We start from the raw sequence: 57,671 nt of genomic DNA, 5'->3' as shown, positions 1-57,671 counted from the left end.
TCAGCGCGTCGTCCTGCCGGTGCGCGAGGTTGTACAGGTTCTGCACGCACGCGATCTCGGTCATCGCGCGCCCCTCTTCCACCTGCTTCGCGGTCACGTTGCTGAGACCGATGTGGCGGACCTTGCCCTCGCGCTGCAGCTTCATGAGCGCGGAGAGCGGCGCCTCGATCGAGCCTTCCGCGGGTCCCTGCGCGTCGAACAGGATGCGCAGGTTCACGACGTCGAGCGCGTCGAGGCCGAGATTCCGGAGGTTGTCGTGGACCGCGCTCGTGATGTCCTCGGCGGCGAACGCCGGCTCCCAGGATCCCTGTGGGCCGCGTCTTGCGCCGACCTTCGTGGCGATCACCAGATCCCTCGGATACGGGTGCAGCGCCTCGCGGATGATCTGATTCGTGACGTGCGGCCCGTACACGTCGCTCGTGTCGATGTGATCGACGCCGCTCTTCACCGCCTCGCGCAGCACGGCGAGCGCGGCATCGCGGTCTTTCGGCGGTCCGAACACGCCCGGCCCGGCGAGCTGCATGGCTCCGTATCCGAAGCGCTTCACCGTGCGACTGCCCATCTTGAACGTCCCGACCTTGGCTAGATCCGTCATGGCTGTCGACGGTAGGCGACGACGGGGTGTATGATAAGAGCCTCGAATCAGCACGGCCCGTGCGGAAAGGCGAACAATGGCAGTGGATCTCGACGACGTCCGAGTCTTCGCCGCGGTGGCGCGCGCCGGCGGCTTCCGCGAGGCGAGCCGCACGAGCCGCACGAGCGCGTCGAGCGCGTCGAGCGCGAGCGAGGCGGTGCGCCGGCTGGAGGGCGAGCTCGGCGTTCGGCTGCTTCATCGGACGACCCGCAGCGTCGCGCCGACCGAGGCCGGCGCGCGGCTCCTCGAGCGGCTCGGTCCTGCGCTCGCCGAGATCGCAGCGGCGCTCGACGTCGTGAAGAGCTCGCGCGATCAGCCAGCCGGCACGCTCCGGTTGAACGTCCCCGTCGTCGCCGCGCGGCTCGTGCTCCCACGGATCTTGCCGCCGTTCCTCGCCGCATATCCCGATATCCGTGTCGAGGTGACGGCGGACGACACGCTCGTCGACATCCTCGCCGCGGGCTGCGACGCAGGCATTCGTTACGAAGAGACGCTCGAGAAAGACATGATCGCGGTCCCGATCGGCCAGCGCGAGCAGCGCCTGGCGCTCGCGGCGTCGGGCGCCTACCTCGAGCGGCACGGGCGCCCGACCCATCCGCGCAAGCTCCTCGATCACGCATGTCTGCGCGGCCGCTTCCCGAACGGCGCGCTGTGCCCGTGGGAATTCGAGCGCGACGGCGAGGTCGTGAAGGTCGACCCGACCGGCCCGCTCGTCGGCAGCCTCGGGAGCGCGACGGACCTCCTCGTGGACGCCGCGATCGCGGGCACCGGTCTCATCTACTGGTTCGAGGACTGGCTGCGCCCGCACCTCGAGAGCGGCGCCTTGAAGCCGGTTATGGAGCGCTGGTGGTCGCGTCTCTCCGGCCCCTTTCTTTATTATCCGAGCCGCCGCCACATGCCCGCGGCGCTTCGCGCGTTCGTGGACTTCATCCGCGCGGACAGCAAATAGTCATGGTGGGAGCATGGGAGATCGATTCACCGGCTATCGGGCAGGCGATGCGCTGCGGAGCTGCCTCGCGGCACCGCTCCCGACCCTCGCGGCCGAGCTCCACGTGCTCCGGGCGCCGCCTTCCGCCGCTCAGCGCGGCGTGCTGCTCGCCGCCGGCACCGCCGTGCGCTGCCCCGAGCCCGAGCGCGCGCCGCCCTTGATGCGCGCCTCCGTCACGACCTCGTCCCACTGCGCGTCGTACCCGTCGAAGTGGACCCGGTAGGAGCCGGGGGCGACGACGCCGGTGATGATCGCGGGCTTGTACGAGCCCTTCCACTCGACCTCGACGCGGTCGCCGACCTTCCGCGCGCCGCCGTCGCCCGCGGCGCGCTGCTCCTCGTCGCGCAGGCGCCGGGCGCTCCCCTCGTGCAGGCACTGCTCGCGGTGGCAGGCGAGGCCCGACGCGCAGTCGTCGTCCGCGCGGCACGGAGACCCGAGCGGCGCCTTCTTTCCGCAGGCGGCGAGCGCCCCAGGCACGGCGGCCACGATCAACAGCGCTCTCAGGAAGGTAATGGCTCGAACGCGCACGACACGGCATCCCAGCAGAGCGGCCGCGGCCCGACAACAGGGATCGCGACGCTCTTGACCGGCAACGCCTCTCGAGACGCCCGCGTTCCCCGCGTCCACGCCGACCACGCCGTTCGGGCAGCGGCCCGCGCGCGCCCGCCACGGCCCCTCCCGGGCGCGCCGCCGCCCTCCACGCCCGAGCGCGCGCCCCCGCTTCGGATGCGCCGCGCCCCTGCGCGCCGCGCCCGCCACCACCCCCGCCGCGCCCCGCCCCCGCCACCGGGGCCGCCCTACCCGGGCCGCCCTCTGCTATGGTCGCCCCCGCTGTGCGTCTGCTCGCCGCCCTCGCGCCCGTGGCCCTTCTCGTCGCGGCGCCGCCGCTCCTGGGCTGCGGCGGCGGCCCCGCGAAGGACGCGGGCGTCTGCGCAGGCGCGGGCGTCTGCGGCGCCGGGTACTGCGTCGCCGGGCGCTGCCGGCCCGCGAGCGCCCTCCCCGCGCCCCTCGACGCGCGCCGCGTGCTGCTCCCGCCCGAGGACCTCGCCGTCCTCGTCGAGGACGACGCCGCGGCAGCGCCGGGCGTCCCCGACGCCGTCGCGCTCGGGCGCGCCGGCGCCGGTGAAGTCGTCCTGCTGCTCCGGTTCTCGCCGACCTTCGGCGTCGGCGCCGACATCGCGAGCGCCTTCGTCGTGCTGGAGCCGGCCCCGATGGCGCCTCCCGCCGAGCGCGCGCTCACCCTGGAGGTGGCGCGCATCCTCGAGCCGTGGCGCTCCGAGACGGCGACGTGGGGGCGGCAGCCGCGGCTGTCGATCCCGGAGGCCGCCGCCATCGCGCGGCCCCGACCGGCGACACCGCTCCGGATCGACGTCACCTCGCTCGTGCGCGACAGGGCCAGGCGGCGCAAGGACGACCACGGCATCGCCATCCTCGCGGCGGGGAGCGACGCCGTCGGGGCCGCCTACTCGATGGGCATCTCCCAGGGCGTCGGCCCCCGCCTCGAGGTGTACGTACGGTGAGCAACGGCCAGGACGACGAGGACGACGACCTCGGCGCGCGGAACTCGCTCCCGCTTCCCCTGATCCGCCACGACCTCGGCGAGAGAAGGCCGCCCGCACCCAGCGCGCCTTCCCTGCCCAGCGCCCCGGCCACACCCGACCCCTCGGGCGCGGGCGCTCTTCCCGCGCCCGCCACGCCGACCGCAGGCGCTCGTCCCGCGCCCAGCGCCTCCGCCGTCCCCCACGGCGCCCTCGCGCGCGGCCTGCTCGACGACGACGAGCCCGCCGTCACCCAGCGCTCGACGGCGAGCGGGCGCCCCCTCCCGCTGCCCCGCACCGCGCCGCCCCTCTCGCCCGAGGAGGCCCCGCCGCCCACGCTGCTCCGGGTGAGCGACCTCCGCGTCTCGTTCGCCGCCGACGGCCGCGTCACGCGCGCCCTCGACCGCGTCTCGTTCACGGTGCCGCGCGGGCGCACCGTGGCGCTCGTCGGCGAGTCGGGCTGCGGCAAGACGGTGACCGCGCTGAGCATCCTGCGGCTCCTGCCCGCGCCCTACGCGTCCATCGACGGCGGCTCGATCGAGCTCGACGGCCAGGACCTCCTCGCGCTGAGCGAGCGCGAGATGCGCGCCGTGCGCGGCGGGAAGATCGGCATGATCTTCCAGGAGCCGATGACCTCGCTGAACCCCGTGTACACGGTCAGCGCCCAGATCGCCGAGGCCATCCGGCTGCACCGGCCCATGTCCCGCGGCGACGCCCGGCTCTACGCCGTGAACCTCCTGCGCAAGGTCGGCTTCCCCGAGCCCGAGGTCCGCGCGAACAGCTACCCGCACGAGCTGTCCGGCGGGATGCGCCAGCGCGTCATGATCGCCATGGCCCTCGCGCCGGAGCCCTCGCTGCTCATCGCCGACGAGCCCACCACCGCGCTCGACACGACGACGCAGGCGCAGATCCTCGATCTCCTCGAGCGGCTCAAGGCAGAGACGTCGATGAGCCTCCTGCTCATCGCGCACGACCTCGCCGTCGTCGGCGAGCTCGCGGACGAGATCGTCGTCCTCTACGCCGGCGTCGTCGTCGAGCAAGGGCCGGCGCGCGACGTGCTCGCGGCGCCGTCGCACCCGTACACGCGCGCGCTCCTCAGGAGCATCCCGGCGCGCGGGATCCGCCCGCACCGCGTGCGCGGCGAGCGCTCGCTCCGCCTGCCGACCATCCCGGGCGCGCTGCCCGATCTGCGCGATCCGCCGCGCGGCTGCCGCTTCCAGGACCGCTGCGACGCCGTGTTCGACCGCTGCCGCGCCGAGGCGCCGGACCTGTACGCCGCCCCGCCCGGCGCGGGGCACCACGCGGCGCGCTGCTTCCTCCTCACGGGCCCGGGGCGCGCGGGCAACGAGGGCGCCTCGTGACGCGCGACAGCGGATCCCCGCCGCCCACGCAGCGCGACGAGCCCGCCGCGCCGCACCCGCACCCTGCAGCCGCGGCGCACCCGGAGGGCGCGGAGAGCGCGCCGGGCGAGCGGCCGCTCGTCCAGGCGGAGGGGCTCTCGAAGTTCTACCCGGTGCAGCGCGGCGCCTTCGCGAAGCCGTCGTTCGTGCAGGCCGTCGTCGAGGCGACCTTCCACGTCCACCGGGGCGAGACGCTCGGCCTGGTCGGCGAGTCGGGCTCCGGCAAGAGCACCCTCGGGCGCCTCGTGCTCCGGCTCATCGAGCCCACGGTCGGCCGGGTCCTCTTCGACGGCCACGACCTGAGCGCCCTGTCGAGCCGCGCGCTGAGGGCCATGCGCCGGCGGATGCAGATCGTCTTCCAGGACCCCTACGGCTCGCTCAACCCGCGCATGACGCTGCGCGAGATCGTCGGCGAGGGCATCGTCATCCACCGCCTCGCGAGGAGCCGCGACGAGGAGACCGCGATGGTCGAGGGCGCGCTCCAGAAGGTCGGCCTGCGGCCGGACATGATGGAGCGCTTCCCCCACGAGCTCTCCGGCGGCCAGCGGCAGCGGGTCGCGATCGCCCGCGCCCTCGCCGTGCGCCCGGACTTCATCGTCTGCGACGAGCCCGTGAGCGCGCTCGACCTCTCGGTGCAGGCCCAGATCGTCAACCTGCTGGAGGAGCTCCAGGACGAGCTGTCGCTCGGCCTGCTGTTCATCTCGCACGACCTCCGCGTCGTCGAGCACGTGAGCCACCGCGTCGCGGTGATGTACCTCGGCCGCATCGTGGAGATCGGCCCCACGCAGGGCGTGGCCGGGCGGCGGCACCACCCGTACACGCGCGCGCTCTTCGAGGCGACGCCGTCGATCGAGCGGGGGAGCAAGGCGCGCCGCCTGCTGCCCGGCGCGCCTGGGAGCGCGATCAACCCGCCCGACGGCTGCGTGTTCCACCCTCGCTGCCGGAAGGCCGAAGAGGGCAAATGCGACGTCGAGATCCCGCCGCTCGAAGAGCTCGTCCCCGGCAGCGGCCACCGCGTGGCGTGCTGGTACCCCGAGATCGAGTGACGGCGGCGCGCCGGCGCGTCGCGGGATGAGCCGGGCCGGCCGCCGGTTCGTGCGTTGAGATGTCGCTCGGATGCCCCGGAAAAGCTGGCTCGCCGGGAATGGCGCCCTGCGAGCGGAGCAGCTCACCTGGCCGGTACGGCTCAAATTGGCACAATCGAAGATCCGGTGTGTCACGCGCCAGAAGCGCTCCTGCGGGATCTGCGCTTGCTGTGCGAGGCATCCCTTTTGCTGCACGCCCCGCGCCGCCGCGCGCGAGGTTCGGTGGCGGAGCCACGAGGTGATGCGATGACGAGCGACGTGCTTCGCGTGCTGGCGGCAGCCCTGCTGTCCAGTGCGTGCCTGATGGGATGCAAGAACAGCGTGAATGACGGCATTGGCGCCAGCGGCGGCAACGGCGGCAGCGGCGGCGACAACCGCGGCAACGGCGGCAACGGCGGCAACGGCGGCAACGGCGGCAGCGGCGGCAGCGGCGGCGACAACAGCGGCGGTGGCGGCAACGACGGCAGCGGCGAGGACGGCAGCGGCGGCTGCGGCGAGGGGAGCGGCGGCGGCTGCATCGACCCGTCGGACGGGCCGTGCGCGGTGCGTGACGTCGAGGGCACGATCCCCGGCGTGAAGATATCGATCGAGTCGAGCCGCTGCAACTACCGCCAGGGAGAGCCGGCCGAGTTCATCTACACGGTCACGACCGACTCGAGCGTCCCCCCGATCGACATCGCGGCCTCCACGGGCTGCGGGCGCTGCGTCGAACCGACGAGCGATCCGCTCTCGTTCGTCTCCTACAAGATCAGCGGCCTCTCGTGGGGTGCCGATCCGCAGCCGCAGCTCTACTGCCTGTGCGACGTGGGCTGCTGCGCTCCCGACGAGGCGGTGACCGTGCAGGTCGACGCGACCACGGCGACGCAGACGATCCGCTGGTCGGGGCGGCAGTGGACCGGGCCGTCCGACACGAGCAATCCGGAGGGCGACCCCTTCGCGCCGGGGAGCTACGAAGTCGAGGTGACGTTCGATGGCAAGGAGCAGGGCGTCGTCACGGCGAAGCTGGGGATCGAGATCTACCCCTGAAGCACGGCCGAGGCGACGCCCGCAAGCAGGCCGCGGCCCAGGGTGGCACAGTCGACACCCCGGGGTGGCGCGCGCCACGGCCTGTCCCTCCGGAGCCCGCGCGCGCCTCGCGGAGCATCTCCCTTGCTGCCGATCGCGCGCCGCCGCAGACAGGCGGCGTGGCGCGAAGGAGGGAGAGGTGAGGGAATGGCAAACGACATGCTTCGAGCTCTGGCGATAGCCTTGCTGTCGGCCGCGTGCGCGACCGGATGCGGCGGCAGCAAGGAGGGCGCCGGGAGCGGCGGCGACGGCGAGAGCAGCAGCAGCGGCGGCGACCGCGGGCTGCCGTCTGGGGCCGAGCCGTGCGCGGTGCGCGACGTCCAGGGCACGATCCCGGGCGTGACGATATCGATCGAGTCCAGCCGCTGCGTCTACTGGAGGGGCGAGCCAGCGGAGTTCGTCTACACGGTCACGACAGACGCGAGCGTCCCTCCGATCGAGATCGCGGCCTCCGACGGGTGCGGGCACTGCGTCGTGCCGAGCGCGGATCCGCGCTCGTTCGTCACGTACCAGATCACAGGGCTGTCGACGGCGGGAGATCCACAGCAGTACTGCCTCTGTGACACCGGGTGTTGCGCTCCCGACGACGCGGCAACCGTGCAGGTCGACGCGACGGCGGCGACGCACACGATCTCCTGGTCGGGGCGGCAGTGGAGCGGGCCATCGGACACGGACAACCCGGAAGACGAGTTCTTCGCGCCGGGGACCTACGATGTCGAGGTGACGTTCGACGGGCAGGAGCAGGGCTCCGTGACGGCGAAGCTGCCGATCGAGATCGTCCGCTGATCTCGCGCGCCGGCGATCCCGCAGGGGATCCCCGGCGCGCGAGGCGGCGCCGCGGCGGCTTCCGCCGGGTCGCCTGGGCTTTCTGCTAAGGTCCGCGCGCATGCACGCCTGGCGCGGACACGCCTTCGGTCCCCCCGAGATCCTCGTCTGGGAAGAGGTGGACGACCCCCCGCTCGCCGAGGGGGAGGTCCGGATCGAGGTGGCCGCCGCCGCGATCAACTTCCCCGACGTGCTCTTCACGGCGGGCGCGCACCAGGTCAAGCCGACTCCGCCGTTCATCCCCGGCTTCGAGGTCGCCGGCCTCGTCGTCGAGAGCCGCGAGCCGTCCCTCCCGCCGGGCGCCCGCGTGGCCGCGACGCTCCCCGGCTCCGGGGGGTACGCGACGCACGCCATCGCGGGGCCGCGCACCACCTATGCGCTCCCGGACGCGATGCCGTTCGAGGACGCCGCGGCGATGACCATCACCTACCAGACAGGCTATTTCGCGCTCCACCGGCGCGCCGGCGTCCAGCCGGGCGACACTGTCCTCGTGCACGCCGGCGCGGGCGGCGTCGGCAGCGCGGCGATCCAGCTCGCCAAGGCGGCCGGCGCGACCGTCATCGCGACCGCCGGCGGCGAGGAGAAGACGGCGGTCTGCCGCGCGCTCGGGGCAGACGTCGCGATCGACTACCGGCGCGAGGACTTCGTCGCCATCGTGAAGGAGCGGACCTCGGGCCGGGGGGCCGATATCGTCTTCGACCCCGTCGGCGGCGACGTCTTCGATCAGTCGACGAAATGCGTCGCCTTCGAGGGACGCATCGTGGTGATCGGCTTCGCCTCCGGCCGCATCCCCGCGGCGCGCGCGAACCACCTGCTCGTGAAGAACTATTCGGTCGTCGGCCTCTACTGGGGCACCTACAGCCGCGCCCGGCCCGATCTCACGCGGAGGGCGCAAGACGAGCTCTACGCGCTTTACGGCCAGGGCGCGATCAAGCCGCTCGTCTCGGCTGCGCCGCCGATGGCGGAGGCGAAGGCGGCCATGAAGGCAGTCGCGTCCCGCGCGACCACGGGCAAGGTCGTGCTCACGACCGCGCGAGGCGGCGGCGCGCTGGCGCGCTGATCACGGAGACCCGGCCCGCCGCGCGGCGGACTGGGTCCCTCGGCCTATCCTACGAATGCCGCCGCCGCTCACGAGAGCGGCAGCGGCGCGGAGGATGGATTCAGTTGCAGCCGCTGGCGGTGGACGCCTCCGGGAGCGCCGCAGGCGTCTCCTTGTTCTCCGTCGTCAGGCCGAAGCCGTACGGGAACAGCGCGCCGTCTTCACCGCGGTTGACGCGCTGGCAATCGGTCGCAGGCCAGGAGAACGAGAGCTTGCCCTGGAACTGCTGCTTGCCGAACAGCACGTCGGCCACGCCGCCGCCCTCGGAGCCCGGGAGCCACGCGGCCACGAAGGCGTCCGAGCGGTTCAGCTCTTTGTTGACATAGAGCGGACGGCCCGAGAGGAAGACCGTCACGATCGGCAGATCCGGCTTGGCCGTGCGGATCGCCTGGAGGACCTGCAGATCCTCGGGGTGGAAGACCGCGTGCTCCAGCGTCTTCGCGTGCGGGGTGTCGTCCGTCGCGAGCTGGATGTCCCCGTACATCTCGGCATAAGGCGTCTCGCCGATCACCACGATCGCCGCGTCGAAGGTCCCCGAACTGGCGGCGGAGCCGTTGGCGCTCAGCGTCGCCTGGCCGCCGCCGGCCGAAACGAGGTCCTGGATCCCCTTGAGGATCGACGTCGCGCCGGGGAAATCGGCGTTCGTCACGTCGGTGCCCTGCCACGTCCGCGACCAGCCGCCGGCCTGGTTCGGGATGCTGTCCGCGGACTTGCCCGCGACGAGCACCTTCGCCGACGCGGCGAGGGGCAGGACCCCGCCGGCGTTCTTGAGGAGGACAAGAGACTTCCGGACCGCCTCGCGCGCGAGGGCCCGGTGCTCCGCTTGCCCGAGCACCGACTGATCGCCCGCGAACATCCGCTTCGACGGCGCCTGCTTGGTCTTCTTCGGGCCGAGGAGCCCCGCCCGCATCTTGACCCGCAAGATCCTCGTCACCGCGTCGTCGACCCGCGCCATCGAGATCTGGCCGCCCTTCACCTGACTGAGCGTGTTGTCGTAGAACGCCTTCCAGTCGTCCGGAACCATGATCATGTCCACACCGGCGTTGATCGAGGCCGCGCACGAGGAGTTGGTGCAGCCCGACACCTGCCCATGACCGTTCCAGTCGCCGATGACGAACCCGTCGAAGTGGAACTTGTCCTTCAGCACCCCGGTGAGCAGATCGCCCTTCCCGTGCATCTTCTGGCCGCGGATGCTGTTGTACGACGCCATGACCGTCTGCGCGCCCGCCGGGATGGCAGACAGGTAGCCCTGCGCGTGGATCGTGCACAGCTCGGTGTCGGAGGCGAGGTTGTTCCCCTGGTCATCGCCCTTGTCCGTGCCGCCGTCACCGATGAAGTGCTTGGCCGTCGCGATGACGCGCGTCGCTCCGAGGAGATCAGGGCTGTTCGCGGCGCCCTGGATGCCTTGCACGATCCGGCCCGCGTAGGCGTTCACGATCTCGGGATCCTCGGAGTAGCCCTCGTACGTGCGGCCCCAGCGGTCGTCGCGCACGGTCGCGAGCGTCGGGGCGAAGGTCCAGTCGAGCCCGGTCGCGAGGACCTCCTTGGCCGTCGCGGCGCCGATGCGCTCGAGCAGCTCGGGGTCGTGCGCCGCGCCGAGGCCGATGTTGTGCGGGAAGAGCGTGGCGCCGCGGACATTGTTGTTCCCGTGCACCGCGTCGATGCCCCAGATGATCGGGATGGCCACGCGGCCACCGCTGGTGTCCACCGAGGCGTTGTAGAACTCGTCGGCGAGCTTCACCCAGTCCGCCGCCGTCGCGTTCTTGTTCTTCCCCGGCCAGGAGCCGCCGCCGTTCAGCACGGAGCCGATGTTGTACTGCTTCACCTCGGCCGGCGTGATCTTCTGGATCTCGGCCTGCACCATCTGGCCGACCTTCTCCTCCACCTTCATCTTGCCGAGCAGCTCGGTGATGGCCGCCTCGATCGCCGGATCCTGCGCGATCGCGCTCCGCACCTCGGGCCAGCCATTGTCGCAGGGCAAGAGGCCGACGCTGTCCCCGGCGCCGCTGCCGCCGCCGCCGGTGCTGTCGCTGCCGCCGGTGCCGCCGCCTCCGGTCCCCGAGCCGCTGCCGGAGGAGCCAGCGCCAGAGCCGCTTCCGGAGCCAGAGCCGCTTCCGGAGCCAGCGCCAGCGCCGGAGCCGCTTCCGGAGCCAGCACCAGCGCCGGAGCTGGCCCCGGAGCCGGTCGCGTTGTCGGACGTGTCGTCACCGCAGGCGGCCGGCGCGAGAACGACAGCCGCCGCCATGATCCATGTTGCATACCGTGTGAGGCGCATGAGTGCTCCCCTCTCTTGTCGATGAGATGAAGGATGGGCTTTAAGGTGAACCGTGACAGTCGAGCAAAGCGTCGATCGGGACGTGTAAGAAATATAAGACAGAGAGGGAACGTTCTAATCCATGACTCCCCCCGCACGCAAGCCCCGCTCACGCCGCGGACGAGGGTTCGCTCGCGTGTTCGCGGAAGCGTCACCGCCGCGCCGTCGCCATGAGCCCGAGCCAGTTCTTCCTCGTGCCTCGTGCCTCGTGGCGCGCCGGATGACACGGTGCGTCCTGGGACGCCACCGGTTAACCATAGTCCGAGTCGGGCCGCAATATACAAACCCGATGGCGCGGCGCGGTAATCCACCCGTGGCATAACGCGACAACCCGTGCACGAGCGAGGACGCGACGGGCTCATCGATGAACGCGGGCTCACTGGGGTCGAGCACATCATCTCCGATCCGAGGATCGAGAGATCGCGCGAGGAGACAAGGAGGAGCGCTGGCGTCCGCGCACTGACGAGAGACGCTCGGAGCAGTTGACATTACCTGCGTTCCGTCGGTGTCGCGGGAGCCGGCGCTCAACGATCCACCATGAGGAGGACGGTGAACAGCTATCATGAGCTGTGGCACCTCGGGGATACGACGCAAACGCGGCACCACGCCGTACGCGAGCGCCAGCTCGTCGAGCCCGCCCTCGCGCGGTCGTACCCCCGCAATGCTGATTCCAGCGGGGTGCGGCGCGATCGGCGCGGTCAACGGGCCAGCGAACAGAGCCATGGGCTCACGCAGCACGGGCCGACGGGCGAGCCGAGACGTCTACCGTCGCGATTCAGCGGAAGCATATTCCGTCAAGGAAACAATGATAGAATCGTGACTTCTGTGCGGCAGTATTTACCCGCGAGACTGCACGCGCTTATTCTCCGCGCATGGTCTCTATCCCGCGTACTTCCATTCGTCTCTTCATGACCACCGCTACGCTGCTCCTCGCGCTCGCCGCGTGCGGTGACGACGAGGTCGACTTTGGCGCAGGCGGCGCAGGCGGTGAGGCCGGCGGCGGCACCTCCACCAGCACCAGCGCAGGAACTGGCGGCGGCACCACCAGCGGCACCGGCGGCGAGGGCGGCACCGGCGGCGCTCCCGGCACCGGCGGCGAGGGCGGCAGCGGCGGCGCTCCCGGAACCGGCGGCGAAGGCGGCAGCGGCGGCGCTCCTGGCACGGGCGGCGAGGGCGGCGCAGGCGGCGCTCCTGGCACGGGCGGCGAGGGCGGCGCAGGCGGCGCAGGCGGCGCTCCCGGCACCGGCGGCGAGGGCGGCACCGGCGGCGCTCCCGGCACCGGCGGCGAGGGCGGCGCAGGCGGCGCGGGCGGCGAGGGCGGCGCAGGCGGCGCAGGCGGCGCTCCTGGCACGGGCGGCGCCGGCGGCGATGACGGCGAGCCCGTACGGTGGGCCGACGTGGAGCCGATCCTGCTGGCAAAGTGCTCGCCCTGCCACACCCGCACGGATCCCGCGCCGGCCAGCGGCTTCGCCATCACCTACGAGTCCTCGCAGCTTGCCTCGAGCTCGACCCAGTGCGCCGTGGACCCGGGTGAACCCACGAGGACGCAGGGGGAGTGCGCCACCATCCGCATCCACGACCTCGACAACGCCATCCGCATGCCGCGCAACCGCGGATGCACCGGCGACCCGGCGCTCGACGCCGCGAATTCTGCCTGCCTGACGGCCGCGGAGCAGAAGACCCTCGAGGACTGGATCCTGGACGGCCAGCTCGACTGATCCGAGGAGGCGCGGCCACCACCGCGCCTCACCTCACCTCGGCTGCTCGAGGAGCGCTCCGTCTCGATACGCCTCGATGAGCCGCTCCAGGATCTCGATCTCCCGCTCGAGCTCCTCCCCCTTCTCGGTGTCTCCCACCCGGCGCTCGGCCTCGTAGACCTCCACGTCCGAGATCACGGGGATGATGTCCTCCCCCGCCTCGACGGCCTGCTCGACCGACGTGAAATGGTGGTGCTGCGCGAGCCGCGCCCCGCTCGCCTCGAGCACGAGCGTGTACCCCTTGTCGCCGTACGCCTCCGAGAACGCCCCGTCGATCGTCACCGCGCGGCGCGACGCCTTGATCGGCGACTCCCCCCGCTCGACCCGGACCGGCACGTGCCCGTTCACGATGAGCCCGCGCTCCTCATCCACACCGAACTCGCGGCACACCCGGCCGCAGAACGCGGCGTCGTGGATCAGGTGGAAATAAGGGTTCTTCGTCTCCCTGTGCGTCCTCTCGTCGGCGACGAAATACGACTCGAACGTCGTCATCCGGTCCTTGCCGAACATGGGCGAGAGCGGCCCGGTCCAGAGGTACCAGAGCATGTCGACGTCCTCCTGCGCGCCCGCCCGGAAGGCCCGGCGCACCGTTCGCTCCAGCGCGTCGAACAGGGCCCTGCCGCGGCGAACCTCGCCGTCCACCACGAAAGGAAGGAGCTCGCCCTCGCCGTCCACCGGGACACAGCCGTGGAAGATGAGCGCCCGGTCGCGCCTGAGCCATGTCGTCCCCTGCTGCACCATCCAGCGCATCTGGCGGGACAGCGCCGGGCTCCTCAGGAAAGACTCCTTCAGAAGGGCGACGCACGCCGCCTCGTCCGGCGTCAGCGCGTACGGATCGCCGGGGTCGAGCGTCGGGAAGCGCGCGTCGAGCAGCGGGAACACCTCGCCGTCGATCGCGACCGTGCCCGCGCGCGCGTCGATGCGATGGAGCAGGCAGCGGTGCTCGAGCGCGTACTCCGGGCGGCGCCGGCAGAGCTGCCCCTCCAGCTTGAACTGGAGGACGGCCGCGGCCTTCTGCATCCGCGCCATCAGGAGGGCGTCGCGCAGCCCCTCGCCCCGGACCGCGAAGCGCTCCGCCGGATCGTCGGCGTAGGCCGTGCGCGCGAGCCGATCGAGCGGCGCCACGGAGATGCCAAAGCCCTCTTCCAGCTGCGACAGGCGCCCGTACCGCAGCGAGAGCCGGACGACCGTGGCGATGAGCGCCTCCTGGCCGAGGCTCGCGCCCATCCAGCTCACGTCGTGGTTGCCCCACGCGACCCGCACGCGCGGCTGGCGCATCAGGTACTCGATCACCTTGTCGAGCCGGGGACCGCGATCGCCGAGATCGCCGGCCACCACGAGCTCGAAGACCGTCAGGTTCCGGATGGCGCGCGCCGTGGCGCGCAAGATCTCGATCTCGCGGCCGTGCTGCACGAACGGATCGATGAGCGCGTCGAGGTAGCCGCCCTCGCCGAGGGCGGCGCGCGCCGAGACGAGCTCGCGGAGCAGGCCCCGCATGTCCTCCGGGAACGCCGCCTCGACCTGGCGGAGCGTGTAGCGCAGCGACAGCTCGCGGATGACCTCGACCTCGCGCGCGAGCGTCCAGAGCAGGAAGGCCCGCCGCTCCGCCTCGCTGCGGGACGCGACGCGGGCATACCTCTCGCGAGGGTAGTAGACGACCGAGAGCAGCGCGCGCTTCTCGGCCGCCGTGAGCCGGTCGCCGAAGACCCGCTCGACCAGCGGCCGCAGGCTCCCCGAAGCGTTGTTGATGATGTGCTTCAGCTTCCTGTGCTCGCCGTGGACGTCGCTGACCACGTGCACCGTCCCCTTCGGGAGCGACAGGATCGCCCGCAGATGGCCGATCTCCGAGAGCGCGGCCTCGGTCGTCGGGTACCGGCCCGCGAGGGCCCGGAGGAGCGGCAACTCCCGCGTGTCAAGCATGGCGCCACAGCATAGAGCAAGGCCGCGGGTCGACGCACGCGCGCGACGTGCTCCCCGCTGAAGCGGCCGGGCAAGCGCGCAAGGCGAGCACATGTGCCTGGCTCTGCCGCGTTTCTCCTTGCGGCCGCGCGGCGTCCGACTAGCAAATGCAATGGGAGCCCATGCAATGTTGTGGCAGCGAGGCAGCATCTCCGCGCCGAGCGGCCTCGACGTCGGCCCACATTCACCAGCGAGCGCCCTCTTCCTACATGAGCAAGTCTGTCCTGATCATCGATGACGACGTGGATCTGGCGACGACCCTGGCCGAGACGCTGCGCGACCTCGGTTATGAGGCGACGCCTTTCTTCAGCGGGCGAGAGGCGCTCGAGCGGCTCCTCGACGGCGAGCGGCCCGGAGTGATCCTGCTCGACCTGATGATGCCGAAGATGAACGGCTGGAAGGTGTGCGACGAGCTCTGCGCGGTCCCCGCGCTCGAGGAGATCCCCGTCGTCATCATGACCGCGGCGTCGAACATCAAGCAGCCGATGCCGGCGCACGCGCGCGAGGTGCTCAGCAAGCCGTTCGAGCTCGACGCCCTGCTGAGGACGATCGACTCCGCCTGAGCGGCCGGCGGCCGCGACAACGGCAAGCCCGGCGTGCGCGCGGATTACGGCCCGACGTATCATGCCGCTTTCCTGCACGACCCCGACGGCAACAACCTGGAGGCGGTCTGTATGAAATAGGGCGCAGCGCGCGGCCGTTGCGCCATCGCCGCAGAGGGCTCCGGCCGCCGCGCCGAGGCGGCCTGGGCGCCGAGCCCCGGGCTACCGCTTCTTCTTCGCCTTCGGCGGTGCGCTCGGCTTGATATCGATGCTCGTGGCCCCCTGGCACGGCACCTGCGCTGTCACACCCGCGCTGAGCCACTCGGGGAACTTCGTCTTCCCGGCCCGGCCGACGCGCACGAAGAAGCGGCCGCAGCGCACGGCCAGCGCCTGGTTCACATCCCCCGCGTACTTGCCGGTCATGTAGACGCCCCCCGGCTGCGGAAACCCCACCGTGAGCAGGCCCTGATCCTTGGGCAGCGACGCAGGATTGCCCCCCTGCCGCGCCTGGCTCGCGGCCTCCTTCGCCGCCGCGGCCTCTTTCGCCGCGGCCTCCTTCGCCGCCGCGGCCTCCTTCGCCGCGGCCTCCTTCGCCGCCGCGGCCTCCTTCGCCGCGGCCTCCTTCGCCGCGGCCTCCTTCGCCGCCGCGGCCTCCTTCGCGGCGGCCTCCTTCGCCGCCGCGGCCTCCTTCGCGGCAGCCTCCTTCGCCGCCGCGGCCTCCTTTGCTGAAAGCGTCTTCGCCGCCTGCGCCTTCCCTGCTGGAGCCTTCTTCATGGGGGGCGACTCGCTCGCCGCGGACGCCGCCGCGGCGACGGGCTCGACGATCGCGGGCGCCAGCTCCACCGCGACAGCCGGCTCGGGCCGATCGCGCCGCGCCACGTAGATCCAGAGCCCCGCCACCACCGTCGCCGTGATCGCCGACACCGCGATCGTCCCGACAGGCGACAGCGAACGCGGCGCTTGCCATGGCAGCCCGGGCAGCCGCGGGCGCCGCGACGACGCGCCCGCCGGGGGCGACGACTCCCCGGGAGAGCCGCCGCGGCCCTCCGCGCTCGGCCTCGGGTACGGCACGCCCCCGGGCGGCGTCAGGCCCGATGAGCCATCCACCGGCACCGTCACCCCGGGCGGCGTCAGGCCCGACGCGCCCATCGGCACGGTCACGCCAGAGGGGGTCACCGGCGAGCCGGAAGGCGGCTTGGGCGGCGCACCCAGGAACGCGGGCGCGAGATCCGCCGGGAGGGCCGGCGGCGGACCGAAGCGGATCGCCTCCGGGATCACCGACGTGGTCGGCACGAAGTGGGCCGCCTCCGCGCCCGTGCCAGGCATCGTCGTGCCGTCCTCCTCGAATATCGGATCGACCTCGGTCAACGTCGGCGGCCCGCCCTCCGGCGGCCCCTCCTCGGCCGCCGCCGCGTCGCGCTCCGCCGCGCGCTTCGACGCCTCGAACAGGCGGCCGAACGTCTCGCGATCCGGCAGCGCGGGCCTTCGTCCCTCGACGCCCTTCGCGCCGTCGCCCCTCACCTCGGACGCCGCCGGCACCGGGATCGTGATCGGCTCGGGCGCGCCGATCGACGCCTTGCCGTCCTGCCGAGCCGACCCGATCAGCGCCTCGGACGCCCCCGCCGAGGGAGGCGCGGTCTTCGCCTGCGCGCCGGGAGTCCGCAGCCTCGCGGCGCCGCCGTCCCTGGCCGCCTGATCCCTGGCAAAGAGATCCTTCGCGAGCCGCTTCGCCACGTCCGCCGCGGGCCTCGCGGTCTGACCTCCCTTGCCCTTGACCGGGATCGTCGGCCGCCGGTCCTCCTCGTGATCCGCGTCCTCGATCTCGATCGTCGCGTGCGCCGATTGCACGCGCGTCACGAGCTCGGCCTTCCCCTTCTCCGGGCGAGCGACCTTCGCGAGCGCCTGCTCGATCTCGTGAACGGTGATCTTTCGATCGTCCGGCGCCGGCGCGAGGGCCGTGTCGAGCAGCGCCACGATCGGGCGCGGGATCTCCGGCCGGATCGTCGCGATCGCCTGCGGTCGCGTGCCGTCCGCGGGCGGCCGCCGCCCCGTGAGCAACGACCAGAGCAAGAGCCCCACGCCATAGATGTCGGCCTTCACCGTGACGCGCTCGGCGCGCGCCTGCTCGGGCGCCATGTAGCCCGGCGCGCCCTTGACCACGCCCGCGATCGTATCCGGCGTGCGCCCGAGGATCTTGCCGATGCCGAACCCCGTCAGCCGCACCTGCCCGTCCCACCCGATCACGATGTTCTCCGGGTGGAGGTTGCGATGGATGATCGGCGTGGGGCTGCCGTGCTCATCGACGGACCCGTGCGCGTGCGCGAGCGCCCCGGCGATGCAGTGGACCAGGTAGTAGACCGCCGCGTCGGCGAGCTTCTGCTGCCGCGCCGCGAGGTGCTGGTGCAGCCGATTGAGGTTCACGCCCTCGACGTGCTCGAGCACGAGCACGAGCCGGCCGGCGTGCTCGAAGAAGTCGAACATCCGCACGATCGCCGGGTGGTTCATCGTCGCGCAGATCGACGCCTCGCGGGCGAGCTCGTCGGCGAAGCGCGGATCACCCTCGGCGGTATTCGGGACGAGCTTCAGCACGCAGACGCGGCGAAACCCGAGCGGCCCATCCAGTCGCCCGAGATAGACGCTGGTAGGCCCAGAACCGGACAGGCGCCGGAGAATCTTGTAGGCCCCAATCGTCTCGGGAGCGGGCTCCGTCGGAAACATCCGGGGCCGATCATACCCAAGCGGGGCGAAGCCCCCAAGCCAACGACCAAGACCGATCACTTCGCGGCGCCAGGAGGCGTCCCCGGGCGCCTCGGTACGAGCCCATGCTCCACGCGCCCTGTACGGCGCGTCGCTCTCCCGTTCGCCAGAGAGCGGTACAGCTGATCAGCAGATGCCCGAACAGCTGTGACGGATCACCGTGGAGAACCCTCCGGCCGCGCTCGCGCGGCCGCGCCTCTGGCCTTCGAGCGGCGCGGGGCCTGGGCTATAAGCCGCCGCGATGAAGCTCCGTGCCTGGCATCGATTGCTCGCCGTCGTGCTCCTCGCGGGCTGCGAGGCCGCCGTCCCGCCCCCTCCGCCCGCGCCGCCCCCGCCCCCGTCGCCGAACGCCGCCCCCGCCTCGGCGCCTGCGCCCGCGCCGGCCGCGCCGGCCACGCCGGCGTCGCGGTTCCCCGCCGGGTGGCCTTACCCCGAGGGCGCGCCGCCGGTGCGGGGCCCCTCGATGGTCACGAGCGACGCCGCCCTCGCCACGAAGGTGGGCGCGGAGGTCCTCGCCTCGGGCGGCAACGCCGTCGACGCGGCGGTCGCGACGGCGTTCGCGCTGGCCGTGGTGCACCCGACGGCCGGCAACCTCGGCGGCGGCGGGTTCATGGTCGCGCGCGTCGGCGACAAGGAGCACGCGCTCGACTTCCGCGAGACCGCGCCGGGCAAGGCGACCCACGACATGTACCGGGGCAAGGACGGCAAGGCCACGGAGAGCGCGCGCGTCGGCCACCTCGCGGTCGGCGTGCCCGGCAGCGTGGCGGGGCTCTGGGAAGCGTACGACAAGCTCGGCTCCAAGAAGAAGACCTGGGCCGAGCTCGTCGCGCCCGCGATCCGGCTCGCGAAGGAGGGCTTCTCGGTCGACGAGAACTTCGCGACGACGGTCAAGGCCGCGTCGGGCAAGCTCAAGCGCTTCCCGGCGTCGGTCGCGCTGTTCCTGCCGGGCGGCGCGCCCATCGAGATCGGCGCGACGTGGAAATCGCCCGAGCTCGCGGCGACGCTCGAGCGCATCGCGGAGAAGGGGCCCGCGGGTTTCTACGAGGGCAAGACCGCCGAGCTCTTCGTGGCCGAGATGCGGCGGGGCAAGGGCATCATCACGGCCGCGGACCTCAAGGGCTACAAGGCGAAGTGGCGCGAGCCCGTCGTCTTCGAGTACCGCGGTCGCCGCGTCGCCTCCATGCCGCTCCCGTCGTCGGGCGGCCTCGCCCTCGCGATGATCGCGCACCAGCTGGAGGGGCTCGACGTCGCCAAGCTCGGCTGGCACTCGCCGTCGCACGTGCACGTGGTCGCCGAGGCGATGCGGCGGGTGTTCCTCGCGCGCAACGAGGTCCTCGGGGATCCCGATTTCGTGAAGAACCCGGTGGAGGAGCTGCTCTCGGTCGCGTGGGCCGAGAAGCAGCGCGCCACGATCGCGGCGGACCGCGCGACGCCGACCGACGAGCTCGCCCGCGGCGCGGCGGTCAAGGACTCGGGCGGGCGCGGCCCGCACACGACGCACTTCTCGGTGGTCGACGCGCAGGGCAACGCCGTCGCGCTGACCACGACGCTGAACGGCTGGTACGGCTCGGGGGTGACGGTGACCGGCGCCGGCTTCGTGCTGAACAACGAGATGGATGACTTCGCCGCCGTGCCCGGCACCCCGAACCAGTTCGGTCTGGTGCAGGGGGAGGCCAACTCCATCGCGCCCGGCAAGCGCATGCTCTCGTCGATGTCGCCGACGATCGTGACCGGGAAGGACGGCCGCGTGGAGCTCGTGCTCGGCGCCGCGGGCGGCCCGACGATCCTCACTGCGGTGTTCCAGATCCTCTCGAACGTGGTCGACTTCGGCTTCGACGTGACCACGGGGGTCAACGCGCCGCGCTTCCACCACCAGGACTACCCCGACAAGCTGTTCGTCGAGCAGGGCGGCTTCCCCGACGAGCTGAGGAGCGCGCTCGGCGCAATGGGCCACACCCTCGACGACCGCGAGCACATCGCCGACGCGCCGTCGATCGGCCGCGAGGGCGCCGCGTTCGCCGGCGCGCGGGAGCCTCGGCGACCCGGCTCCGAGGCGGCCGCCGGGAAGTAGCGCCGGCGGGGCGCCGCGCTCCCCACATCGGCTCACGCGACGCCCGCCCATCCCACAACGGGCGGGCTCCATGGCCTGCTCCGGCAGACCGACGCCACGGCGCGCTCGGGAGCGCCGCCGGGTGGCGGCCCCGACAGCGAGCCACGCCCGCGTCGACCAACCCACCCGACCCACGTTGTCGCCCGCCGGGCGACGCATGTTGTCGGGACGAGATGGCAACGGTCAATCGTTCAGGCGTCTCCTTACTCCTCTGTCAGGGGCCGATCGTTGCGCATTTCAATGGCTTATCGATGAGGGAAGGCACCGCGCGTCTCAGGCACTTCCCTAAGGAGATCCCTCTCCATCTGGCGCACCTTGGCCGTTCCCGGCACGGGCGTGTGCCCCGTGCACCGTGGCTCCTCGCCTCGTGAAGGCGTCATCGCGTGATGCACATCCGACGGCCCTCTGCGCCACGGAGCGCCGTGCGTCCGGGCGGCGAGGCGACGCTGTTGTCGCATTCGCTCCCGAGCGTCGGCCCAAGCGTCGGAGCGAGTCGTGCGTCGCTCGCCTGACGCGCGGCGTCTCGGCGGCGGAGCCAGCCGTGAGCGCTCGATCCGCGTGCGGCGCCGCGGCGGTTCGACCTTGACACAACCCGTCCGTTTCGATTGCGTAGGGCGATGCGCCCCGCCGAGCACGTTCGCTCCCTCGGCGGATGGCGCGGCCGCCTGTCGCCGTCCTTGAGTTCAGCGCCCCGAGGAGCTGCCGTGAAGCGGGGGACTGCTGCTTGACACGGACCGAGATACCGACTGAACGCCGCGCTGGGTAAATAGCCCTGTCACTCCAGGGGGGGTCGCCGTCATGGTGGAGCTGTTGAATCACGAGTTGCTCGAGACGCTGCACGATGGTGCTCGCAGCAGCGTCTATCTCGGCCGGAAGAAGAGCACGGGCAAGATGTGCGTCATCAAGGTCGCGCGGAAGGGCGTCAATGGCACCCGCAACGTGGCGATCCTGAAGCGCCAGTACGAGATCACGAAGCACCTCGATCTCGATGGGGTCGTGCGGGTCCACGAGCTCGAGGTCCGGCTCGATTACGCCGCGCTCGTCATGGAGTACTTCGCCGGTCGTTCGCTGCGGGCGATCATCGACGGCAATGGGCAGGGCGTCGGGCTCGCGCAGGCGGTGAGGATAGCGCTCCAGCTCGCGGACACGCTCGGGGCGATCCATGAGCGGAACATCGTCCACAAGGACATCAAGCCGAGCAACATCATCGTCGACAGCGACGTGCGCACGTCGAAGCTCACGGACTTCTCCATCGCCTCGCTCCTGCCTGGGGAGCGCGCGGCGGTGGTCGACCCCTGGTCGGTCGGCGAGGGCACGCTGCAGTACATCTCGCCCGAGCAGACGGGCCGGATGAACCGGTCGATCGACTTCCGCTCGGATTATTACTCCCTCGGGGTCACGCTCTACGAGCTCACGACGCGGCGCCTCCCGTTCGAGACGACGGATCCGCTGGAGCTCGTGCACCATCACATCGCGAAGACGCCTGTCGCGCCGCACCTGATCCGGCCGGCGATCCCGGAGGCGCTCTCCCGGGTGATCATGAAGCTGCTCTCGAAGACGGCGGAGGAGCGGTACCAGAGCACCTTCGGCCTGAAGGCCGATCTGAAGGCCTGCCTCGACATGCTGGAGCAAGGAGCGCCGGCGGAGGACTTCGTGCCGGGGAGGCGGGACAAGCCCACGCGGCTCCAGATCTCGCAGAAGCTGTATGGCCGGCAGGGCGAGGTCGGCGCGTTGATGGCGGCCTTCAGGGACATCAGCGGGTCTGGTCCGGAGGCGGCGGAGGGTGGCCGCTCGGAGCTCGTCCTCGTGGCCGGCTACTCCGGCGTGGGCAAGTCGGCGGTCGTCAACGAGATCCACAAGCCGATCGCGAAGGAGGCGGGCTACTTCGCCGCTGGCAAGTTCGACCAGTTCACGCGCAACGTCCCGTACGCGGCCGTGCTCGCGGCGCTGCGGGAGATCGTCCGGCAGATCCTCACCGAGAGCAGGAATGAGCTCGCCGACTGGAGGGCCAGGATCCTCGCGGCCGTCTCTCCGAACGGGCGGGTCATCGCCGAGGTGATCCCGGAGATCGAGCTCATCATCGGCGAGCAGCCGCCCGTCCCGGCGCTGGGCTCGATGGAGACGCGGAACCGCTTCAACCTGACGTTCCGGAACTTCATCGGCGCGATCGCGCTGAAGACGCGGGCGCTCGTGCTGTTCCTCGACGATCTCCAGTGGGCCGACACGGGGTCCTTGAACCTCCTCAGCGTGCTCCTGGAGGACCCGGACATCCGCCACCTCTTGCTGATCGGATCGTACCGCGACAACGAGGTCGACGACGCGCACCCGCTGACGATGATGCTGGACGCGCTCCGGAAGAGCGAGGCCCGCGTGCGCACGATCACGCTGACGCCGCTCGGGCCCGATCACGTCAACCAGCTCGTGTCGGACACGCTCGACGCGCCTCGGGAGGAGTGTCGCGAGCTCTCGGGTGTCATCTTCGCCAAGACGCACGGGAACCCGTTCTTCACCATCCAGTACCTCGAGAGCGTCTGCCGCGAAGGCCACCTGCGCTTCAGCTCGGAGACGGGCGCCTGGCGATGGAACATCGCCGACATCCAGCGGATGAAGGTCGCGGACAACGTCGTCGACCTGATGGTCCGCCGGATACAGGGTTTGGGCGAGGCGACGCAGCGGGTCTTGAAGCTCGCCGCGTGCATCGGCAACCAGTTCGATCTGAGGATGCTCGCCCTCATCCACCAGAAGAACCGGCGCGCGACCGACGAGGACCTCTGGGGCGCGCTCGACGCAGGGCTCGTCGTGCCCGTCGACGGTGAGTACGGCATCGCGCGCTTCCTCGACGACGCGGACGAGGGCGCGGTCACGTTCAAGTTCCTCCACGACCGCGTGCAGCAGGCGGCCTACAAGCTGCTCACGGAGGGCGAGCAGGAGCGGATCCACCTGGAGCTGGGGCGGCTCATGCTCGGAGAGAGCCCTCCCGCGTCCGTCGAGGACCGGATCTACGACATCGTGATGCACCTCAACATGGGGGCAAAGATGATCGTGGACAGGCAGGAGCGCGAGGAGGCCGCGACGCTCAACCTGAGAGCCGGACAGAAGGCGAGGCGCTCGACGGCGTACGGCCCCGGGGTGCAGTGCCTCCGCGCGGCCGCGGCGTTCTTGCCCGAGGACTCGTGGGAGACGAATTACGAGCTGTCGCTCGCCATCTACACGGATCTCGTCGAGCTGGAGTACCTGACGATCAACTTCGACCGCGCAGAGGCCTGCGCGAAGATCGTCGTGGACCATGCAAGGGACGTACTGGAGACGATCCGGGTCTACGAGACGCGTATTCAATTTTACATGTCGCAGCATCGGCTGGCGGATGCTCTCGACATCGCCCTGGCCGTGCTCGCCATGCTCGAGGTACCGCTCTGCGAGGCGCCGCCCGCTGACATCGACATACCTCGCCTGGCGGACCTGCCGGTGCTCGTCGATCGGCGAATGCTCGCCGCGAACCGCATCCTCGTCTCTTCCTTGCCGGCCGCCCTCATGGCGAAGCCCCAGTTCGTCCCGCTGATCGCATTCACCCTGATGAACATCTGCGTACAGCACGGAATCTCACCTTCCGCGGCATACGCCTGTGCGATCTACGGCCACATCCAGTGCAGTTTCATGAACAATATAGACCAGGGGTTCGCGCTGGGACAGCTGGCGATCGATCTCATCCAGCGCTTCGGGGCGATGGAGCTCGAATCCAAGATCTATACGCTCAATTACATCGCCATTCACCACTGGAAGCGTCATCTGAAAGAGACGACCCAACCGGCGCGTCATGCGGTTCAGGTCGGACTGGAGACGGGAGACATCGAGTACGTCGGGTACAGCGCCTGTCAGCACCCCACATATTCCTTCCTTACCGGGGAAGAGCTGGGGACGACCGAGCAACGAATGACACATTCCATCGAGCTCGCGCTGAAGCTCAACCAGCAGTACCCGCTGTATTACGTGAAGATCTGGAAGCAGCTCGTGCGCAGCCTTCGAGATCCGTCCGCGGAGAAGCTGCGCCTGGTCGGCGACAGCTTCGACGAAACGACGATGATCCCCTGTCTCGAGCACAACAGTATATCGTTGTTTTCACTGCACCTCGCGAAGGGCATGCTGCTCTACCTCTTTGGCGAGCCGAAGCTCGCCTATGAGTGTCTTCGCGCCCGTGAGGAGTACCAGGACGTGGCGGGGTTCGCCACCGTCGTGCAGCAGAACTTCTACTGCTCGCTCGCCATCCTCGCGGCCTTCGATCGACTCTCGAAGGAGGAGCAGGACGCGGCGCTCTCCAAGGTCGACGCGAACCAGCAGAAGCTCGGGATGTGGGCGCGCCACGCGCCCGAGAACAACCAGCACAAGCACGACCTGGTGAGCGCGGAGCTGGCTCGTGTGGGGCGCTCGATGATCGAGGCGATGGCCCTCTACGATCGCGCGATCGAGGGAGCCCGACAGCACGGATACATCCAGGAAGAGGCGCTGGGGTGTGAGCTTGCGTCGTCGTTCTACCGGGGAATGGGCCGGAGCGAGATCGCTCAGCACTACATGACGATGGCCTACCGGGGCTATGCGCTGTGGGGCGCTGATGCGAAGTGCCAGAGCCTCGTCGCCGCGTTCCCCCATCTGAGGCTCGAGGGGAGGCCAGACCAATCGACGTCGGTGACGGAGACGTCCACCCACGATGACGCGGTCCTGGACCTGCTCAGCGTGGTGAAGGCGTCGCAGGCCGTGGCGAGCGAGATCGTCCTGGAGAGGCTCCTGGAAAACCTCATGACGATCGTGCTCGAGAACCTCGGAGCGCAGTCCGGCATGCTGGCCCTGGCGCGTGGCGATGCCCTCTTCGTCGAGGTGGAAGGGACCTTTCAGCCAAAGCAAGTTCACGTGCTCAAGTCCGCGCCCGTCGTGTCGTTCAGCAGAGCGCCGCTCTCGATCGTGAGCTACGTGCAGCGCACCCAGAAAGGCGTCCTGCTGGACAATGCGACGGAGGAGGCCAAGTTCTCCGCCGACCCTTACATCCGGGAGAGGCGCCCGAAGTCGGTCATCTGCACCCCGATCATCCGTCAGAATCGGCTCGTCGGCGTGCTCTATCTCGAGAACAACCTGTCCACCGGCGTGTTCACGCAGAATCGCCTCGATCTCCTGAAGCTCCTCTCGACGCAGATCGCGATCTCCATCGAGAACGCAAAGCTCTATGAGAGGCTCGAGCAGGAGGTCGCCGCGCGCACGGAGGAGCTCCGGCTGTCCTACGAGCAGCTCCGCGACGTCAACGACCAGCTGCAGGTGGAGCTGGGGGAGCGGGTCCGGCTGCAGGAAGAGCGCGTCCAGATGCAGGAAGCCATCATTCAGACGCAGCGGGATCGGCTCTTCGAGCTATCAACACCCTGCATACCGATCACCGATCAGGTCATGGTGATGCCGATCATCGGGACGATCGATGAAAGACGGGCGGCGCAGATGATTGAAACCGCGATGCAAGGGGTCGCGTCCAGCTCCGCGAAGGTCGTGATCGTCGACGTCACGGGGGTCAAGAGCGTGGACACGAGCGTCGCGAGCCGGCTGATGAGCTTGGCCCAGGCGGTGGGACTGCTCGGAAGCAAGGCTATCTTGACGGGGCTCCGCCCTGCGGTGGCGCAGAGCTTGGTCGCGCTCGGCGTGGACCTCGGCTCGATAGAGACCCGCTCCAATCTCAAGGCGGGTATCGCCTACGCGATGCGGCGGACCTCGACGAGATTGCACGCCTGAGCAGCACCCTCTCTCACGGCGCCGGGCGAGGCGCCATGCAAGCACGCGCCCGGTAGGCTCCTTCGCCTTCATCCAGCGCGCACGATCAAACTCTCTAGTCCAGAATAGCGACCGGCCTCGAGCGCCCAGCGCTGATTTCCGGCGATCATGGCCTCGACCGCGTCCAGGTAGAGGCGGATCTCGTCGTCCGCCCAGAGCGCGAGCACCTTCTCCTTCACGCCTTGGTACTCCGCGACCCGGCGGTCGTGCATGTCCTTGAGCCGGTCGATCGCCTCTTCCAGCGTGCTCACGCATTCGTTCCGGAGGACGACGATCAGGTTGTGCGTCTCGCCGTTGGTCAGCTCCTTCCCGAGCGAGAAGTAGTCGTTCGTCCAGCAGAGGATGTCATTACAGATGTCTCGAACCGTCTGAATCAACGGGTGCTGGACGACCTCGAGCGGCAGCGGCCGTTCGAGCAGCAGCTCGAGCAGGTCGCAGTAGGTATAGACAGCTCCGCTGTAGCGCCGCATCATCAAATATTCTTCAAGATGCGGCACCCTCATCTGCTTCCGGTTATTCGCCTCCCACAGGTTGGCCTCGTAGTAGTACTGAAAGTGCGAGAGCCAGCGATTCAGGAAGAAGTGCGGATGACTGCGTCGGATGCGCTCACGTACATCGAGCATCCCGCGCGTCAGGGGATCGCTCATGTCCGCTTCGGTGTACCCGAAGAGCTCACCCAGGTACTTCTCATTGAGCCACTCGACGGATTCCGGGTCCGTGCTGAGCTGCCCCTCGTCGTACGCATCATCCAGGAGGAACAGCGCGGCCGTGAAGTCCGATGCCAGCTGGAGCGTCTGCGTGCTCGCGGACGGCAAGAGCCATGCCGCCAGGTGGGAGAAGTTCGTCGCCTTGAGACGCGAAAGCGACCGACCGTCTGGCACCAGCCGCAATCGGCGAACCCACGCCAGGGTCCTTTGCTCAGCGATCTCTCTCCCGGGGTGACACGACGCAGAGAACGGATATTCGAATGCACCAGCATCGCGCTTGCTGACGACGACGCTAGTTCGATCGGATGACATGACGAACTCCACCACAAGACGATTCCATGGAGTAGAGGCCTATTCGCAACGGCACATGCCCTACCAGATCCCCTGAACGACTGGCGACTCGCGTGTGGCAGGAGATGACGCTGGAACCACCTCGATGGGTAGCGCCATCGGGCAGCGGGTGTTGAGGAACACATTCCATTCAAGACGGTCAGCAGCAAGCGCGACTCGGTGGCATCGGCGGAGCAGCTCCTCGAGCATCACGCGGGCCTGCGTCTTGGCCAGGAAGACCCCGAGACAGAAGTGGGCACCATGTCCGAACGCCAGGTTGGCCTGGTCGCGGCGCTCTGGGTTGAAGCGGTGCGCCTCCTGGAACTTCGTCTCATCACGCAGACCGGAGCCGATGAGCAGCGCAACGACGGCGTGGGCGGGCAGACGCGTACCGCCGAGCTCTGTCTCGGCGAGGGTCAGGCGCATCGTGGCATGCACCGGCGGCTCGAAGCGCAGGACTTCGTCGATGAAGCGCGGGATGAGCGCCGGCTCCGCGCGCAGGCGATCCATCCACGTCGGGCGCTGGGCGAGGATCAGCACCATCTGGGTCATCAGCGCTATCGCCGTTTCGAGCCCTGCCACGAGGAGCAGGAAGAGGAGGGCTACGAGGTCCTGGTCCGTGGTCCCATCGTCGTCCGTCCGGGACCGGAGCAGCTCGCTGACCAGGTCGTTCTCCATCTTCCGCCGGCGGCTCGCCAGCAGGCCCAGCATGTACTGCTCCATCTCATCGATGGTCCTACGCACCTCGTCGAGCCGCGCATGATCTTCTGGAGATACGGCGCCGACGCTGACGATGTCAGTCGTCCATCGCTTGAAGTGCCGCTCCAGCGCTGAGTCAAAGCCGATCAGCCTGGCGAGGACGCTGACCTGCGCGCGAAGCGCCAGATCGGAGAGAAAGTCGGCCGCGCGGCGCTGCACCAGCTGGTCGACGAGCTGCGCGGCCGTGGAGCGCATCTGCGGCTCCAGCGAGGCCACCGTCGCGGCGGTGAATGCGCGGTTGATGAGGCTGCGCAGCTGACCATGCCGCGGCGGGTCCGCGAGTAGCAACGATCTGGACAGCGGATTATCTCGCCGCAGGTAGGGCGGCTCCGACGCGACGCGCAGCCCCGCGGACGAGAACACCTGCGTGTTCTTGAACGCCGCCACGATGTCATCATACCGGGTGACCACCCACATCCCGTTGGGGTCCACCTGACACACGGGCGACTCGCGGCGCAGCGCCGCGTAGAAGGGGTACGGGTTCTCTCGGACCTCGGGGGCGAACAAATTAAGTCGAGTCATTGCGCTCTTCCTGTGGCGAAGGCAGGACGCAGCCGCAACGCCATGGCGGCACACGTCGATAAGCCTGGAGTGGGGTGCTGCGTCGGATGGCGCGCTGGGCGACGCGATGGCGTCGATTCGGTGCTGCCCTGAGGCAGCTGGCCCCTAGCGCTGAAAGGAGCACGAGACGGAACCCGCAAGCCGCGTTTCCGCGATGCTCCAGCGCGTGGTCACCTGGGCGCATCTCCCGCGAGCAGGGCGCTGAACAGCCGCCACGCGGCCCGAGCCAACGCTCGGCGTCCGCAGGACACGGCTGCACTCCTCGGTCGTCGCTACGCCCGCCAGGATGCGAGCATGCGACTCACGAGCGCCTGAACTGCTTCCAGGGCATCTCCCGGTGCATCATGAGACCAGAGCAAGCGAGAGAGCCGCTAGGCTCTCTTCATGGCTGCAGGGGTCCGATGGTTCGTGGGTGCTCCTCCATCTGATGACAGCATCCTATACCATACGGACGAATGCGCAACTGTATTCTTATTTGCGGACTTCACACGACGACCTCGTCGTGATCGAAACACCGCGGACAACGAATCTTCCAACACTTCAATACGATGGCCGAGCCGCCACGACATGCCGCGTGAATAAAAATACATTTCAGGGCCTGCGGCCCGCGCCGCTCCAGCAGGCGCCGAGAACATCACCTGCCCCCGAGCGACACCTCGATGGCCATCCGATAGATGATGCGTTGCGATCAATGAGCGCAATGATCTCTGGATGATCGACGTCGTCAATCGCGAGCGACTGTGCAGCAATGCAAGATGCAGTCGACTCGGGTTTCATCCGTGAAGGCATAGCGCGTGACCGGGGCCGCCCCCGCTGCGCTCCGGATGGAGCGAGCCGTGGAGACGAGAACGCTGCAGGCGTGCGTCGGCGCGAACGCTCGCGGCGTCTGCCTGGGATGCTGACGGCGAAGGTTTTCGCCATCGATGTGACGTGCATTGCAGGAATGCACGGCCGCACGAGAGTGCGCCGGCCCGCTATGCAAAATGAACGCCTCGCTCGAGCGGAGCGCGATCACGCTTCCCAGTGTCGTCGGCCATGATGCGGGTCGCTCGATGTCACGCTCGGCTCGATCTCGTGACCTCGAAAGAGGGGGCCTCTCCCTGGAACCACACCTCCTCCGGAAGCGCGCCGACCCACGCCGGAGGCGCGTTTGGGACGAGGCCCGTTTGGGATCGGGGTCACGCTCTGGGCACTCCCGGGTTGCGCTCAGGGATTTCCTTAGTCGTGCTCTGGGCATGCCCAGTGCTGAACCACTGAGCAGCAGCCAGGGGCGCGCCCGGCCCCGCCTTGACGATGCGACCGATCGGTCATATGACTGACCGGTCGCATGCCGAAGAGCACGTTCTTTGGGTTGCCCGAGGAGCGGCGGGACCGCCTCGTGCGCGAGGCGATCGCCGAGTTCGCGGATCGCCCCTACGCCGAGGCCTCGCTCTCGCAGATCGCGCGCCGCGCCCGCATCCCCAAGGGGAGCTTCTACCAGTACTTCGAGGACAAGCTCGATCTCTACCGGTGGCTCCTGACCGAGGAGGTGCCGCGGCAGAAGCGCGCGTTCCTCGGCGCCGGGTGCCTGGAGGGCGACTTCTGGGCTCGCCTGGAGGTCCACATCGAGCGCGGCATGGCGTTCCTCGTGGAGCACCCGCGCCTCGCCCGCCTGTCGGCCGCGGCCACCGACCCGACCGCCACGGTCGAGGTCCGCGGCCTTCACAAAGCCATCTGCGAGGCCGGCGCCGCGGAGCTCCGGGCCCTGCTCGCGGAGGGCATCGCGAGCGGCGCCGTCCGTTCCACCGACACGAGCCTCGAGGTGGCGACCCGGCTGGTCGCCGCCGTCATCGGCCCCGGGCTCACCGAGGCGGTGCTCCAGGAGCTCGGGGCCGAGCTCCACGACGTGCTGGCCTCCGACGCGCTGCGAAAGCAGCTCGGCCCGAAGCGCCGCCGTCGCCTCGCCCAGCAGGCGGTCCAGTTCATCCAGCGCGGCCTTGGCGCGAGCACGGCGTGATTCCACCAGGAAAGGGAGCTTCATGATCACCTACGACTTCGCCGGACGGGTCGCCCTCGTCACCGGGGGCACCTCGGGCATCGGCCTCGCGACCGCGCGCGCGTTCGCGCGAGGAGGGGCGCGCGTCGCCATCGCCGCGCGCGACGGCGACGCCGGACAGCGGGCCTGCGCCGCGCTCGAGCGAGAGGGCGCGCCGGCGCTGTTCGTCCAGACCGACGTGCGGGACGACGCCTCGATGAAGCGCGCCGTGGAAGAGACGATGAGGCGCTTCGACCGGCTCGATTTCGCGGCGAACTGCGCGGGCATCGGCGGCGACATGGCCCGCCTCGATCGCGCCGATCAGGCGGTGTGGGACGACGTCATGGCGACCAACGCCCGCGGGATCTGGCTGGCCATGCGGCACGAGATCCCGGCCATGCTGGCGTCGGGCGGGGGCGCCATCGTCAACATGAGCTCCATCTACGGCGTCGCCGGGAAGCCGGCGCACCACGCCTACGTCGCGTCCAAGCACGCGGTCCTCGGGATGACGCGCTCGGTGGCGCTCGAGGTGGCGCCGCTCGGGATCCGCGTGAACGCCCTCTGCGCCGGCGTCACCCGCACGCCCGCCATGCAACAGGCGGAGGCGTTCGCGCCCGAGCTGGTGCAGGCGCTTGTGGCGCAGCATCCGATGGCGCGGATGGCCACCGAGGACGAGATCGCCGGCGCCGCGCTCTGGCTGTGCTCCGAGGGCGCGGGCTACGTGACCGGCGGCGCGATCCCGGTAGACGGCGGCTTCCTGGCCGCGTGAGCGCGCCGAGCCGAGATGCCGCTGGAAGAAGAAGAAGGAGAGCGGAAGGGGCGACCGCAACCGCGGAGCGGCGGTTGCGTGGACCTCGACCGTCTGTTAGAGAGCACGGCTGACGCAAGAGGAGAGTGCTCCGGTGAAGATCAGCTCCTGAATCGGTCTCCGTCGCAGGTCGCGAGCGCGACAGGTGGCATCCCTGCTCCCTGGCCGCGCGAGGCAGCCTGCCCGTCCCGTGACCGGGCCATGTGGCCCTCAGGATTCAGGAGCTCCCATGTCGTTGTTGCGCGCGCAGCGCCTCTCCTTCTCTTATTCCGACGCGTCCACGATCCTCGCGGACGTGGATCTGTGCCTGACCCCGGGGTGGTACGGGATCGTCGGGCCGAACGGCGCCGGCAAGACGACGCTCCTCCGGCTCTTCGCCGGCGAGCTCGCGCCCGAGGGGGGGAGTTTGCGGCTCGAGCCGCGGGGCGCGACCGTCGCGGTTTGCCCGCAGGCCGTGGAGCACGCCGACGCGGCCATCCACGCGCTGGCCGACGCCGAGGACGGCGCCGCGCGCAGGTTGCGCGGCGAGCTCTTGCTGGATCCGGCGGAGCTCGGGCGCTGGGCCACGCTGTCGCCCGGCGAGCGCAAGCGGTGGCAGATCGGCGCGGCGCTCGCCGCGGCGCCGGACCTGCTCCTGCTCGACGAGCCGACGAACCACATCGACGCGGACGCGCGGGCGCTGCTCGCCGGCGCGCTCGCGGGGTTCCAGGGGATCGGGGCGTGCGTCTCGCACGATCGCGAGCTCCTCGACGCGCTGACCACCGGCACGATCCGGGTCGAGCGGGCCGCGGCGAGGCTCTATCCCGGCGGGTACAGCGCGGCAAAAGCGCTCTGGGAGGCCGAGGCGCGCGGGCGCGAGGAGGCGCACCAGCGGCTGCGCGCCGAGGAACGGCAGCTCCGGCGCCGCCTCGGCGACGAGCGGCGGGCGCAGGCCTCGGCCGACGCGGACCGGAGCACGAAGCGGCGGATGAAGGGCCCGCGCGACAGCGACGCCCGGGGCCTGCTCGCGGACTTCCGCGTGTCCTCGGCCGAAGCGCGGCTGTCGCGCAACGTCGGCGTGACCCGGCGCAAGCTCGAGAAGGTGTCGGCCGAGGCGGGAGAGCTCGAGCTCGAGAAGGCGGTGGGCCGCAGCGTGTTCGTCGATTACGAGCGATCGCCCGCGCCGTGGCTCTTCGTGCTCGACGCGCCCCGGATCCACGCCGGCGGCGAGAGCGAGGGGCGGATGCTGCTGAGGGACGTGCGGCTCGCGGTCGGCCGCGAGGACCGCATCCGGATCGCGGGCCCGAACGGCGCTGGCAAGACCACGCTGGTGAACGCGCTGCTCGCCGGCGCGCGCGTGCCGGCGGACAAGGTGCTCCATGTGCCGCAGGAGCTCGGCGAGGCAGAGCAGCAGGCCCTCATCGCGAGGGCGCGGCGCCTCCCTCCGGAGGAGCGCGGGCGGGTGATGTCGCTGGTGGCCGCGCTCGGGGTGGAGCCGGGGCCGCTGCTCGGGTCGGCGCGGCCGTCGCCCGGCGAGGCGCGCAAGCTGATGATCGCGCTGGGCCTCGGGCAACACGCGTGGGCGCTCGTGCTGGACGAGCCGACCAACCACCTCGACCTGCCCTCGATCGAGCGGCTGGAGCGCGCCCTCGCCGACTACCCGGGCGCGCTTCTCCTCGTCACGCACGACAGGGCGTTCGGGCGGAGCTGCACGTCGATCCTCTGGACGGTGGCCGAGGGAGAGGTGCGGGTGTCGTCCGACGACGCCGGCGCGTGACCCGCGCCGGCGTCCTCGCGATCGTGCTTTTGAGGCTGCGCCGCGCTCAGTCGATGGCCGGCTTGCCGCCCATCTCCTTCAGCACGGCGTCCGCGCCCGACACCGCGTCCATCACCCACTCCATGTAGCGGTGATCGACGTGGATGGTCCGGGTGATCGACGGCATGAACAGCCAGTCGGACGCCATCGCCTCGTAGTTGCCGTCGAAGGCGAGGCCCACGAGCTCGCCGCGCGCGTTCAGCGTGGCAGAGCCGGAGTTGCCGTTCGTGATGTCGAGATCGCTCAGGAAGCAGACCGGCACCTCGCCGAGGTCCTTGTCCACGTATGGGCCGAACCGCTCCTCGCGCGCGGCCTCGAGCAGGGTCGCCGGGGTGTTGAACGGCGCCTCGCCGGTGCTCTTCTTCACGACCTCGCTGAGCGTGGTGAACGGGCGATAGACCGGCTTGTCGCTCTCCGGGCGGTACCCCCGCACGGTGCCGTACGTGACGCGGAGCGTGCCGTTCGCGTCGGGCGCCAGGAGGCCGCCCCGGTGCGCGCGGAGCGCCTCGACGAAGCGCGGCTTCACGAGGGCCATCGCCCCGGCGTAGGCCTTGTCCCGCGCCTCGATGGCCTTGTCGACCGGCGCGAGCTCGAGCGCCAGGCGGATCATCGGATCCCGGCTCGCCTGGAGCTCCTCGAGCGTCGCCGTCTTGAGCAGCTGGATCCGGGTCGCCGCGTCCTCGAGCGCCGTCTTCTCGTAGATCGCGTCGATCGCCGCGGCGATGCCGGCCTCCGTCTGTGCCTGCCCGCCCGCGAGGGCCCCGAGCAGCGCGGGCCTGTCCTTCGGATCGAGCTGCAGCGCGCGCCGCGTGGCCAGCTTGAAGGTGCTCCGATCGATCGCGCGGTCGTACGACTTCTGCAGCGACGCCTGCGCCTGCTCGAGGCGCTCCCAGTTGCGCTGCTGGTACTCGGCCTCGCGCTCGGCGTCGGCCTTCGGCCGCTCCTCCGCCATGCGCACGATGGTGACCGCGGCGTCGAGGAGCCTCGCCGACGAGGCGATCTCCGACACGGCCGCGTCATGGTCGCGCGTCGCCTGCTGCCCGGCGTGCAGCGCGGCGATCTGCTCGATCGCGCCGCCGTAGGCCGCCTTGCGCTCCGGGTCGGCGTCGATCCAGGCCTTGAGGTCGCCCTCCTGCTTGGCCTTCTCCTTGGCCAGGCCGCCCTGGACCAGCCCGTCGAGCAGGCCGCGCGTCTTGAGCAGGTAGTTGGCGTAGCCCTGGATGGTCGGCTCCGCCTTGATCCGCAGGGCCGGGTCGTTCTTGCCGAGCTCCTCCAGGAGGGCGATCGACTCCTCGTAGAACGACACCCGCTTCGGGTACAGCCATGAGACCGCGGACTCGACCTCTGCCGCGGTCCGGAGCCGGTTCGTCGTGCCGGGGTAGCCGGCGACCATCACCAGGTCGCCCTGGCGGAGCGGCGACGACGCGAGCTTCAGGTGATGCGCCGGCCGGTAAGGCACGTTGTCCTCGGCGTGGGCGGCCGGCCGGTTGTCCTTGCCGACATAGGCCCTGAAGAAGGCGAAATCGCCGGTGTGGCGCGGCCAGCGCCAGTTGTCGATGTCCCCACCGAAGTTGCCGATCGCCTCCTGCGGGACATAGACGATGCGAACGTCCTTGATCTCCAGCTGCTCGATCAACGAGACCTGGCCACCGCCGAAATACTCGGCGATGGAGCAGCGGATCTCGGGGCGCCCCTCCTCGCACGCGGTCACGAGCTGCTTCTTGCGCTTCTCGATCTCCTCGTAGCGCTCGAGATCGCCCTGGATCGCCTCGATGCCGCGCCGCACCTCGCCGGTGACGTCGCGGAAGGCGCGGGTCACGAGCACGCGCGCGGTGGGGCCGGCCCATCGCTCCTCGGCGCGGGATTTCGCCAGGTAGCCGTTCGTCAGGAGGTCCTGCTCCGGGGTGGAGTTGTACTGGAGCGCCCTGGTCGAACAGTGATGGTTCGTGGCGATGAGCCCATCGGGCGAGACGAACGAGGCCGAGCAGCCGCCCAGGCTCACCACCGCGCCGAGCGGGGACGCCGTGGGATCGGCGAGCGACTCGGGATCGATCTCGAGCCCGAGCGCCTTGAGCTGGTCCTTGTGCTGCCGCATCTGCTCCGGCATCCACATCCCGCCGGGGTTCTCGAAGGGCGCCCCCTGACCGGGCTCGGAGCCCGGCGGCCTGGTATCGCCCGCTTGCGGCCGCTCCGAGCCGCAACCCGGCGCGAACGCGGAGACCGCGAACAACGCCAGGAGCGTATGACTACGTAGAGAGGAGTGAGACATGCGGTGTTGTTACCATCGTCGGTAGACAGTGCAACCACACACCAACTTTCTAGTGATACGAGACACAGTAGAACGAGCCTCATGCGGGCCAGGGACGCGCGAAGATGGCGCGCGAGGCGCTCCGTGCGTGGTGATGGACACCTGAAGCATCCCCTCGAATTATTCGGAAAAATTCACAGGGAGGCGTGGAGACGAGGAGTGAAATCCCACGAATCTCCCCGTCTCCCCGTCTCCCTGTTCAATTCCCACGAAAGATGCCAACAACTGAGGGGAGTTGTCAGGGACACCGGATCTCATCAATGTTCGTAGAGGCGAGCTTCGCCTGCTTCAGCGGGCTTGTCGGGCCTTCATGGTTCTCTGCGCCTGGCGGCCGGACTGGCATCCACGGCATTCCGGACAAGGCGCGCGCGGGGGGACGCCGCGCCAGGGCGGCGCGGAGGGTCGGTCGAGCAGCGGGGGCGATGTGGCTCAGTCGACCTGGTGAGCCCGGAACCCGGCGACGGCCCCGTGGGTCTCCAGGCAGCGGTGGATCCAGGCGGCGTCACGCGCGCGCACGGCGATGAGCCGGACGTTGCCGGAGCCGTCGAGCGCCTGGAGGCCCTGGAAGCCGACCAGCGCTGCTTCCTGGAGCGTCATCACCTGCGCGCCTGTCTCGCTCAGGACCTCGTCGCTGAGCAGGCCGGCGCCGTCGGATCCCTCGGCGAGGTGCACCTCGAACACGGTCATCATGAGGCCATGGTCGCCGGGCGGCGCCGCGCCGACAAGGTCGTCGTGCGAGACAGGTCGCCCCCTGCGCCCCCTGCGCCCCCTGCACCGATTGCCGCTGGCCTCGCGCTCCGTCGCGCCCGGTCAGGCCTTGCCGGCGGCCTCGCGCTTCGTCTCGAGCTCCTCCCAGCGGCTGACCAGGCGCGCCGCCTCCTGCTTGGCGCGCTCGAGCTCCGAGAGCAGCCCCGCCACGTCCGCGCCGCGGCTCGCGTAGAGCGTCGGGTCGGCGAGCTTCGCCTCGAGCTCGGCGACCTTCTGCTCGGCCGCGTCGATCCGCCCCACGATGCCGTCGAGCTCCGTCCGCTCCGCGAACGTGAGCTTCGGCTTGTCGCCTGCCCGCGCGGCGGCCTTCGCCGGCGCCGCCGCCGGCCGGGCCTCCGCCGCCTGGGCCTTCGCGGCCCGCGCCTCAGCCTCCGTCTCGAGCGCGGCGTTCGCGCGCTGCTCGCGGTAGGCGTCGTAGTTGCCCGCGTACCGCACGACCCGGCCGTCGCCCTCGAACGCGAGGATCGAGGTCGCCACCCGGTTCAGGAACCAGCGGTCGTGGGTCACGACGAGCGCCGAGCCGTCGAGCTCGATGAGCATCTCCTCGAGCGCGGCGAGGGTCATCACGTCGAGATCGTTCGTGGGCTCGTCGAGGATGATCACGTTGACGCTCTGGGTGAGCATCTTCGCCAGGGCGACCCGCGCCCGCTCGCCGCCGGAGAGCGAGCCCACCGGCTGCCGCGCCTTGTTCGGATCGAACAGGAACCGCTCCAGGTAGCTGCGCACGTCCATGGATCGGCCGCCGACCTCGACGCGCGTGTGCGAGCCCGCGATGTTCTCGAAGATCGATTTGTCGAGGTCGAGCCCGCTCCTGTGCTGGTCGAAGTAGGCGACGCTCGAGTTCTTTCCGAGCACGACCTCGCCTTCCATGCGGGGCCCCTCGGCGGCCGCGCCGTCGCCTTCGGCGCCGAGCTGGCCGAGGATCGCGCGGAGCATCGTGGTCTTGCCCGTGCCGTTGCGGCCGACGATGCCGACGCGCTCGCCCTTGGTCAGGGTGAAGTCGAGGCCGCGCACGAGCCATTTGCCGTCGAGCGAGAGGCCGAGCTTCTTCAGCTCGAGGATGGTCTTGCCGGTGCGCACCGACTCCACCGAGAGCTGCGCGGTCCGCTCCGCCTTGGGCGGCGGCGCGCTCTTGGTCGTCTCGGCGCGCTGGATGCGGGCCTTCTGCTTTCCGGTGCGCGCCTTCGGCTGCCGCCGGAGCCACTCGAGCTCGGTGCGCAGGAAGTTCTGCCGGTTCGACTCGGTGCGCGCCTCGAGCGCGAGGCGCTCGGCCTTCTGCTCGAGGTACTCCTCGTAGCCGCCGTCGTAGCTGTAGACCTTGCCCTTGTCGATCTCGAGCGTGCGCTCCGCGACGCGGTCGAGCAGGTAGCGATCGTGGGTGATGAGGAGGAGCGCGCCGGGGTGCTCCTCGACGAGGTAGCGCTCGAGCCACTCGACGGTCTCGACGTCGAGGTGATTGCTGGGCTCGTCCAGCACGGCGAGGGCGGGCCGCGACACGAGCAGGCGGGCGAGCGCGACGCGCCTGCGATCGCCGCCGCTGAGCACGCTCATGGGCGCGTCGGGCCGGGTGACGCCGACGTGGCCGATGATGGCGTCGACCTGGTGCATCATGTCCCACCCGCCGAGCCGCTCGACGTCGGCCCCGGCCTCGGCCTGCTCGGCGAGGAGCGTCTCGGCGTCCCCCGAGCCGGCCGCGAGCGCCCGGCTCACCTCGTCGTGGCGGGCCTTGGCGGCGTGCCACGCGGAGAGCCCGGCGAGCACCACGTCGCGCGCGGTGTCGGTCGGCTCGAAGACCGGATCCTGCGAGAGGACGCCGATCTCGGCGCCGCGGCGGCGCGCGATGGTGCCGCTGTCGGCCTGCTCGACCCCGGCGAGGATGCGGGCGAGCGTGCTCTTGCCGGAGCCGTTGACGCCGACCAGGCCCACGCGCTCGCCGGTGCGGATGTTGACCGAGACGCCGTCGAGGATCGTCTGGGGACCGAAGGATTTGTGGAGATCGTGAGCGGTGAGGACGGGCACAGGGCGCGGAGCTTAGCGCAGCCGGCGGGGCATGGGCCGGCTTTGCTGGGCCCGTGACGGATGGTCCGGGCCCCCAGGGGGCGCGGCGCCGCCCCAGCCCCGATGGGGAGGGCGGGTGTGCCGTGTTCTGCGATGAGAGGCGGAAAGGCGCTCAAGGCAAGCTCTTCTGTGCTGATCCGATGAATCGTGATTTTCGGGATCGCCCGGGCGCGAGACGAAGGGTTCTCCCCGGTGGCAGAGGGCGCCCACGCGACCCATCTTCGCGATCCACGCGACCAGGCTGGCGCGATCTGTCGCGCAGCGCTGTCGCGCGGCGGAGACGTGTTGAAGGCAGTGCTCGCAAGGAAGAAAGGAGGCGCAGGATGCGAGATCGATTCGACAGGGACACAGGCTACGGACGAAATGAGCACGGCTGGGATCGGCGCTACAGAGACGACCGGAGCCATTTCACCGAGCGCGGCGATCCTCGCAGCGAGCGCCGCAGCGCGGGCCCGATCTACGATCACGGGGCCGCTCTGCGCGACGACCGCGATCGGGGCCGCGAGCACGCTCGCACGGTTGGGCCCACGACGCACCGCGACCCCATGGGCCGCGCTCTCGGCGACGGTCGCTTCGCCAACAGCGACAGTCGTCCCGGTGACCAGGAGCGCGGCTGGCCCCACGACGACCGCGGCGGCGATTACGTCGGCGGCCGCGAGCACAGCCGCGGCTTCGGCGGCAATCCCCTTCCCGCCGTGGGCAGCGCATACAACTTCAATCTCGGCGGCGCCTATTACCTCGGCATGACCCGCGTCGTGAGCCCCGATTACGGTCCCGATGCGGCCTGGCACGACGGCGCGTACCGCGGTGAGAACCACGAGCTCCGCGAATCCGGCCGCTCGGCGCTCGAGGGCGTCGGCCACGCGCTCGGCGAGATCGGAGACCGCGTGCGCAGAGCGTTCGGCCGCGGACCGAAGGGCTACAAGCGCTCCGACGCGCGCATCCAGGAGGACATCTGCGAGATGCTCGCGGAGCGCGGGGACATCGACGTGAGCGACGTCACGGTCCAGGTGGAACAACGAGGTCATCCTCGAGGGCACAGTGCCCGAGCGCTACCACAAGCGCATCATCGAGCTCGCCGCCGAGGGCGTGCGGGGCGTCGAGGACGTGCACAACAGGATCCGGGTCCAGCGAGCGATCGAGCCGGCGACCCGCTCGACCGCCACGGCGGGCACGATGGGTGATGCCGCCCTGGCGGGCACGCAGCAGGGCGCGTCACGCCCGACGGCGAGCCACACGGCCCGGATCTGAGCTCGCGCGCCGGCGCCGATCGCACGAGGTGCCGAGAGCCTCCGCGACTCCGGTAACCCGCCCGTGCGCTGAGGGCTCGCTCGACGTCGCGACGTCAGTCGACTGCGATCGCGACGAACCGGACCCGCCCGAAGCGCCGCGCCCTGTGGAAGTTCCCCTCCCCCAGGATGGGCGACCACGCCGCCCCACCGTTGTTCTGCATGGCGTAGAAGTTCATCCGCCACGCGTCCCCCGGCGCCGGCGGCGCGGCCTTCGCCTTCGTGAACGAGCTCCACGGGATCTTCGCCTCGACCACATACCCCCGGTCCTCGTCCGAGCCGTCGTCGAGCGTCCCCCGCAGCGCGACCGCGCTCGCGAGCCCCGCGCTCCACTCCTCATGGCCGAAAGGCCCGCTCGGGCCGCCCCGTGGAGCGTTGTAGTCGTCGAACTGCGAGTCGAAGACGAGGTTCTGAGGGTTGATCTGGATCTCGTAGTAGTCCTTGTTGTCCCCGTCGCCGTCCGGATCGATCATCACCTCGACGGTATCCCGCTCCCAGAGGTGCGGATCCCGCGCGCCCTCGGGGAACCCGCCGGTGATCGTCCTGTCGCTGACGTCGAATCCGACGTAGAGGAACCCGTCGTCCCAGAGCAGCCGCGCCTCGCCCTGCGTCGGCAGCGACCGATCCTCGCGGCCCGTGCCCACGTTGACGAACGGGCCTGTCGTCGCCGCCGCATGCCACGCCGGCTCGTCGAGCCGGCCGTCGATCGCGATCGCCGCGCCAGGCGCGAGCTTGCGCACCGCGAGCTCTTTCACGGAGGCGAGCTGCCTCCGCGCCTCCGCATCCGCGCCACGGCCAGCGCCCACACCCGCGGACGCCGCCGGCGCCCGGCCGGCCGACCCGGCAGGCGCGGCCCCCTGCTCACCTCCGCCACCCCTGGAGCACGACGCCGCTGCAGCGACCGCGCCGACCATCACCAGGGCCCGCGCGACCGCGTGCGCATCGTGCGCATCGTCGAACGAGCGCCGCCGGCAGCAGGGCCCCCGCACGCGGCCGCCGCTACTTGCGCCCCTTCTTGCGGGCGTCGCGCTCGCGCTTGCGCTGCGCCTTCTTCGCGTTGCGCTCGGAGGCGCTGAGCGTCTTCATCTTCGTCATGTTCGGGCCCCCGGCGCCGGCGCCCGGGAAGCCGCCCATGCCCGGCATGCCCATCCCGGGCATCCCCATCCCCGGGAAGCCCATCCCCGGGAAGCCCATCCCCGGCATCCCCATCCCGGGCATGCCGCCGCCGGCCATCATCTGCTTCTGCATCTCCCGCATGTTCTTGGCCATGGCCATCTGCTTCATGCCGGGGATCTTGCCCATGAGGCCCATGTTCTGGCCGAGGCCGCTCATCATCTGGCGCATGAACAGGAACTTCTGGACGAGCTCGCTCACCGCCTCGGGCTTCGAGCCCGAGCCCTTCGCGATGCGCTCCACCCGCTTCGGCTCGCGGACCAGCGCGTACGGGTCGCTCTTCTCGAGGCGGGTCATCGACTGGATGATCGCCTCGATGCGGACGAGCTCCCGGTCGTCGAGGTTCACGTCCTGGGGCAGGCCGCCCGGGAACATGCCGCCGAGGGGCAGCTTGTCGACGAGATCCTTCAGCGATCCCATCTTCTGGATCATCCGCACCTGATCGAGGAAGTCCTCGAGCGTGAAGTCGCCCTGGAGCATCCGCGCGGCGTCCTTCTCGGCCTTCTTCTGGTCGACGACCTCCTCGAAGTCCTGCATGAGGCCGACGACGTCGCCCATGCCGAGGATGCGGCTCGCCATGCCGTCGGCGCGGAACGGCTCGAACTTGTCCGTCGTCTCGCCGATGCCGGTGAAGAGGACGGGCGCGCCCGTCACCTCCTTGATGCTGAGCGCCGCGCCGCCGCGGGCGTCGCCGTCGAGCTTCGTCAGCACGACGCCGCCGATCGACAGCCGCTCGTTGAAGCCGCGCGCCGTCTTCACGGCGTCCTGGCCGATCATCGCGTCGACCACGAGGAAGATGTTCTCCGGCTTGGTCGCGTCCTTGATCTGCGCGAGCTCGTGCATGAGCGGCTCGTCGATCGCGAGGCGGCCGGCGGTGTCGTAGATGATGACGTCGCGGCCGAGCCGCTTCGCCTCGCCGCGGGCCGCGGCGCAGATGGCGACCGGCGACTCGCCCGGCACGTTGAACACGGGGATCTTGAGCGACTCGCCGAGGACCTTGAGCTGCTCGACGGCCGCGGGGCGCTGCATGTCGGCCGCGACGAGCAGCGGCTTCTTCCCCTGCTTCTCGAGGTAGCGCGAGAGCTTCGCGCAGCTCGTCGTCTTCCCGGAGCCCTGGAGGCCGACCATCATGATGCCCGTGGGCCCGCTGTCGGCCCAGGCGATCTCGTCGCCCTCGTGGGTCATCATCGCCTCGAGCTCGTCGTGGCAGATCTTGATGAAGTGGTCGCTCGCCGAGACCTGGTGGACCTCGCCGGCGTGCTTCACGCGCGTCTCCAGGGTGCGGCCGACCGCGGCCTCCTTGACCCGGGCAAGGAACGCCTTGACCACCCCGATCTCGACGTCGGCCTCGAGCAGGCTGAGCCTTACCTCGCGGAGCGCGGCGTCGATGTTGCCCGCAGTGAGCTCCGTGAGCCCGGCGAGGCGGTTTCTGGCCTGACGAAAGCCCCGTGTCAGCGTGTCGAACATGGCAGGGCGGGTCTTAGCACAGGGGACCGCGAGCGCGGATCCCCTTGCCCTCTTCAACGCCGCGCGACGCGGGGCGCGGGCGCGGCCGGCGCCCCTCCCCGGGGGCGCGCGGCGCGGGCGCCACGGCCGGCGCGGACGCCGCCGGCACGGGCGCGGACGATGCGGGCCGTCACATCCCGCGCCGGCCCGAGCGGCGGAGGATCGCGAGCGCCTCGGCGCACCTCGGCATGACCTCGGCGCTCTCCTTGACCTTGGCGTCCGCGGCGACGAGATCCGCCAGCGCGCCGGGCCCGGCGTCCCCGTCGGGCGCCTCGATCAGGGCGCGGACGCGCGCCTCCGCGGCCGTCGCGTCGAGCAGCAGGCGGTAGGCCCGCGCGCACGTGTCCTTGGCGCTCGCGGCGGGCGGCGTCGATGCGGGCTGGCGCTCGAGCTCCGCGAGCAGCGCCTCGCGCGCTTCGCGCGGCTCGCTCGGGGCGTCGCGGAGGACGTCGATCGCATGCAGGAGCGCGTCCGCCTCCTGCTGCTCGGCCGATCGGCCGCACCCGGGCGCCAGCTGGACCATGGCGACGGCGGCGAGCGCCGCGGCGATCCGCTTCACTGCAGCGATCCGCCGGACGGCCGTCCCTGCTGCGCCCGCCGCCGCTGCCGCCTTCGCCGCCCCTGCTGCGCCGGCCGCCCCTGCGCTGCCCGTCGCGCCGGGCCTCGTCGTCACGCTGGGCGCCCTCAGTCGGCCGGCTTCGCGGGCGGGCCCATCTGGATGCGCTCGCCGAGGTAGGAGCCGATCAGCGTGAAGAGCACGCCGATGAGCGCCATGATCACGTACATGAACAGCGGCATCGTCCGGACGGTCTGGCTGTGCAGGAGGTAGAAGACGGTCGGGATCGCGACGAGGAACGACGCGACGACCGGCTCGAGGAACGTCTTTCCGGGCGAGATCATGCCGAGGAGGACGCCGCCGATGAACCAGACGGGGATGGCGACGATCATCCCGTTCGAGCCCTCGAAGTCGAGCTGCTGCACGATCATGGGGAGGCCGCCGACGAGGGCCGCGGTGAGCACGCTCTGCAGGACGAGGGCGATGAGGCACCAGAGGATCGAGAAGCCCTCCTGCTGGTAGCGGCGGTGGCGGTCGAGCTCGGAGTCGCGGAAAGGCGCGAGCGAGCCCATCCTGGCGCCGCACGCGATGCAGCGCCCGCTCGCCGTCACGGAGGCGTTGTTCGCGCCGCACGACGGGCACACGATGGAGCTGTCGTTCTTCGAGGGCATCGCGGCTAGGCTAGGCAAGGCGCCGCGTGCGGGCAAGCGCGTGACGCGGCCCCCTGCACCGCGGCCGGGCGAGCGCGCGGCGAGCTCAGGGGCGGCCCGAGAGGACGGTGGGCGGGGCCGCGACCGGTCGCCCGGAGGCGGGCGGTACGAGGCTCGCGGGCCGGCGGCAGGAACACGGGCGCGTGGGGGGTGCCGCCACGCGCCGCCCCCCGGCGCGCATCCGGGCGCCGGCTCGGCGATCGCGTCGCGCGGTTCCTGATGGGCGAAGGCACGGGCTAGACTCGGCGCCCCGCCGACGGACGCTCGCGCGGCGGGGATCCCGCCGGCTGCTGCGAGTTACGCAAGAGGCGCACGAATGGGCCTGGACGCGACCGTGGTGTGCAGATGTTGGCTCGACGGGACGACGCGGACGCCGCCCCCGCACGCGGAGCACGTGGCGTTCGATGAAGAGGGGCAGCTCTGCCTGACGCTCCCCGAGGAGCGTCAGGACGCGCACGACGCGTTCTATGCATGGATGGAGGACTGCTGCCCGCACCCACGCATGTGGCTCGCCTCCGAGTGGATCTCGAACTGGGCAGGTCTCAGGGCGTTCCAGGCGGCGCTCGATCGGATCGGCTGGCAGCACTTCCCGACGCTTCACGCCGAGCTGCCGGCGGCGAACGGCGGCATGATGCCGGCCGAAGCCAGCGCGCGCGCGCTGGGAGAGCTCGCGCGGTTCGCCGAGCGCGTCGCCTCCGTCCGCTCGGCCTTCCTGGTCGACTCCGAGACCGGCCATGAGCTCTATGACTTCATTCCGCAGTACGAAGGCATCTTCATCATGAGCGGCTCGGACCAGATCCACCTCGGCTTCGACGTGAACGGCTTCTTCGTGCGGAGCCGCGGAGCGCCGCCCCGCGAGCTGTTCCGCGCCCTGCGCGTCGAGCAGGTCCTGCTGGAGCCCGAGCGCACCGAGGCCCCCGAGGGCGGCCGCGTGCTGCTCCGGAACCTCGACACCGGACGCGAATTCGAGTCCAGGGTCGCCGTTCCCGGCAGGTGCATTCCCTGGCCCGACGGTCGAATGCAGGACGACAGGGGGCGCGTCCGCTCCGCGTATCCGCGCGGCTTCCACGTGGCGCAGCGCGCGCTGGGCATCGCCGATTTCGAGCAGATCCTCGGCTCCCTGCGCCGGGTCTTCGAGGCTTCGGTGGCCACGGGCAACCCGGTGTGCTGGTGCTGAGCCCGCGTACGCACGAAGGGAGCGTGTCGTTCGCCCGTGTCCTGCGGGCCCAGGTCGGCCACGCCCGAGCCCGCTCCTCCCCTCGTCCGAGGACCCGGCGAGACGGCGGTGCACCGCGGCCGGCGCTCCGGCTATATACTCGACGAAGCGTGCCCACCGACCCGACCTCGACCCTGGAATCCATGACGTCCGGCCCGCGCGGCCCGGGCGGCGATGGCCTCGATGTGGCGGGGCCCGATCCGGAGCTGCTCGCGCTGCCGTCGCCGCCGAAGCAGGAGCGCACGGTCACGGTGGCGCTGATGGCGGCGACCGCGATCGCCGCGCTGTGGATGGCCGTCGCGCTCCTCGGGGAGGCGCGATACGCGCTGTCGCCGGGCCAGCCGGCGGACGTGGGAGAGCTCGCGTCGCTGCGGCCGCAGGCGGACCTCGCGAACCGTTACGTGCGGGCCGCCGGCCTGCTCGGGACGCGCGGCGCGATCCGGTACGGGCGCGCCGCGGAGGGCGACTCGTTCCGGCTGGCGCCGGTGGCGGGCAACCCGGGGCTGTGGGTGGAGATCCGGGTGCCGGAGGGCTTCGAGGGCCCGCGCTTCGTCCCGCCGAGCACGTTCGCGGGGCGGCTCGTGCCGTTCAAGAGCGCGGGCATCCGGCACGCGCGGCTGGCCGCCGAGGTGGAGGAGCAGGCGGGGATGGCCGTGACGGACGACGCCTGGCTGCTCATCGACGGCAGCTCGCCGCGCGCGTCGCGCTGGGCGGTCGCGCTCGTGGCGCTGTTCGTGGGCTTCGCGGGCTGGAACCTGTTCGGCATCGCGCGGGTGCTCCACCGCGTGAGGGACGCGAGGGACGCGCGCCGCGCTTCTTGACGCGCTCGCGGCAGGGGAGCAGGACGCTGCCTGCCCACCGATGCCCAAGGTCACCTTCGTCAACGAGCACAGGACGGTCGAGGCCGCGCCGGGTCGTCTCCTCAGCGAGATCGCGGCCGAGCTCGGGATAGCGGTCTGCCGCGAGGCGTTCCGGGGCACCGGCATCGGCGACTACACGTGCTGGGTGAAGGGGGAGCCTGGCGCGACGTCGCCCCCGACGTTCCTGGAGAAGCTGCTCGGCGCGCGCGGCCAGCGGCGGATGGCGAACAGGACGCGCGTGCTCGGCGACGTGCAGGTGTGGACCCAGGCCGGCCCTGGCAACCGGCTGCGCGCGCCGCGGCCGATCGCGCCGCCGCCGAGCCCGGCGACGGATCCGGAGGCCCCGCGCAAGCCGATCGACGCGAGCGGCAGCGCGGCGTTCCCGTACGGCGATCCGCGCGCGGTCGGCCACGGCAAGCGCGAGCCGATCGCGGCGGGCGCGCTCGAGGCGAAGGCCGCGAAGGAGAAGAAGGCGAAGGCGGCCCCGGCGAAGGCGGCGGAGGGCGCGGCGACGGAGGCGGCGGCGAAGGCGGCGGAGGGCGCGGTGCCGGAGGCTGCTGTGAAGGCGGCGGAGGGCGCGGCACCCAAGGCCGCAAAGGCGCCGAAGGCTGCTGCCAAGCCGCCAGAGGCCGCGGCACCCAACGCCGCAAAGGCGCCAGAGGCCGCGGTGCTCGATCCTGCCGCCAAGGCGTCGGAGGCTGCGGCGAAGACACCGGAGACCGCGGCGCCAGAAGCTGCGGCGAAGGCGCCGGAGGTCGCGGCCCCCGACGCCGCAAAGGCGCCAGGAGCCGCGGAACCCGAGGCCGCGGCGAAGGCGCGCGAACCTGCAACGGCAGCCAAGGAGACCGGCGGAGGGGCATCGCAGTAGCGGTCGTTGCGCGCTCGCGCCACGCCGACGCGAGCGGATACAACCTACGTCATCTTGTTCGTCTGCGGCGAGCTGAACGGCGAGAGCAGTCAAGCCGCAGAAGAGAACGTCGAGCACACGAGGCCCCGCTTCTGCAGCTGGTCGTTGCGACCAGGACCGGGAAGCCTACGGCAGACGTCGCGCTTGAGGCCCCCAGCTGCAGTCGCGGCGGTGGTACAAGAAGTACCTCCCGATGGCCCGACTGACCCTGCCCCAGCTCGAACGGCACCTCTTCAAGGCCGCCGACATCCTCCGCGGCAAGATGGATGCATCCGAGTTCAAGGAATACATCTTCGGGATGCTTTTCTTGAAGCGGTGCGCCGATGTCTTCGACGCCCGCTTCGAAGAGCTCTGCGAGAAAGAGCGCGCCCGAGGCCGGAGCAAGGCCGAGGCGCAGAAGCGCGCGGGGCACCCGAGCTTCTACGCCGAGACCTTCTACGTCCCGCCGCTCGCGCGCTGGGAGCACCTGCGCGACGAGCTCCACCACAATGTGGGTGACGGGCTCAACAAGGCGCTCGCCGCGCTCGAGGAGAACAACAGCAGCCTCGACGGCGTGCTCACGCACATCGACTTCACCCGCAAGGTCGGCCAGTCGAAGATCCCGGACAAGAACCTCCGCGACCTCATCGACCACTTCTCGAAGATCCGGCTCCGGAACGAGGACTTCGAGTACCCGGACCTCCTCGGCGCCGCGTACGAGTACCTCATCCGCGACTTCGCCGACTCCGCCGGCAAGAAGGGCGGCGAGTTCTACACGCCACGCGCCGTGGTCCGGATGATGGTCCGCATCGCCGCGCCTGACGAGGGCATGCACATCTATGACCCGTGCTCCGGGTCCGGCGGCATGCTCGTGCTCTCCCGCGAGTACCTCGACGAGCATCAGAAGAACCCCAAAGACATGCGTCTGTACGGCCAGGAATCGAACGGCGGAGTGTGGTCCATTTCCAAGATGAACATGCTCCTGCACGGCATCCGTGACGCCGACATCCGGAACGGCGACACCCTGGCCGAGCCGCTCCACACCGAGGGCGGCGAGCTGATGCGCTTCGACCGCGTCATCAGCAACCCGCCTTTTTCGCAGAACTACGATCAGAAGAACCTGCCCTTCAAGGAGCGTTTCCGCTACGGCTTCTGCCCGGAGAGCGGAAAGAAGGCCGACCTCATGTTCGTGCAGCACATGCTCGCGGTGCTGCGGCCGGCAGGCATGGTGGTCACGGTCATGCCCCACGGCGTGCTGTTTCGCGGCGGCGCCGAGAGGGACATCCGCGCGGGGGTCCTCGACGACGACCTGCTCGACGCCGTGATCGGCCTGGGCTCGAACCTGTTCTACGGCACCGGCATCCCGGCCTGCATCCTGGTCCTGCGGGCCACGGGCGCGAAGCCGAAGGAGCGCCGGGGCAAGGTGCTCTTCATCAACGCCGATCGCGAGTACGCCGAGGGCCGGGCGCAGAACTGCCTCCTGCCCGAGCACATCGAGAAAATCGTCAGCGCCTGGCAGGCATTTCGTGATGTGCCCGGCTTCGCCCGCGTGGTCGGTCGCGAAGAGCTCCGGGAGAACGACGATAACCTCAATATCCGCCGCTACGCCGACAACGCCCCGCCGCCGGAGCCTCACGACGTGCGGGCGCACCTGCACGGGGGTATCCCCAAGGCCGAGGTGAAGACGAAGCAGCCGCTGTTCGAGGCGCACGGGCTCGACCCGCGTCGGCTGCTCCGGGAGCGCGATGAGCGCTACCTGGACTTCGTGGACGGGATCACCGACAAGGCGGACCTGAAGAAGCGGCTGGACGCCGATCCAGGCATGGCTGCACGGGAGAAGCAGCTCGCTGACGCCGTCGAGGGGTGGTGGAAGAAGGCGCGGCGGGAGCTCGGGCAGCTCCAGGGGAACAAGCTCATGGAGGTTCGAGCAGGGCTAATCCGGAGCTTCGAGAAGCAGGTCGGTCCGGCGGGGCTGCTCGCCCCGCACCAAGCCGCCGGCGCGGTGGCGACCGTGCTCGATGGAGCAGCAGATCTCCCGCTCTTCGCGGCGCAGGGGGCCACTGGGCTGGCGAAGGCGGCTGCCGCGGATCTCCGGGCCGCCGTGTTCGAGATGTGGTGGGCGGAGGTGCAGGCGGATCTCAAGACGGCGGCGGCGCACGGGCACCCGGGCGTGGTGGACGCGTGGGCATCCAGCATCCGCGTCGCGCTCGAGGATGACGAGGTGAAGGACAATCTGCTCGACCATCCGCTCACCCGGAAGCTCTTGCCGGCATACCTGGCCGAGATCAAGGGGCTCGAGGTGCGCAAGGCCGAGCTGGACGCCGAGATCAAGGCAGCGCAGTCCGTTGAGGAGGAGGATGATGACGGCGAGGAGGGTAAATCGGAGGAAGAGATCAAGGCGCTGAAGAAGGATCTCGGCGCGGTCAAGAAGAAGCTTAGGGCGCTGGAGGGGGACTTGGTAAGCCGGCTGGAAGAGGAGACCGGCAAGCTTGGTACTGGCGATGCCGAGGATTTGGTGGTCGGGATCCTGAGAGATAGTCTCAACGGCCTACTGGGTCGGTATGTGGCCGACCATCGCCGGCAGGTTGTCTTGGCGTTCGAGGGATGGTGGGACAAGTATCGGGTGACACTCACAGAGATCGAGCGAGATCGCGACGCCGCCTCAGATAGGCTGCGCAACCTCTTGGGGGTGCTCGGTTATGCCTGACAGCACGGCCCCGATTGGTTGGCGAATCTCCAAGGTGCGAGACCTAGGCGAGATCCAACTGGGGCGGCAACGCTCGCCATCAACGGAGAGCGGCGCCAATATGGTGCCGTACCTCCGAGTTGCTAATGTTTATGATGGCTGGATCGATTACTCGGATGTACTACAGATGAATTTTTCGCCCACTGAGCAGCAGAAATATGCTCTCCGTCGGGGCGACATCCTGCTGAACGAAGGACAAAGCTTGGAGCTTGTCGGTCGAAGCGCCGTCTACGACGGTCCAGACGATCGCTACTGCTTCCAGAACACCCTCGTACGCTTTCGAGCCGGATCTGCAATAGACATTGCCTATGCTCGCGCGATGTTCAAGCGATGGCTTGACATCGGGCACTTTACCAAGATTGCCAAACAGACCACCAGTATCGCTCACCTGGGCGCGGATCGCTTCGCCAAGCTTGACGCTCTGGTGCCGCCCCTTCCCGAACAGAGGACTATTGGCCAGATCCTCAATATCGTTGACACGGCCATCCTCAAGACCGAGCAGCTCATCGCCAAGCTGAAGCAGATGAAGCAGGGGCTCCTGCATGACCTGCTTACCCGCGGCATAGACGAGAACGGCGAACTTCGGGATCCCGAGCGAAACCCCGCTCAATTCAAGGCTTCACCATTGGGCCTGCTTCCAGATTGCTGGAAAGTGTTACCCTGCGACACGATTACTGCTGCACCTATCTGCTACGGAATCGTCCAAGCCGGACCCTATGTACCGGAGGGGCCATTTGTACTCACGATCGGCGATCTCAAAGGCGACTTTAGAAGCGGTCTGCATCGAACCTCACCACAGATCGACAAGAACTACTCTCGCAGTCGCGTGCGCCCCAGCGACTTACTTCTCTCTATAAAGGGAACCATCGGTAAAGTTGCCATTGTTCCAGCGTGGTACGAAGGCAACATAAGTCGTGATCTTGCTAGACTGCGCTTCATTCCATCGGCACTTCCAGCATTCATTTCTCAGTATATGACCAGCCCAATCGGTCAACGTCGACTTGAGTTGGCGATCGTTGGAACCACTAGGGCCGAGATCTCAATCCATGTGCTAAAACGGTTACTGGTTCCGCTGGCCTCTGATGAAGAGCAGAGAGAGATCGCACGACGGCTGGAAGCGGCCGACGAGCGCATCTCTAACGAGCAAGCAGGGGCCAAAAAGCTCCGCCTCCTCAAGCAGGCTCTCATGGAAGACCTCCTCACCGGTCGCGTCCGCGTCACCCCCCTCCTCGCGGAACCTCCCCCGTGAGCGACCGCGACCCTGACGACCCCGCCGACGACATCGTCTCCGCCCGAGGCGAGATCATCCTCTACCCCATGGAGGACGGCCGGAGCCGGGTCGAGTGCCGCTTCGAGCATGGCACCCTGTGGCTTTCCCAGGGCGCGATGGTCGCCCTCTACCAGATCGACAAATCCAACGTGTCACGCCACCTCCGCGCCATCTTCGCGGAGGGAGAGCTTGATGAGAAAGCAGTTGTTGCGTATTTCGCAACAACTGGTCTCGACGGCAAGACCTACCAGGTCGGCCACTACCACCTCGACGCCGTGATCGCCGTCGGCTACCGCGTCCGCTCGCCTCGCGGCACCCAGTTTCGCCAGTGGGCGACCGAGCGCCTCCGCGAGTACCTGGTGAAGGGCTTCACCATGGACGACGAGCGGCTCAAGAACCCGCCCGGCCCCGGCGTGCCCGATCACTTCGACGAGCTGCTCGAGCGCATCCGAGACATCCGGGCGAGCGAGCGGCGCGTTTACCTGCGCGTGCGGGAGATCTTCGCCTTGGCGGCCGACTACCGGCCGGGCACGCCCGAGACCGTCGCGTTTTTCCAGACCATGCAGAACAAGCTGCACTTCGCCGCCACCGGCAAGACCGCGCCCGAGCTCATCCAGGAGCGGGCCGACCATACCCAGCCGAACATGGGCCTCCGCACATGGAAGGGGCAGGGCGTACGCAAGGGCGACGTGACCGTTGCCAAGAACTACCTGAACGAGGACGAGATTACCGAGCTGAACCGCATCGTGGTCATGTTCCTGGACTACGCCGAGGACCAGACCAAGCGGCGGAAGCAGCTCTACGTGCACGAATGGCCGAAGAAGCTCGACGCCTTCCTGGCCTTCAATGAGCGCAGCGTCTTGCCCGGCCCGGGTAAGTGGAAGCGCGAGGACGCGGACGCTCACGCCGAGCGCGAGTACGAGCGCTTCGCCGCCCGGAAGCGTGAGGTCCTCGAGCAAGAGGCCGAAACCCAGGCGCTGAAGCAGCTCGAGAATGTCGCCCGACGGTTGCCGAAGGGGACCGCGAGCGCGGATCCCCGCCCCTCGTCGAAGGGGACCGCGGACGCTGGGTCCCGCCCCACGTCGAAAAAGAGGAGCTGAGCACGACCATGAGCGGCGGCCCCGAGTACATCAATGTCGAGCTGCCCTTCATAGAGCAGCTCAGCTCGCTGGGCTGGAAGCACATCACTGGTAGCCTCGATCACCCCTCTGTCACCGGCCGTACTTCCTTCCGGGACGTCCTCCTCGAGCCCGACCTCCGTCAGGCCCTCCGTCGCATCAATCTCCGAAACGGCCAGCCCTGGCTCGACGATGCCCGCATCTCGCAGACCATCGCGGCCCTCACGCGCATCAGCGCGCCCCGGCTCATGGAGGCCAACCAGGAGGCCACCAAGCTCCTCCTGGAAGGCCACGCCGTCGACGGCTTGCCCGACTGGGACGGGGGCCGCCAGCAGACGATCCACTACATCGACTGGCAGAAACCCGAGAACAACACCTTCACGGTCATCAACCAGTTCCGCGTCGATTGCCCCCGTGGCCAGGCGGTTCCGTACATCATCCCGGACCTCGTCCTCTTCGTGAACGGGATCCCCATCGTCGTGGTCGAGTGCAAGAGCCCCACGGTTCCCGAGGCCATCCCGAGCGCTGTCGACCAGCTCCGGCGCTACCAGAACCAGCGGAGGGCCGCGGGCGAGATGACGGAGAACGAGGGCAATGAACGGCTCTTCGTGACCAACCAGTTCCTCGTGGCCACGACCTTCGACGACGCTCGCTCAGCGACCATCGGCGCCGACCTCGAGCACTACCTCGCCTGGAAGGACACCGCCCCCATCCCGCAGGCCAACGTCGCGGCCGAGCTCGGCCTGGAGCACCCCTCCAAGCTCTCCAGCCAGCAGAAGCTCATCGCCGGCATGCTCCGTCCGGCGCACCTGATCGACATCCTCCGGCACTTCACCCTCTACCAGCAGGTCTCGGGGCGGACGGTGAAGGTCGTCGGCCGCTACCAGCAGTTCCGCGCCGTGCAGGCCGCCATCGATCGGCTCCTCCACGGCAAGACCCGCGAGCAGGACGGCGAGCACGACCGGCGCGGCGGCATTATCTGGCATACGCAGGGTTCGGGGAAGAGCCTGACCATGGTCTTCCTGGTGCGAAAGCTCCGCTCGATCCCGACGCTGCGCCGCTTCAAGGTCGTCATCATCACCGATCGCAAAGATCTGGAGCGCCAGCTCTCCGGTACCGCGGCGCTCACCGGCGAGACCGTGAAGGTCGCCCGCAAGGTCGACGAGCTGAAGAAGCTCCTGGCCAAGAAGGGGCCCGGCATCGTCTTCGCGATGATCCAGAAGTACGGCGACCGCGACGATGACAAGGCCAGCGCCCAGGTGGCCGCCGAAGCGTTCCCGGTGCTCAACGAGGACGAGTCGATCCTCGTCATGGTGGACGAGGCGCACCGGTCGCACACGAACACGATGCACGCCAACCTGCAGAAGGCACTGCCCAACGCCGCGCGGCTGGGCTTCACCGGCACGCCCGTCATCATGGGGGCGAAGAAGCGCACCCACGAGATCTTCGGCGAGTTCATCGACCGCTACCGGCTCAAGGAGTCCGAGGCCGACGGCGCGACCGTCCCGATCTTGTACGAAGGCCGCACGGCCACCGGCGCGGTGAGCGACGGCCGCGACCTCGATCAGCTCTTCGAGGACATGTTCTCCGAGAAGACGCCCGAGGAGATGGAGGCGATCAGGCGCAAGTACGCTACCAAGGGGAACGTCCTTGAGGCCGAGGAGATGATCAAGTCCAAGGCGCGGGACATGCTCCGACACTACGTGGAGCACATCCTGCCCAACGGCCTGAAGGCTCAGGTGGCGGCCTGTAGCCGGCTCGCGGCCGCCCGGTATGCGAAGGCACTCCCCGAGGCACGCGACGAGCTGGTGAAGGAGGCGAAGGCACTCGACCCCGCGCTCCGCGACCTCGACGACGAGGCGCTCCAGGCCAAGCCGCGGAAGATCCGCGCTGCCGTGCGCGCCTCGCGCCACCTCGCGATGCTCGAGCGGCTCGAGTTCGCAGCCGTGATCTCCGGCGTTCATAACGACGATCCGATCTACAGCCTGTGGACCGACTCTGCGAAGATCGAGTCCCACATTGCCCGGTTTATCAAACCGCTGAAGCACGAGGACGAGACCAAAGCCGATCCGCTGGCGTTCCTGATCGTGAAGTCGATGCTCCTCACCGGCTTCGACGCGCCCATCGAGGGCGTGATGTACCTGGACCGGCCGATCCGAGAGGCCGAGCTCCTCCAGGCCATTGCTCGGGTGAACCGCACCGGGCACGGCAAGCAGGCGGGCATCATCGTCGACTACTACGGCGTGGCGCAGCACCTGAAAACCGCGCTCAAGGAGTACAGCGCTGAGGACATCGAGGGCGCGCTCCGCAGCCTCCGCGACGAGATCCCCAAGCTGCGCGACCGTCACCAGCGGCTGCTCGACTTCTTCACGAGCCACGGCGTGGACGACATCCATGCGCTGGAGGAATGTGTACAGCTCCTCTCCGACGAGCGGCTGCGCGCCGAGTTCACCGTGAAGCTCAAGCAGTTCCTCGACACGCTCGACCTTGTGCTCCCGCGGCCCGAGGGCCTGCCCTACCTGAAGGACGCGAAGCAGCTCGGCCTCATCTACGCAGAGGCACGCGACCGCTACCGCGGACAGGGCCTGCCCGAGCTCGCCAAGTCGATCGGCGCGAAGGTCCGCAGGCTCATCGACGATCACATCGTGTCGCTCGGCGTGGACCCGAAGATCGCACCCATGACCATCACCGACGCAGGCTTCGCGGCGCATGTGGAGCAGCAAGCCTCCCCGAGGGCCAAAGCGTCGGAGATGGAGCACGCCATCCGGCACCACATCCGCCAGCACGTCAACGAGGATCCGGTTCACTACCAGCGGCTGTCCGAGCGGCTGGAGGAGCTCCTCAAGATGTACGGCGAGAACTGGGAGCAGCTCGCGCTTGAGTTGAAGGGGCTCGCTGACGAGACGGGGAAGGGTCGCAAGAAGGACGACAGCGGGCTCGACCCGAAGACGCAGCTGCCGTTCTTCGCGATGCTCAAAGAGGAGCGGGCGAAGGACCGCCCGGTGCCGCCCGCCGATGCCCGCTGGCTGATACAGCTCACCGTGCAGCTCGTGGACGTGATCCGCGCAGAGATCCGGATCGTCGACTTCTGGAAGAACACGCATGCGCGGGAAGTGCTCCGCGGGGCGGTGTTTACGTTCCTGGACGATCACGAGATCGTCCCCTTCGAGCGGGCGGATGCTGTCGCTGACCGGGTGATGGAGCTGGCCAAGGCAAACCACACCAAGCTGGTGAGCGGATGACTGCGCTGGTGGTGGGTGACCTAGAGTTCCAGGTGCGGCGCAGCGATCGGCGGCGCACGCTGGAGATCACGATCGATCGGGATGGTCAGCTCCTGCTGTCCGCCCCCTCGACGACGGCACCGGCCCAGCTCGAGCGCTTCGCACGTGCGAAGCAATTCTGGGTCTACCAGAAGCTCGCCGCCAAGGAGACGCTTCCGCCGAAGGCGCTGGCCCGGCAGTTCGTCAGCGGCGAGGGTTTCCCGTACCTGGGTCGAACCTTCCGGTTGCTCTTGGTGCCTGAGCTCGACGTCCCCGTGAAGCTAGAGGCGGGGCGGTTCAAGATGCGCCGCGCCGACGCCGTCGACGGGCACGCGCATATGGTCCGCTGGTATGCCGCGCACGCTCGCCCGTGGCTTGAGGCGCGCGTCGAGCGGTACGCCGGTCGCATCGAGGTGCAGCCCGGGCGGTTGGTTGTGCAGGACCTCGGCTACCATTGGGGCTCCTGTGGCAAGGGCGGGCGCCTCTATTTCCACTGGAAGACCATCCTGCTGCCTCCCAGGGTCGTCGAGTACGTCGTGCTCCATGAGCTGGTACACCTCATCGAGCCGCACCATGGGTCGGCGTTCTGGCAGCGGCTGGCACGGGTAATGCCGGACTACGAAGCCCGGAAGGCTGCGCTTGCGGAGATGGGCCGGCAGTTGCCGTGATCTTTGGAGCACCGCCGGACCGGCGGGGGCTCCGGTCGGCCATGGTTCACGACCGGCTCGACGCTTGCGCATCTCCGACAGCACGTAGTGTCGATCAGAACCCCCATTCCGGCAGCTCCGCTGGGAAAGTGCCTCAATCGAACTCGATGACCGGCCGCCCGTAATCCACGGGGCGCTCGAAGTCGGCGTCCTCTCCTAGGTTGGGCATCCTCAGAAGTCCGGCCATCACTGGCCGACGGAGCTGGCCAGCGCTCGGCGCTCTTCAGAGATCTCCGACGTCTCCCCAGCAGCGGCCGGACCGCCCGGTTGCACGCTATAGTGGATTTCACTATCCTGTCTCCGCGAGGAGCACCGATGAGAGGGACGGGAACGGCGAAGCGTGGCCGGGATGAGGAACGCGGTCCGGCGGGGCGAGGCCCGGACGAGGACAGCGGACCCGTCAGCGTGGTGCTCCCGGCCGAGCTCCGGGAGCGGGTCCAGGCCGAGGCGAAGAAGCGCGGCCTCAAGCTCTCGCCCGCGATCCGCGCGCTCCTCAGCGAGCGCGTCCAAGAGATCGACGACGCAGAGCAGCTCAGCCGGGCCGAGGAGTGGCAGCGAGCCCAGGTCTGGGCGGTCTGGGAGCGGATGAAAGCGGGAGACCACGACGAGGCCGCGCGCCAGGAGATCGACTCCATCTTCGACGAGGCGCTCCGTGACGCCCCTCGTCGCGGCGCCCGCTAGGCCAGGGCGCCGCGTGGGCCGCCGCGTCCGCTTCCGCCGGGAGTTCGCCCGCGACCTCCGCGATCAGGTGCGCTGGCTCGACGAGAACCGCGGGATCGAGCAGGTTGAGCGCCTGCGGACCGGCCTCGACGAGGCCATCGAGCTCCTCGCCCGCTTCCCCGGGATCGGTCCCGCCGAGGCAAAGGACGACGAGGACCGCGCCGTCGTCCGCAGGCTCCTCCTGCGCAAGCTCCCCTACGTCATCTGGTATCTCGTGGACGCCTCCGGCCGCGACGGTGACCTCTGGCTGCTGCGCCTCTTCCACGCGCGGCAACAGCGGCCGCTGGCCGGGGCCGGCCTCCCCTCACGGAAGCCGCGGACGAGGTGAACGGGCAATGCGCGTCGCTCCTCCCGGCGCGCGCCAGCCCCCGCAGCGCTCCCGCGCAAAGCCCCCCTCGGCGCCCGGCGTGCTATGCACGCGCCGATGAGCGACGTGGTGGTGATCGGCGGCGGCGTGGCCGGGTGCGCCTCGGCGCTGGCCCTGGCGCGGCGCGGGCTGTCTGTCCGCGTCCTCGAGCGCAACCAGGGCGAGGGCGCTTCGTGGGCGGCGGCGGGGATCATCGGCCCCCAGCTCGAGGCCGCGGGCGACGGCCCCCTCGCGCGGCTCTGCCTCGCGAGCCGCGCCCTGTACGCGGAGCTCGCCGGGTCGCTCGTCGACGCGACGGGGATCGACGTCGGGTACCGGCAGAGCGGCGCCCTCCGCGTGGCGTTCACCGCGGAAGGACGCGAAGAGATCGCGCGCGAGCTCGGGTGGCAGCGAGAGACCGGCCTCGCCGTGGAGATCTGCGACGGCGACGGGGCCCGCGCGCACGCGCCGGCGCTCTGCGACGAGGTCGCCGGCGGCGCGTGGCTCGCCGACGAGGCGCGCATCGATCCGCCGTCGCTCATGCGCGCGCTGCGCATCGCGGCGGAGCGCGCGGGCGTGCGGTTCAGCACCGGGGCGACCGTCCGGCGCATCGTGGTCGAGCGGGAGCACGCGCGCGGCGCGCAGCTCGAGGACGGCACGAAGGTCGAGGCGGGCTGGACGGTGCTCGCCGCCGGGAGCTGGTCGTCCCTGCTCGAGGCGTCGGGCCTCGCGCCCTCAGCGGTGCGCCCGGCGCGCGGGCAGATCGTCGAGCTCACGCCGGCGACGCCGGTGCTCTCGCAGGTCGTCTACGGCCCCGGCTGCTACCTGTCGCCGCGCGACGACGGGCGCGTGCTCGTCGGCGCGACCACGGAGTTCGCCGGCTACGTCACCGCGGTGACGTCGCGCGCCGTGCGCGACCTCCTGACCGCGGCGCTCCGGCTCGTGCCCGCGCTCGGCGACGCGCCGATCGGCAGGACGTGGGCCGGCCTCCGGCCCCACCCGAAGGACGCGCTGCCGATCCTCGGCGAGGGGGAGATCGCGAATCTGATCTTCGCGACAGGGCACTTCCGCAACGGCGTGCTGCTCGCCCCGGTGACGGCGAAGATCGTGGCGGCGTTGATCGCCGGAGAGGAGCCGCCGCTCGATCTGTCGCCCTTCTCGGCCAGGCGAGCCGGCATCGCCGGCTGAGCGGCCAAGATCCCGCGACAATCCAGCCAGATAGCAGCGGCAGAGCGCTCCTTCTCGGCCGAGCTACGAAGCCGGTGACGCTCCCGCCGGCCGGCGCCGCGCGGTGGAGGCTCGGCGAGAGCGACGACCAGGGAGGC

Annotated in this window: 40 protein-coding genes and 1 pseudogene (1 of these 41 only partly in view); 27 read left to right on the top strand and 14 right to left on the bottom strand. The window is 70.0% G+C overall.

All coding sequences use genetic code 11. The annotated features are described in order from the left end of the window. Positions 1–595 carry the 5' portion of an aldo/keto reductase family oxidoreductase gene (locus WMF12_RS44805; protein ID WP_437854821.1) on the bottom strand. It extends 266 nt beyond the left edge of the window, so only the first 595 of its 861 coding nucleotides appear in the window; it begins with the start codon at positions 593–595; the stop codon falls past the left edge of the window. Between the two features lie 76 nt (positions 596–671). On the opposite strand from WMF12_RS44805, the gene WMF12_RS44800 reads away from it, so the two are divergent. Next, positions 672–1,583: a LysR substrate-binding domain-containing protein gene (locus tag WMF12_RS44800; RefSeq protein WP_437854819.1), complete on the top strand. Its 912-nt coding sequence runs from the start codon at positions 672–674 to the stop codon at positions 1,581–1,583. Between the two features lie 129 nt (positions 1,584–1,712). Here WMF12_RS44800 and WMF12_RS44795 read toward each other — a convergent pair whose 3' ends face one another. Then, the gene (locus WMF12_RS44795) at positions 1,713–2,108 is read right to left on the bottom strand and encodes a hypothetical protein (protein WP_437854818.1); all 396 of its coding nucleotides are present in this window, start codon (positions 2,106–2,108) and stop codon (positions 1,713–1,715) included. A gap of 374 nt (positions 2,109–2,482) precedes the next feature. Between WMF12_RS44795 and WMF12_RS44790 the strand changes: the two genes are divergently transcribed. The 6 genes from WMF12_RS44790 (at position 2,483) to WMF12_RS44765 (ending at position 8,595) form a co-directional block, all read left to right on the top strand. Next, positions 2,483–3,142: a hypothetical protein gene (locus WMF12_RS44790; RefSeq protein ID WP_437854816.1), complete on the top strand. Its 660-nt coding sequence runs from the start codon at positions 2,483–2,485 to the stop codon at positions 3,140–3,142. Beyond that, the gene (locus WMF12_RS44785) at positions 3,139–4,521 is read left to right on the top strand and encodes an oligopeptide/dipeptide ABC transporter ATP-binding protein (RefSeq protein ID WP_437854813.1); all 1,383 of its coding nucleotides are present in this window, start codon (positions 3,139–3,141) and stop codon (positions 4,519–4,521) included. Before WMF12_RS44790 ends, WMF12_RS44785 begins: the two co-directional genes overlap by 4 nt. Further along, positions 4,518–5,606, top strand: coding sequence for an ABC transporter ATP-binding protein (locus WMF12_RS44780; RefSeq protein WP_437854811.1), 1,089 nt, complete (start codon positions 4,518–4,520; stop codon positions 5,604–5,606). The genes WMF12_RS44785 and WMF12_RS44780 overlap by 4 nt, the downstream gene beginning before the upstream one ends. A 285-nt stretch (positions 5,607–5,891) precedes the next feature. Next, positions 5,892–6,671 carry a hypothetical protein gene (locus tag WMF12_RS44775; RefSeq protein ID WP_437854809.1) on the top strand — a complete coding sequence of 260 codons (780 nt, stop codon included), beginning with the start codon at positions 5,892–5,894 and terminating at the stop codon, positions 6,669–6,671. A gap of 198 nt (positions 6,672–6,869) precedes the next feature. Next, positions 6,870–7,496 carry a hypothetical protein gene (locus tag WMF12_RS44770; protein WP_437854807.1) on the top strand — a complete coding sequence of 209 codons (627 nt, stop codon included), beginning with the start codon at positions 6,870–6,872 and terminating at the stop codon, positions 7,494–7,496. A gap of 100 nt (positions 7,497–7,596) precedes the next feature. After that, a complete protein-coding gene (locus tag WMF12_RS44765) occupies positions 7,597–8,595 on the top strand; it encodes an NADPH:quinone oxidoreductase family protein (RefSeq protein WP_437854806.1) in 999 nt (332 codons plus the stop codon). Positions 8,596–8,695: 100 nt separating this feature from the next. On the opposite strand, the gene WMF12_RS44760 is transcribed toward WMF12_RS44765, so the two are convergent. Beyond that, complete coding sequence (locus tag WMF12_RS44760) at positions 8,696–10,909, bottom strand: glycoside hydrolase family 3 protein (protein WP_437854805.1); 2,214 nt, start codon at positions 10,907–10,909, stop codon at positions 8,696–8,698. 947 nt (positions 10,910–11,856) lie between these two features. Here WMF12_RS44760 and WMF12_RS44755 point away from each other — a divergent pair. Beyond that, positions 11,857–12,666 (top strand): hypothetical protein, encoded by an 810-nt coding sequence (locus tag WMF12_RS44755; protein WP_437854804.1) that lies wholly within the window; start codon positions 11,857–11,859, stop codon positions 12,664–12,666. Between the two features lie 33 nt (positions 12,667–12,699). Here the strand turns inward: WMF12_RS44755 and WMF12_RS44750 are convergent, their stop codons facing one another. Next, positions 12,700–14,625, bottom strand: a complete 1,926-nt coding sequence (locus WMF12_RS44750; protein WP_437854803.1) for a fructose-1,6-bisphosphatase — start codon at positions 14,623–14,625, stop codon at positions 12,700–12,702. 248 nt (positions 14,626–14,873) lie between these two features. On the opposite strand from WMF12_RS44750, the gene WMF12_RS44745 reads away from it, so the two are divergent. Both WMF12_RS44745 and WMF12_RS44740 read left to right on the top strand, forming a co-directional pair. Then, positions 14,874–15,227, top strand: a complete 354-nt coding sequence (locus WMF12_RS44745) for a response regulator (protein ID WP_437742845.1) — start codon at positions 14,874–14,876, stop codon at positions 15,225–15,227. Next, positions 15,228–15,347, top strand: a pseudogene (locus WMF12_RS44740) (VOC family protein); the annotation flags it as partial. Positions 15,348–15,428: 81 nt separating this feature from the next. Here the strand turns inward: WMF12_RS44740 and WMF12_RS44735 are convergent. Further along, the gene (locus tag WMF12_RS44735) at positions 15,429–17,924 is read right to left on the bottom strand and encodes a protein kinase domain-containing protein (RefSeq protein WP_437854802.1); all 2,496 of its coding nucleotides are present in this window, start codon (positions 17,922–17,924) and stop codon (positions 15,429–15,431) included. 280 nt (positions 17,925–18,204) lie between these two features. Between WMF12_RS44735 and ggt the strand changes: the two genes are divergently transcribed. Together ggt and WMF12_RS44725 are read left to right on the top strand one after the other, a co-directional pair. Next, positions 18,205–20,034, top strand: a complete 1,830-nt coding sequence (ggt, locus tag WMF12_RS44730) for a gamma-glutamyltransferase (RefSeq protein ID WP_437854801.1) — start codon at positions 18,205–18,207, stop codon at positions 20,032–20,034. Between the two features lie 837 nt (positions 20,035–20,871). Continuing rightward, on the top strand, positions 20,872–25,836 hold the full coding sequence (locus WMF12_RS44725) for an AAA family ATPase (protein ID WP_437854800.1): 4,965 nt from the start codon (positions 20,872–20,874) through the stop codon (positions 25,834–25,836). Positions 25,837–25,904: 68 nt separating this feature from the next. On the opposite strand, the gene WMF12_RS44720 is transcribed toward WMF12_RS44725, so the two are convergent. Continuing rightward, positions 25,905–26,909, bottom strand: coding sequence for a terpene synthase family protein (locus WMF12_RS44720; protein WP_437854799.1), 1,005 nt, complete (start codon positions 26,907–26,909; stop codon positions 25,905–25,907). 45 nt (positions 26,910–26,954) lie between these two features. Then, positions 26,955–28,193 carry a cytochrome P450 gene (locus WMF12_RS44715; RefSeq protein WP_437873956.1) on the bottom strand — a complete coding sequence of 413 codons (1,239 nt, stop codon included), beginning with the start codon at positions 28,191–28,193 and terminating at the stop codon, positions 26,955–26,957. Positions 28,194–29,559: 1,366 nt separating this feature from the next. Here WMF12_RS44715 and WMF12_RS44710 point away from each other — a divergent pair. The 3 genes from WMF12_RS44710 (at position 29,560) to WMF12_RS44700 (ending at position 32,810) form a co-directional block, all read left to right on the top strand. Further along, entirely contained in the window at positions 29,560–30,228 is a 669-nt protein-coding gene (locus WMF12_RS44710; RefSeq protein WP_437854798.1) for a TetR/AcrR family transcriptional regulator, read from the top strand. 22 nt (positions 30,229–30,250) lie between these two features. After that, entirely contained in the window at positions 30,251–31,015 is a 765-nt protein-coding gene (locus WMF12_RS44705; RefSeq protein WP_437854797.1) for an SDR family NAD(P)-dependent oxidoreductase, read from the top strand. A gap of 268 nt (positions 31,016–31,283) precedes the next feature. Beyond that, entirely contained in the window at positions 31,284–32,810 is a 1,527-nt protein-coding gene (locus WMF12_RS44700; protein WP_437854796.1) for an ATP-binding cassette domain-containing protein, read from the top strand. Between the two features lie 46 nt (positions 32,811–32,856). On the opposite strand, the gene WMF12_RS44695 is transcribed toward WMF12_RS44700, so the two are convergent. The 3 genes from WMF12_RS44695 to WMF12_RS44685 all read right to left on the bottom strand — a co-directional run bounded on the left by WMF12_RS44695 (position 32,857) and on the right by WMF12_RS44685 (position 37,944). Then, positions 32,857–35,118: a S46 family peptidase gene (locus tag WMF12_RS44695; protein WP_437854795.1), complete on the bottom strand. Its 2,262-nt coding sequence runs from the start codon at positions 35,116–35,118 to the stop codon at positions 32,857–32,859. Positions 35,119–35,586: 468 nt separating this feature from the next. Then, positions 35,587–35,847 (bottom strand): hypothetical protein, encoded by a 261-nt coding sequence (locus tag WMF12_RS44690; protein ID WP_012241155.1) that lies wholly within the window; start codon positions 35,845–35,847, stop codon positions 35,587–35,589. Positions 35,848–35,967: 120 nt separating this feature from the next. Beyond that, complete coding sequence (locus tag WMF12_RS44685; protein WP_437854794.1) at positions 35,968–37,944, bottom strand: ABC-F family ATP-binding cassette domain-containing protein; 1,977 nt, start codon at positions 37,942–37,944, stop codon at positions 35,968–35,970. A gap of 1,080 nt (positions 37,945–39,024) precedes the next feature. Here WMF12_RS44685 and WMF12_RS44680 point away from each other — a divergent pair. Then, positions 39,025–39,234 (top strand): hypothetical protein, encoded by a 210-nt coding sequence (locus WMF12_RS44680; protein ID WP_437854793.1) that lies wholly within the window; start codon positions 39,025–39,027, stop codon positions 39,232–39,234. A gap of 94 nt (positions 39,235–39,328) precedes the next feature. On the opposite strand, the gene WMF12_RS44675 is transcribed toward WMF12_RS44680, so the two are convergent. The 4 genes from WMF12_RS44675 to WMF12_RS44660 form a co-directional block, all read right to left on the bottom strand. Then, positions 39,329–40,027, bottom strand: a complete 699-nt coding sequence (locus tag WMF12_RS44675) for a carbohydrate-binding family 9-like protein (RefSeq protein ID WP_437854792.1) — start codon at positions 40,025–40,027, stop codon at positions 39,329–39,331. A gap of 244 nt (positions 40,028–40,271) precedes the next feature. Continuing rightward, on the bottom strand, positions 40,272–41,912 hold the full coding sequence (gene ffh / locus WMF12_RS44670) for a signal recognition particle protein (protein ID WP_437854791.1): 1,641 nt from the start codon (positions 41,910–41,912) through the stop codon (positions 40,272–40,274). A 169-nt stretch (positions 41,913–42,081) separates the two neighbouring features. Then, positions 42,082–42,624: a hypothetical protein gene (locus WMF12_RS44665; protein ID WP_437854790.1), complete on the bottom strand. Its 543-nt coding sequence runs from the start codon at positions 42,622–42,624 to the stop codon at positions 42,082–42,084. A gap of 11 nt (positions 42,625–42,635) precedes the next feature. Then, on the bottom strand, positions 42,636–43,178 hold the full coding sequence (locus WMF12_RS44660) for a hypothetical protein (protein WP_044967211.1): 543 nt from the start codon (positions 43,176–43,178) through the stop codon (positions 42,636–42,638). A 355-nt stretch (positions 43,179–43,533) separates the two neighbouring features. Here WMF12_RS44660 and WMF12_RS44655 point away from each other — a divergent pair, with 355 nt between their 5' ends. From WMF12_RS44655 to thiO, 11 genes are all read left to right on the top strand, one after another. Next, entirely contained in the window at positions 43,534–44,394 is an 861-nt protein-coding gene (locus WMF12_RS44655; RefSeq protein ID WP_437854789.1) for a hypothetical protein, read from the top strand. A 149-nt stretch (positions 44,395–44,543) separates the two neighbouring features. Further along, a complete protein-coding gene (locus WMF12_RS44650) occupies positions 44,544–45,254 on the top strand; it encodes a hypothetical protein (protein WP_437854788.1) in 711 nt (236 codons plus the stop codon). A gap of 40 nt (positions 45,255–45,294) precedes the next feature. Further along, positions 45,295–46,161 (top strand): hypothetical protein, encoded by an 867-nt coding sequence (locus WMF12_RS44645; protein WP_437854787.1) that lies wholly within the window; start codon positions 45,295–45,297, stop codon positions 46,159–46,161. Positions 46,162–46,393: 232 nt separating this feature from the next. Further along, positions 46,394–48,886, top strand: a complete 2,493-nt coding sequence (locus WMF12_RS44640; RefSeq protein ID WP_437854786.1) for an N-6 DNA methylase — start codon at positions 46,394–46,396, stop codon at positions 48,884–48,886. Continuing rightward, a complete protein-coding gene (locus WMF12_RS44635) occupies positions 48,879–50,174 on the top strand; it encodes a restriction endonuclease subunit S (protein ID WP_437854785.1) in 1,296 nt (431 codons plus the stop codon). Before WMF12_RS44640 ends, WMF12_RS44635 begins: the two co-directional genes overlap by 8 nt. Then, positions 50,171–51,295, top strand: coding sequence for a virulence RhuM family protein (locus WMF12_RS44630; RefSeq protein WP_437854784.1), 1,125 nt, complete (start codon positions 50,171–50,173; stop codon positions 51,293–51,295). The genes WMF12_RS44635 and WMF12_RS44630 overlap by 4 nt, the downstream gene beginning before the upstream one ends. 8 nt (positions 51,296–51,303) lie before the next feature. Then, the gene (locus WMF12_RS44625; RefSeq protein ID WP_437854783.1) at positions 51,304–54,555 is read left to right on the top strand and encodes a type I restriction endonuclease subunit R; all 3,252 of its coding nucleotides are present in this window, start codon (positions 51,304–51,306) and stop codon (positions 54,553–54,555) included. Continuing rightward, a complete protein-coding gene (locus WMF12_RS44620) occupies positions 54,552–55,241 on the top strand; it encodes a M48 family metallopeptidase (protein WP_437854782.1) in 690 nt (229 codons plus the stop codon). Before WMF12_RS44625 ends, WMF12_RS44620 begins: the two co-directional genes overlap by 4 nt. Positions 55,242–55,595: 354 nt before the next feature. After that, the gene (locus WMF12_RS44615) at positions 55,596–55,961 is read left to right on the top strand and encodes a hypothetical protein (RefSeq protein ID WP_437854781.1); all 366 of its coding nucleotides are present in this window, start codon (positions 55,596–55,598) and stop codon (positions 55,959–55,961) included. Beyond that, positions 55,933–56,328, top strand: a complete 396-nt coding sequence (locus WMF12_RS44610) for a type II toxin-antitoxin system RelE/ParE family toxin (RefSeq protein ID WP_437854780.1) — start codon at positions 55,933–55,935, stop codon at positions 56,326–56,328. Before WMF12_RS44615 ends, WMF12_RS44610 begins: the two co-directional genes overlap by 29 nt. Positions 56,329–56,424: 96 nt before the next feature. Continuing rightward, positions 56,425–57,534 (top strand): glycine oxidase ThiO, encoded by a 1,110-nt coding sequence (thiO, locus tag WMF12_RS44605; protein ID WP_437854779.1) that lies wholly within the window; start codon positions 56,425–56,427, stop codon positions 57,532–57,534. Positions 57,535–57,671: the final 137 nt, after the last annotated feature.

Origin of the sequence: Sorangium sp. So ce363 (assembly GCF_051520435.1) — a bacterium.
Classification (GTDB): domain Bacteria; phylum Myxococcota_A; class Polyangia; order Polyangiales; family Polyangiaceae; genus Sorangium; species Sorangium cellulosum_B.
This window is presented reverse-complemented; position numbering and strand designations above follow the sequence as displayed.

Excerpts from the sequence above, each read along its gene's own strand:
- WMF12_RS44800 (WP_437854819.1), top strand. The coding sequence starts at position 672 with ATGGCAGTGGATCTCGACGACGTCCGAGTCTTCGCCGCGGTGGCGCGC.
- WMF12_RS44775 (WP_437854809.1), top strand. The coding sequence starts at position 5,892 with ATGACGAGCGACGTGCTTCGCGTGCTGGCGGCAGCCCTGCTGTCCAGT.
- WMF12_RS44770 (WP_437854807.1), top strand. The coding sequence starts at position 6,870 with ATGCTTCGAGCTCTGGCGATAGCCTTGCTGTCGGCCGCGTGCGCGACC.
- WMF12_RS44765 (WP_437854806.1), top strand. The coding sequence starts at position 7,597 with ATGCACGCCTGGCGCGGACACGCCTTCGGTCCCCCCGAGATCCTCGTC.
- WMF12_RS44760 (WP_437854805.1), bottom strand. The coding sequence starts at position 10,909 with ATGCGCCTCACACGGTATGCAACATGGATCATGGCGGCGGCTGTCGTT.
- WMF12_RS44755 (WP_437854804.1), top strand. The coding sequence starts at position 11,857 with ATGACCACCGCTACGCTGCTCCTCGCGCTCGCCGCGTGCGGTGACGAC.
- WMF12_RS44750 (WP_437854803.1), bottom strand. The coding sequence starts at position 14,625 with ATGCTTGACACGCGGGAGTTGCCGCTCCTCCGGGCCCTCGCGGGCCGG.
- WMF12_RS44745 (WP_437742845.1), top strand. The coding sequence starts at position 14,874 with ATGAGCAAGTCTGTCCTGATCATCGATGACGACGTGGATCTGGCGACG.
- WMF12_RS44735 (WP_437854802.1), bottom strand. The coding sequence starts at position 17,924 with ATGTTTCCGACGGAGCCCGCTCCCGAGACGATTGGGGCCTACAAGATT.
- ggt (WP_437854801.1), top strand. The coding sequence starts at position 18,205 with ATGAAGCTCCGTGCCTGGCATCGATTGCTCGCCGTCGTGCTCCTCGCG.
- WMF12_RS44725 (WP_437854800.1), top strand. The coding sequence starts at position 20,872 with ATGGTGGAGCTGTTGAATCACGAGTTGCTCGAGACGCTGCACGATGGT.
- WMF12_RS44715 (WP_437873956.1), bottom strand. The coding sequence starts at position 28,193 with ATGACTCGACTTAATTTGTTCGCCCCCGAGGTCCGAGAGAACCCGTAC.
- WMF12_RS44710 (WP_437854798.1), top strand. The coding sequence starts at position 29,560 with ATGCCGAAGAGCACGTTCTTTGGGTTGCCCGAGGAGCGGCGGGACCGC.
- WMF12_RS44705 (WP_437854797.1), top strand. The coding sequence starts at position 30,251 with ATGATCACCTACGACTTCGCCGGACGGGTCGCCCTCGTCACCGGGGGC.
- WMF12_RS44700 (WP_437854796.1), top strand. The coding sequence starts at position 31,284 with ATGTCGTTGTTGCGCGCGCAGCGCCTCTCCTTCTCTTATTCCGACGCG.
- WMF12_RS44695 (WP_437854795.1), bottom strand. The coding sequence starts at position 35,118 with ATGTCTCACTCCTCTCTACGTAGTCATACGCTCCTGGCGTTGTTCGCG.
- WMF12_RS44690 (WP_012241155.1), bottom strand. The coding sequence starts at position 35,847 with ATGATGACCGTGTTCGAGGTGCACCTCGCCGAGGGATCCGACGGCGCC.
- ffh (WP_437854791.1), bottom strand. The coding sequence starts at position 41,912 with ATGTTCGACACGCTGACACGGGGCTTTCGTCAGGCCAGAAACCGCCTC.
- WMF12_RS44660 (WP_044967211.1), bottom strand. The coding sequence starts at position 43,178 with ATGCCCTCGAAGAACGACAGCTCCATCGTGTGCCCGTCGTGCGGCGCG.
- WMF12_RS44655 (WP_437854789.1), top strand. The coding sequence starts at position 43,534 with ATGGGCCTGGACGCGACCGTGGTGTGCAGATGTTGGCTCGACGGGACG.
- WMF12_RS44645 (WP_437854787.1), top strand. The coding sequence starts at position 45,295 with ATGCCCAAGGTCACCTTCGTCAACGAGCACAGGACGGTCGAGGCCGCG.
- WMF12_RS44640 (WP_437854786.1), top strand. The coding sequence starts at position 46,394 with ATGGCCCGACTGACCCTGCCCCAGCTCGAACGGCACCTCTTCAAGGCC.
- WMF12_RS44635 (WP_437854785.1), top strand. The coding sequence starts at position 48,879 with ATGCCTGACAGCACGGCCCCGATTGGTTGGCGAATCTCCAAGGTGCGA.
- WMF12_RS44625 (WP_437854783.1), top strand. The coding sequence starts at position 51,304 with ATGAGCGGCGGCCCCGAGTACATCAATGTCGAGCTGCCCTTCATAGAG.
- WMF12_RS44620 (WP_437854782.1), top strand. The coding sequence starts at position 54,552 with ATGACTGCGCTGGTGGTGGGTGACCTAGAGTTCCAGGTGCGGCGCAGC.
- WMF12_RS44615 (WP_437854781.1), top strand. The coding sequence starts at position 55,596 with ATGAGAGGGACGGGAACGGCGAAGCGTGGCCGGGATGAGGAACGCGGT.
- thiO (WP_437854779.1), top strand. The coding sequence starts at position 56,425 with ATGAGCGACGTGGTGGTGATCGGCGGCGGCGTGGCCGGGTGCGCCTCG.